Here is a 57,671-nt window from a genome sequence, read left to right as displayed (position 1 = left end):
CGGTACCGGCCGCCCGGACCATGCTGGCAGCGCTCGAGGACGCGGGCATCGACGTGCCGAGCTCGTGCGGCAGCGGGACCTGCGGGACCTGCCGACTGCACCTCGTGGACGGGGAGGCGGATCACCGCGATCTGGTGCTGACGCCGGCGGAACGCGAGTCGGCCGTGATGCCGTGCGTGTCGCGGGGCGTCGGGCGGGTGGTCGTCGCTCCGGAGTGACGCCTCGCGGCCTCCGCCGTCGGAGCGGAGTCCGCGGGGTCTGCGGGTGTCCGCGGGTGTCCGCTAGCGGACGTGTCCTCTAGCGGCTCTATCCGGCGGGCCCGCCTGCTCGGGACACTGGGCGGACCAGCGCCCCGCGCGCACGACGACCGGTGACGGTCGACCCGAGACAGTGAAGGTCCCCATGCACCGCCGCACACCCCCGCCGTCCTCCTCCGCACCACGAGTCGGCGCGGTGCTCACCGCCCTGACCGCGGCGGCCGCACTCCTGATCACCGGGATCACCCCCGTCGCCGCGGCGCCGGCCGCACCCGCGACCGTGGAGCCCGGAGGGATCGCGGTCTGGGGCTGGGGCTACTACGGCCAGACGCGCATCCCGGCCGACCCGGGCGAGATCGTCTCCGTCGCAGCCGGGAGCTTCCACAGCCTCGCTCTGCGGGACGACGGCACCCTCCTCGCCTGGGGCAGCGACCGGTCGGGTCAGACGGCCGTGCCCGCGAACCTGAAGCCGGTCGTAGCGGTGGCCGCCGGCTGGATCCACAGCCTCGCCCTCCAGAACGACGGCACCGTCGTCGGCTGGGGGTCGAACGAGCGCGGGGAGACCGATCCGCCCGCCGACCTGGACGACGCCGTCGCGGTCTCCGCCGGGGAGCAGTTCAGCCTCGCTCTGCGCGAGGGGGGCACCGTCACGGCCTGGGGCAAGAACACGACGGGCAGCAACGCCGTCCCGGCCGGCCTCACCGGCGTCACGGCGATCTCCGCCGGCGACGTGCACAGCCTCGCCCTCAAGGACGACGGCACCGTCGTCGCCTGGGGCACGGCCGGCTCTCCTCAGGTCGACGGCCTGCCGAGCGGCCTCGACGACGTCGTCGCGGTCTCGGCCGGCTGGGATCACAGTCTCGCGCTGACGAGCGACGGCACGGTCGTCGCCTGGGGCAGCAACGAGTACGGGCAGATCTCCGTCCCCGCCGATCTGACGGACGTCGTGGCCGTCTCGGGCGGCGCCCGGCACAGCCTGGCGATGAAGAAGGACGGCACCCTCGTCGCCTGGGGCGACAACGAGGACGACCAGCTGACGCATCCGAGCGGCCTCGGCATCCCCACCGCGATCGACGCGGGCGGCTACCACAACATCGCACTCGGAGCCCGGCCCGCCCTCAGCGCGGATGCGCCTCCCGCGACCGCGACGGTCGGTCAGGACTACTCGTACGCGTTCGGCGCGGACCCGAGCACGTACGCCTACACGGTCGTCTCCGGCGCTCTCCCGGCGGGCCTCGCCCTCTCGCAGCAGGGTGTGCTCGCGGGGACCCCGACCGAGGGCGGTCCGTCGACCTTCACCGTCGCCGCGGTCAACCGCTACGGCCGCACGATCGGCGCCGCGCACACGATCACCGTCGCACAGGCACCCGCCGAGCCGACGCTGTCGGGAGCAGCACCCGTCGGCCGCATCGGCTCCTCCTACGACTTCGCCTACACCGTCGGCGGATTCCCCGCTCCGACCGTCTCCCTCGCGTCCGGATCGCTCCCCCAGGGGCTGACCCTCAGCAGCGACGGGCGCCTCACCGGCACCCCGACCGCCGCCGGGACCTCCACGTTCACGGTCCTCGCCGAGAACGCCTCCGGATCGGCCCGGATGTCCACGACGCTGGAGGTCACTCCGGGCTTCGCCGGCCCGACCATCGAGGGAGCAGCGCCGGACGGCACCGTGGGCACCGCCTTCGACTACGGCTACACCGCGACCGGCTACCCGACGCCCGCGTTCGTCGCCCTGACCGAGCTGCCCCCGGGTCTCGCCCTCGACACCGCGACCGGGCGTCTCACCGGCACGCCGACCGCCGCCGGCACCTTCACGTTCACCGTCGCCGCGACGAACGACTTCGGCCGGAACCAGACGGTCGACACGGTGACCATCGCGGCCGCCGCCACCGCGCCGACCCTCTCCGGGATCGCCGCTGCCGGTGTCGTCGGGACGGCCTACGACTCCACGTACACGGTCACCGGATCCCCGGCGCCGACGGTCACCGTGGTCGCGGGCACGCTCCCTCCGGGACTCGCTCTCGCCGCCTCCGGGCGGCTCACCGGCACCCCGACCACCGCTGGGACGTTCACCTTCACCGTGCAGGCGAGGAACTCCGCCGGCGCCGCGCGGGCCGTCAGCACGGTGACCGTCTCGCCGCAGAAGACCGCCACGAAGGCGGATCTGCGGGTGGACCTGTCGGCTCCGACCTCCGCGGTGAAGGGGAGGACGTTCACGTACTCGCTGATCGCCAGGAACGCCGGACCCGCGACCGCGACGTCGGTCTACTCGAAGGTGATCCTGCCCTCGGGCGTGCAGTTCGTGTCCGCGACGGGGACGTACACCCGCGTCGGGAGCATCGTGATCTTCCACCGCCCGAGCCTCGCGGTCGGCAGGACCGTGACGGAGAGGATCACGGTCAGGGCCACGAGCACGGGCACGGGCACGGCGCTGGCGTCGACGTTCTCGGTGAAGACGCCCGACCCGTCGATCCGGAGCAACGCCGACACCGCGGCGACGACGGTGCGCTGAGCACGTCGCCGCTCAGGGCGCTGGGCGGCGCAGGATCAGGTTGGTCATGGTCTGGGTCATGACCGCGAAGCGATCCTGGTTCAGGAGCTCGATGCGGGTGCGGAGCACTCCCCGATCGGGCCGCGAGACGGAGCGGCGCGCGTCGAGCACAGTGAAGCGGGCCCGGAGGAGGTCGTCGGGGCGGACGGGGATGGACCAGCGGAGCTCGTCCACTCCGGGCGAGGCGATGCTCGCCGCTTGGTTGAGGTAGGACTCGACGAGCATCCGCATCATCATCGCGGTGGTGTGCCAGCCGCTGGCGACGAGTCCGCCGAGAGGGGTGCCGGCCGCGAGCCCGGGGTCGGTGTGCATGTCGTGCGGATCGAAGCGCCGGCCGAAGTCGATGATCTCGGCGACGGTGACCCGGTAGGAGCCGTGCTCCAGCACGGATCCGGGCACGTAGTCGTCGAAGTAGCGGTCGGTGACCGGCTGCGCGAACGGCGCATCGGATGCTGCGGAGGTGCCGGCGTCCGGTTCGTAGGGCATGGCACAACCCTAGGTCGGGTGCGGTGCGCGAGGAGGGCCGGGAGTCGGCAGAGTGGAGCCGTGAATCAGAACAGCACCAGCATCGCCGGCGAGCTCGCGCACGTGACTCGGCAGTGGACTCCGAGGGTCGTCGGGCGGGTGAACGACCAGTACGTGAAGGTCGCGAAGCTGCTCGGCGAGCTCGTGTGGCACGCGCACGAGGACGAGGACGAGATGTTCCTCGTCGTCTCCGGCACTCTGCGCATCCAGCTCGAGGACCGCCCGGACGTGCACCTCGCACCGGGCGAGTTCTTCGTCGTCCCGAAGGGGGTCCGCCACAACCCCGTCGCTGACGAGGAGGTGGAGATCGTCCTCATCGAGACCGTCACCACGGCGCACACCGGCGATGTCGTCGTGGCCCGCACGGTTCCGATCGACGCCCAGCTCGGCCGCACTCCGTCCTGACGGCGGTGATGCCGTGCGTGTCGCGCGGTGTCGGGCGGGTGGTCGTCGCTCCGGAGTGACGCCTGTGCACAACGAAAGAAGGATCCGTTCCCGCGGCCCCGGATCCGCGGGGATCGGGAGCTCGGGACGGATCCTTCCTCCGTTGTGAACGCGAGTGGCGTCAGCCCTCGGCCTTCGACGGCTTGCCGTCGGCCGGCAGCACCTCGACGGGGGTGTCGCGCGTGTCCTCGCCCTCGGCCTGCGACGGCTTGTCGGACTGGTCGTCCGGGTCCTGGACCGGGGACGTCGTGTCGCTCATCGGAGGCCGTCCGGGTCGTCGGAGGCGGGCGACGGCTGCACGTCGGCCTCAAACTCGGTCCAGGCCCGGTCGAAACCGGCCTGCGCCTCGGCGGGCTCGCTCGCGAAATAGCCCTCGTAGATCGAGTGGCCGCCGTGCTCGGGCAGGTCGTCGCGGGCGGCGAACTCCTGGGCGAGGGTGCCCACCTCGTCGTCGCGCGTGGTCTGGTCCCGCAGCCATGCGGGGAAGGTCTGAGTCATGGGACTCCTTTCTCCTGCGTCCATCCCACGCCCCGCGACCCGGAGCGGCAACCCCTTGCGGGACGGGCCGACGACGGCCGAGGACCCGCTCGACACCCGGAGGGCGTGAAGACGACCGCCGGAGTGGAGCCGGGCGCCTCCGGTGCGCTCGACGCGGCTCGCCGCCGGCGAGGCGACGGTCACCGGCACGGCCACCGCGCCGTGGACCGCGCGCAGCTGCGGCTGATGCACGGCGCTCCTCGGGGCCGCCCGAGCGGTGTCACCGGGTGACGGGTGCCGGTCCGGCCTCGAGCAGGTCGCGGACGCTGCGCGGCGCGCGTCCGAGGAGGCGCCCGAGCTCGGGGCCGGTGCCCGCGAAGAAGCCGCCCTCGGCCGCCTGGTGCATCCCGAGGGTGAAGCGCACGAGGAACTCGGGCTGACCCGCCGCGACGCGCGCGGCGACCCACTCGTCGTCGCCGAGGACGCGCAGCTCGACGGGCCGCCCGCCGATCTCGGCCGCGATCCGGGCGATCTCCTCGAACGTCGGGGCCTCCGTCGCGGTCAGCGTGATCGGCCCGTCGTGCGGGCTCTCCGAGAGGAGGAGCCGCGCGGCCGCCTCCGACTCGTCCTCGCGGGCGGTCCAGGAGACGCGGCCGTCGGAGGGGACCTCGATCACTCCGGTCTCCTGCCACGGTCCGAGGAAGAGGCCCAGGCTGTGCGCGTAGAAGCCGTTGCGCAGCGACGTCCAGGCGAGTCCGGACTCGGCGAGCAGGCGCTCGGTCGCAGCGTGGTCCCGGCCCGGGCCGAAGGGGGTATCGGCGGCGGCGCCCTGGTGGCTCGTGTAGAGGACCCGTCCGACTCCGGCCGCGACGGCCGCCTCGACGGCGATGCGGTGCAGGGCGACGGCGTCGGCCCGCGGATCGCTCGAGGAGACGAGGAGCAGCTGGTCCGCTCCGTCGAAGGCGGCCGGGAGGGAGGCGGGGTCGGCGTAGTCGCCGACGCGCACCTCCACTCCGCGCTCGGCGAAGCGGGCCGCCTTCGAGGGGTCGCGTGCGACGACGGCGATCGCGGAGGCGGGGACGGAGTCGAGCAGGTGGTCGACGGTGGCGCCGTTCAGAGCGCCAGTGGCACCGGTCACGATGATCATGGGGAGAGCCTTCCGATGGGGGTATCGGCGATACCACCAGGAAGATAACCATGGAATTCCATCGATAGCAACAGTGCGCTACCGTCGATTCATGACCAGCCCGACTCCTCCGACCGACACGCGCCTGCGCATCGTCGACGCGGCCGCGGGCCTCCTCCGCGACGAGGGCCCCGCCGCCGTCACCACACGCGCGGTCGCCCGGGCGGCCGGGCTCCAGGCGCCGGCGATCTACCGCCTCTTCGGCGACAAGGACGGCCTGCTCGAGGCGGTCGCGGAGCACGTGCTGGCCACCTGGGTCGACTCGAAGGCCCGGACGGTCGAGGCGGCCGTCGCCGGCGGCGTCGACCCGGTCGAGGACCTGCGCTCGGGCTGGGCCGCGCAGGTGGAGTTCGGGCTGGCCAACCCCGCGCTCTTCCGCCTCCTCAGCGATCCGGGCCGCGCCTCCGGATCGCCGGCCGCACTCTCCGGGCGTCAGGTCCTCGCCGCGCGCGTGCAGCGGGTGGCCGCCGAGGGGCGCCTGCGCGTGCCGGAGGAGCGCGCCGTCGGCCTCATCCAGGCGGCGGGCACCGGCGTGGTCACCACCCTGCTCTCGACACCGGCCGCGGACCGCGACCCCGGCCTCGCCGACGCCGCGCTCGACGCCGTGCTCACGGGGATCCTCACCGACCCGCCCTCCCCGGGCGACGGCGGGCGGCTCACCGCCCTCGTCGGCGTCCGGGCCCTCGCACCGGAGCTCGCCGGCCTCACCCCCTCGGAGCGCGTGCTGCTCGCGGACTGGCTCGACCGCGCCCTCGCGGCGGCCGCGCAGGAGTGACGTGCGCGGTCCCGCCGCAGGAGTGACGGCGACGTTCGCGACGCATCGGGACGCCCCTCTGCTGATCGAGTAGCGCGCGGAGCGCGCGCATCGAGATCCACGACGTCCAGGAGCCGCGGGCGGGGCTACTCGACCAGTACGCCCGCCTCCTCGAGCAGCACCGACGTGCGCACCACGCGCTCCGAGGCGGCCGTGACCACGGACACGGGGCCGGACAGCGTCAGCGACGCCGTCGTCTCCTTCGTCGCGCAGTCCGGGCCGACCCAGAGCTCCACCTCGCCCGGCTCGACGATCCGCTGGCCGGAGCGGCCGGTGAACGCCAGGCGCGCGGCCGGCACCTCGAAGCGCACCTGCGCCTCCTCCCCCGCCGCCAGCTCGAGGCGGGCGTAGCCCAGCAGCTGGGCGACGGGACGGGTGACGCTCGCGTAGACGTCGCGGGCGTAGAGCTGCACCAGGTCGGAGCCGCTGCGCGAGCCCGTGTTGCGCACGCGCACCGAGACGGTGATCGCTCCGTCGGTCGGCACCGCGTCGTCGAGCACCGACAGGTCGCCGCGCGAGAACGTCGTGTACGAGAGCCCGTGCCCGAAGGGCAGCACCGGAGTGCTGTCGGCGCTCGTCACGTCGGACGGGCCGCCCAGGATCGGGTGCAGGTACGAGAACGGCTGCGCTCCGGCCGAGCGCGGCAGCGACACCGGCAGGTGGCCGGACGGCACGACACGGCCCGAGACGACACCCGCGATCGCGCCGGCGCCCTCCTCCCCGGGGAAGAACGCCTGCAGCACGGCCGACGCGCCCGAGAGCGCCCAGTCGATCGCGTAGGGGCGGCCGGTGAGCAGCACGAGCACCACGGGGGTGCCGGTCGCGACGACCGCCTCCACCAGCTCGCGCTGGCGGCCGGGCAGCTCGAGGCTCTCGACGTCGTTGCCCTCGCCCACGGTGCCGCGGCCGAAGAGGCCGGCGCGGTCGCCGACCACGACGACCGCCACGTCGGCGGTGCGGGCGAGCTCGGCGGCGGGGGCGATCCCGGAGTCGTCGTCGCCCTCGACGTCGCAGCCCTCGGCCACGAGGATCTCGCCCGCGAACTCGTCGGCGAGCGCCTCGCGCACGGTCGGGATCTCGAAGCCCAGCGGCACGCCCTCGTGATGGGCGAGCACGTGGTTGGCGAAGGAGTAGCAGCCCATCAGGGCCTGGGCGCTGTCGGCGTTCGGGCCGATCAGGGCGAGGCGGCGCGGCGCCGCGAGCGGCAGGACGCCGTCGTTCGAGAGCAGCACGAGCGACTCCTCCGCGAGGCGGCGGGCGACGTCGCGGTGCGCCGGGGAGTCGAGGTCGATCGACTCCGGCACGTCGTCGAAGCGGGCGTCGAGCAGCCCCAGGCGCTCCTTCTGCGCGAGCAGGCGCAGCACGGCGCGGTCGACGAGCTCCTCGCTCATCGCTCCGGAGGCGATGCGGGCGGCGAGCGGAGCGAGGAACGCGTCGCCCGTGGGCAGCTCCACGTCGATCCCGGCCTCGAGCGCGAGCTCGGCGGCCTCGCCGAGGTCGGCGGCAACCGCGTGCATGAGGTGCAGGAACGCGACCGAGAAGTAGTCCGAGACCACCACTCCGTCGAAGCCCCACGCGCCGCGCAGGATGTCGGTGAGGTAGGCGGGCGTCGCGCCGACGGGGTCGCCGTCGATCTCGGCGTACGAGTTCATCACCGAGCGGGCGCCGCCGTCGCGGATCGCCATCTCGAACGGAGGCAGCAGCACGTCGGCGATCTCGCGCGGGCCGGCGTGGACCGGCGCGTGGTTGCGGCCCCCGCGGGAGGCGGAGTATCCGATGAAGTGCTTCAGCGTCGCGTCGACCCCCTCCGACTGCATGCCGCGGACGTAGGCGGTGCCGAGGGTGCCGACGACGTAGGGGTCCTCGGCGATGCACTCGTCGACGCGGCCCCAGCGGGGGTCGCGGATCACGTCGAGCACGGGCGCGAGGCCCTGGTGGATCCCGAGCTCGCGCATGGACGCGCCGATCAGGCGGCCCATCTCCTCGACCAGCTCGGCGTCGAACGACGCGCCCCAGGCCAGCGGAGTGGGGAACGTCGCGGCCTTCCACGCCGCCAGCCCGGTGAGGCACTCCTCGTGCACGATCGCCGGGATGCCCAGCCGCGTCTCCTCGACGAGGCGGCGCTGCTCGGCCCACAGCCACTGCGCGCGCTCGATCGGATCGACGGGGCGCGTGCCGTACACGCGGGTCAGGTGTCCGAGCCCGTGGGTGGTCGCATCCTCGTAGCGGGTGGAGGTGGCCATCTCGCCGGCGAGCGGCGCGACGACCTCTCCACCCTGGTCGACCCAGTAGCCGACGAGCTGGGCGAGCTTCTCCTCGAGCGTCATGCGCTCCAGGAGATCGGCGACGCGGGCCGAGGAGACGTGCGGTTCGGCCACGGCGTGACCCTCTCTGCTGGAAGCGGACGGCGGGGTGGAGGTCATCCCTTCACCGCCCCGGTGAGGCCGCCCACGATGCGGCGCTCGAAGACGCTGAAGAAGATGAGCGCGGGGATCATCGACAGCGAGACGAACGCGAGCACCTTGGCGGTGTCGACGGAGTACTGCGACGAGAAGGCCTGCACCCCGAGCGGGAGCGTGAAGGTCGACTCGTCGTTGAGGATGAACAGCGGCAGGAGGTAGCTGTTCCAGCTCGCGATGAACGCGAGGATGCCGGTCGTGATCACGCCGGGCATCGCCAGGCGCACCACCATGCGGAAGAAGAAGCCGATCCGGCTGCAGCCGTCGATGAACGCCGCCTCCTGGATCTCGTCCGGGATCGCCCGCAGGAACGGGACCAGGATGATGATCGTGGTCGGCAGGCCGAACGCGATCTGCGGCAGCACGACTCCGGCGAGCGAGTTCATCAGGCCGAGGCTCTTGATCACCAGGTAGAGCGGAGTGATCGCCACGGTCATCGGGAACATCAGTCCCGCCGCGAAGAGCGCGTAGAACACTCCGCGGCCCGCGAAGTCGTATCGGGCGAGGACGTAGCTGGCCATGAGGCCCAGCACCACGACACCGAGGGTGGTGGCCAGCGCCGCGATGGCGGAGTTGCCCACCTCGCGCCAGAAGATGCCGCCCGTGATGACGTCGATGTAGTTCTGCACGTTCCACGGCGACGGGAAGCCGGCCGGATCCGTCGTGATCTGCGCGTTCGTGCGGAAGCCGCCGATGATGATGTAAGCGACCGGGGCGAGCATCAGCGCGATCACCACGATCGCGACGACGTAGGCGATCATCGTGCCGCGGCCCACCGGCGGGCGGCGGCGCTTCACGGCGAGGGGCCGGCGCGTCTCGGGGGTGATCGGCGGGGCCGTCATCGTGGTGGTCATCGCTTGCCTCCGGTGAGTGCGCCCTCGGTGTCCCGCCGCAGCACGAAGCGCTGGTAGAGCAGGGCGACGACGAGCGAGATCAGGAACAGGATGACCGCGACGGCGTTCCCGTACCCGTAGTTGCCGGCGTTGCGGCCGTTGGTGACGAGGTAGGTCGCCATCGTCGAGGTGCCGGCGGTCGACGAGACGTACTGGCCCCAGATGATGTAGACGAGGTCGAACAGCTGCAGGGCGCCGATGATCGACAGGAACGCCCAGATGCGCAGCGTCGGGGCGAGCAGCGGCAGCGTGATGCGCCGCTGGACCTGCCAGTAGGACGCGCCGTCGATGGCCGCGGCCTCGGACAGCTCCTCGGGGATGCCCTGGAGACCGGCGAGGAAGAGGATCACGGCGAAGCCGATGTACTTCCACGTGATGATCAGCATCAGCGTCCACATGGCGATGGCCGGGTTCGCCAGCCAGTCCTGCTGCAGCGCTCCCAGGCCGATGTTCTCGAGCATGCCGTTGACGGCGCCGCGGGTCTGGAGCATCAGGCTCCAGCCGGTGCCGACGACGACCTCCGAGATGACGTAGGGCACGAAGATCAGCACGCGGATGATCGACTGGCCGCGCAGCTTGCGGTTGAGCAGGAGCGCGATCAGGATCGCGGCCGGGCCCTGGAGCACGAGCGAGAGGATCACGATCGTGCCGTTGTGGGACAGCGCCTCGTGGAAGGTCGGGTCCTGGAGGATCGTGAGGTAGTTGCGGAAGCCGACGAAGTCGGTCGGCACTCCGTAGCCCTGCCAGCTGAAGAAGCCGTAGTAGGCCGCCATCACGACCGGGAAGATCACGAAGGCGAGGAACACGATCAGCGCGGGGCCGACCAGGATCGCGACCTCGAGCCGGCCCGCCCAGCCGAGGCTGCGGCGACGCCGGCGCACCGGGGGTGCTGCGACGACCGCAGCACCCCCGGTGTTCTCGCGATCGCGGGGCGCATCCGCTCCGAGGAGCGGGCTCTCGCGAAGCGCCATGGTTACGCCTTCTTCGCAGCGGCGTTGACGGCCTCGACCAGCTGCTCCGGGTCGCTCTTGCCGGCGAGCAGGTCGACGACTCCGACGTTCAGCGCGTTGCCGACGTTGAGGCCGTAGACGGTGTCGAGCCACTGCGACACGTAGGGCGCCGAGTTGTAGGCGGCCAGGATGTCCTGCAGGTACGGCTCGGTGACGGCCTCCTGGGCGACCTGGTTGACCGGCGGAGCGTTGAAGGCGGCGTAGTACTCCTTCTGCACATCGGCGGTCGCGAGGTAGTTCAGGAAGTCCACGCACTCGGCGGGAGCATCGACCGAGCAGGAGTAGCCGTCGACGCCGCCCATGATCGAGCCGGGCTCGCCCTCTCCGCCGTCCACCTCGGGGAAGGGGAACCAGCCCAGGTCGGGCAGGGGCTTCTCGTCGGGGGTGAGGGAGGCGATGACGCCCGGGTTCCAGGCGCCCATGAGCTCCATGGCGGCCTGGCGGTTGGCGAGCAGGCCCGCCGAGCTGCCGGCGCCCTGCTGGGCGGCGGTGGTGAGGAAGCCCTCGTTGAACGGCTCGGTCTCGGAGAAGGTCTGCAGGTCCTCGGCGGCCTTGACCCAGCACTCGTCCGAGAAGTCCTTCGAGTCGGCCGCCTCGGCCATGGTGTCGGCGCTGCACTCGCGGAGCGCGAAGAAGTAGTACCAGTGCGCGGCGGGCCAGGCGTCCTTGCCGCCGAGCGCGATCGCCTGGGTGCCGCTGCCCTTGAGGGCGGTGACGGCGGAGTCGAGCTCCTCGAGCGTCGACGGCGGGGTGCTGATGCCCGCTGCGGTGAAGAGGTCCTGGCTGTAGAAGACGCCGCCGGGGAGCACCGCGACCGGCATCGCCCAGACCTTGTCGTCGAGGGTGTTGGCTCCGAAGGAGCCTTCGGTGATCTCGCTCTTGGCCTCGTCCGAGATCTTGTCGGTCAGGTCCATCAGCTGGCCGCCGGCGACCATGGCCGCCATCTTGCCGCCGCCGCGCTGGAGGAAGATGTCCGGCGCGTCGCCGGAGTTGAGCGCGGTCTGCAGCTTGCCGTCCAGGTCCTCGTTCTGGATGGCCTGCGGGGTGATGGTGACTCCGGGGTTCGCGGCCTCGAAGTCGGCGACCGTCTTGTCCCAGAACTCCTGGCCGGGGCCCGTGGTGGAGTTCTGCCAGAGGGTCATGGAGACGGTGCCGTCGGAGGAGCCGGACTCCTGGGCGGAGCAGCCGCTCAGGGCCGCTGCCGCGCCGAGCAGGGCGACGGTGGCCACTGCGATCTTTCTGAACTTCATCGTTCGACCTGTTCTCTTCATCGAGTGGGCGCCGCCAGGGAGAGCGGCGCCGAGGTGCACCCTCCGCGTCAACGGTGGGCGAGGTCAGTCTCCGTACTGCTCCGCGGGACCGTCAAACGTTTTCGAAATCATTTTCCAAACGGCCTCGCGGAGGGCTACGGTCGGTCCTGTGAGTCACCGTCCGACCATCCACGACGTCGCCGCTGCGGCCGGCGTCTCGGTCGCGACGGTCTCGAAGGCGGTCAACGGCCGGTACGGCATCGCCGCCGCGACGGCCACGCGCGTGCTCGACGTGGTGCGCGAGCTGGGCTACGAGTCGAGCCTCGTCGCGAGCAGCATGCGCTCGCGGCGCACCGGGGTGATCGGCGTGCTCGTCGCCGATTTCGAGCCGTTCAGCGCCGAGATCCTCAAGGGCGTGGGCGCCGAGCTGCGCGGGTCGCGCTTCGACCTGCTCGCTTACAGCGGCTCGCACCAGGGCGAGGGCGAGGGCTGGGAGCGGCGCTCGCTGAGCCGCCTGAGCGGCACCCTGATCGACGGCGCGATCATGGTCACTCCGACGGTCCTCACCGCGGCCTCGGACATCCCGCTCGTCGCCATCGACCCGCACACCGGGCGGGCCGACCTGCCCACGGTCGAGTCCGACAGCTACGGAGGCGCGCTGCAGGCGACGCGGCACCTCGTCGAGCTCGGGCACCGGCGGATCGGCTTCGTCGCCGGCCGTCCGGACCTGCGCTCGGCGCGCCTGCGCGAGGCCGGCTACCGCGCCGCGCTGTCGGAGGCGGGCATCGCGTTCGACGAGCGGCTCGTGCACGTGGGCCTGTACCAGCACGACACCGCGCGCCGGCCCGCCTCGGCGCTGCTGTCGCTCCCGGACCGGCCCACCGCCGTGTTCGCCGCGAACGACGTGTCGGCCATCGCGATCATCGAGATCGCGGCGCGGATCGGGCTCGACGTGCCGCGGGACCTGTCGGTGGTCGGCTTCGACGACGTCCCGGAGGCGTCGCGGCTCGACCCGCCGCTGACGACCGTCCGGCAGCCGATGCAGACGCTCGGCTCGACGGCCGCCGAGATGCTGACGGCGCTGATGGCGGGCGAGACACCGCGCTCGCTGCACGTGCGGCTGCCGACGCAGCTGGTGCAGCGCGCGACGACGGGGCCGCCGCCGGGGCGGTGAGCCTCTGAAGCGTGGGTCTCGCGACGCCGCTGCGGGGCTCCTCGACCAGCACGGATGCGCGGGTCTCTTCCCAGTACATCCGCCACCACTCGAAGAGGTGTGGGCAGCTCGACCTCGGTAACTTTATCAAAGTTCAGGGAGTTGGTAAGGTTATCAGCATGCGTGACGCCGTCGACAATCCCTTCAGCCCCGGCTCCGACACGGTTCCCGCGATCTGGGCGGGTCGCACGGCCCAGTTGAGCGACTGGCGCGACATCCTCCGTCCGCGCCTGCATCGCGGGCTGCCGGAGCGGGGCCGCACGATCCTCGGCGAGCCGGGACTGGGCAAGTCCTCGCTCGTGCGGCGCATCGCGCAGGACGCGGCGGCGGGAGGCGACTGGGTGACCCCCCAGCTGCGCATCCCCTCGGGTGCCGATCCGCTGAAGCTCCTGGCCGCCGCGCTACTGGTGCTCGCCGACGCCGCCGGGCTCGCGACGGCGCGCGAGAAGCGGCTCGCCGGCGTCCTCGAACGGGTGCAGGCCGTCGCCGCGTCCGGGATCTCGCTCACCCTCCGCGGGAGAGAAGGGCCCGAGCCCCACACCGCTCTCACCGAGCTGCTCGTCGAAGTGGGCCGCGCGGCGATCGCGCAGGACGTGGTCGCGCTCATCCACCTCGACGAGGTGCAGAACATCGTCGACGAGAGCGCCCTCTCGCAGCTCCTGATCGCCCTCGGCGACGCGATCACGCACGAGCTGGTCGTCGAGCTGCCCGGAGGCGTCCGGGTGACCCGCTTCCTGCCGCTGGCGGTCTACCTGACCGGCCTCCCCGACTTCGAGGACCGGGCCGGTGCGCAGAAGGGCGCGACGTTCGCGCGACGGTTCAAGACGACCGTGCTCACGGCGATCGACGACGACGACATCGTCGCGGCGCTCCAGGATTTCGTGCTGCCCGGCTGGGACGTTCCGGACGAGCGGGGCGGGACGACCCGCATCCGCATGGAGAGCGACGCGGTCGCGGCGGTCGTGGAGCTGTGCCGCGGCGAGCCGTTCCTGTTCCAGCTCGCGGGCGAGAGCGCCTGGTACGCCGGGACCGGCACGACGATCACCCGGCAGCAGGTGCTCGCGGGGTGGCGCGGAGCGCAGAGAGAGGCTGCGGCGCACGTCGAGCGCATCCTCGGGCGGCTGCCTCCGCGCGAACTCGCGTTCCTCGAGGCGATGGCGTCGATGCCCGCCCGCGACCGCACCCTCACCCGCATCGCCCGGGCGATCGGCCTCTCGAAGCCGACCGAGGCGGGGACCACCGCGCAGCGCCTCGACACCGTGCGCGGGATCATCGACCGCGGAACGCTGTACCGGTTCCGGCACCGGGCCATCGAGGCGTACCTGACGAGCGAGTGGCCGCGGGCGGAGTAGCGGGCGCGCGGCTCCTCGAGCCGTCCGCTTGCAGGAGTTCCCGACGTCTGCCATAGTCGAACCGGTTCGAACACGAGGAGGTGGACATGGCCACGATCGGCGATGTCGCGAAAGCGGCCGGCGTCTCGCGCAGCACCGTCTCGTACGCACTCTCGGGCAAGCGGAGCATCTCTCTCGAGACCCAGCAGCGCATCAAGGACGCGATCCGCGACCTCGACTTCACGGTCAACGCCGGCGCCCGCGCCCTGGCCACGCGCAGGACGATGGCCCTCGGCCTCCTCGTCCACTTCGATCCGGACGAGTTCGCCCCGGCGATGATGGAGTACATCCTCCCGATCACGACCCGCGCCCGCGAGCTCGGCTACGACATCCTGATGGCCACCGAGCCCGACGGTGCCGCCGCCCTCACCCGCGTCACGAGCTCCGAGATGGTCGACGGAGTGATCCTGCTCAGCGTCTCGACCCAGGACGACCGCCTCCCCGCGCTGACGGCGGCCCGTCAGCCCGGCGCCGCCATCGGAGTCCCCCAGGACGCGGCCGGCGTGGACGTCTTCGACCTCGACTTCCGGGACGCGGGTCGCCTGCTCGTCGAGCACCTGGCCGCGCTCGGCCACCGACGGGTCGGTCTGATCACGCCCCCGATCCACGTCTTCGAGCGCGGCGGCACCTACGGCGTCCGCTTCCGCGACGCCGCTGTCGAGACCGCCGCCGCTCGGAACGTGGAGCTGAGCATCCGGGCGTCCGAGACGACGGCCGCGGCGATGGAGCCGATGATCAACACGTTCCTCGACGAGAACCCCGATCTCACAGCGCTCATCGTGCACAGCGACCGCGCGGTCGCGATGCTCCCCTCGATCCTCGGTCGTCGCGGCATCTCCGTCCCCGGGCAGCTCTCGGTCGTGAGCCTGTACTCGGGCGAGTTCGCCCGGGACTTCTCGCTCCCCTACACGTTCGTCGAGACGGGTCCCACCGAGCTCGGCGCACAGGTCGTCGAGCGCCTCGTCGACCGCATCGAGCATCCGGAACGCGCGGATGCCCCGGCGATCCGCCTCCTCGACGCCCGACTCGTCGACCGCGGGAGCGCCGTCGCCCTCTGACCCGGCACCGCCCGGTCCCCTGTTCTCGTCGATCATTCGTCGAACCGGTTCGAACCCGAGCCACTCCCCCACACAGCACTCACGACATCAAGGAGGATCTTGTGATCACCAGGAAGTCCACCCGCGCCGGCACCGCACTCGCCGTCGCCGCCCTCTCGACGCTCGCTCTCGCGAGCTGCTCGGCCTCCACCGGAGGCGAGTCCACCGACGCCGCCGGCGGCGCCTACACCTGGTGGGACCCGTACCCCCAGTACGACGCGTCCTCGGACTGGGCGAAGGTCATCGACGCCTGTGCCGCCGACGCCGGTGTCACCATCGAGCGGACGGCGTACGACACGTCCGATCTCACCAACAAAGCACTCCTCGCGGGTCAGCAGGACAACTCCCCCGACCTGCTGCTGATCGACAACCCGGTCGTCTCCACGCTCGCCGAGGCCGGCGTCCTGACGTCGACCGACGAGAGCGGCCTCAGCACCGACGGCTTCGCCGAGAACATCCTCTCGGCCGGTCAGATCGACGGCGACACCTTCGGCGTCCCGATCGGCGCGAACACCCTCGCGCTCTACTACAACCCCGCCGTGCTCGAGAAGGCGGGCGTCGACATAGCCTCCGTGACCGACTGGGCCTCGCTGACCGCGGCGCTCGAGAAGGTCGCGGCGACCGGGGACACGGGCATCACGTTCTCGGCGGTCGGCACCGAGGAGGGCTCGTTCCAGTTCCTGCCGTGGTTCTGGGGATCGGGCGCCGAGCTGACCGACCTCTCGAGCGACGACGCGGTCTCGGCCCTCGCGCTCTGGACCGACTGGATCGAGAGGGGCTACGCGCCCAACTCCGTCATCAACAACACCCAGACGACGAGCTGGCAGGAGTTCCAGGCCGGCAACGTCGCGTTCGCCGAGAACGGCACCTGGCAGAAGGCGTCCGCGGCCGAGGCCGGCTACGAGGTCCTGCCGATCCCCGCGAAGGACGGCGGGAACGCCGCCGCTCCCACCGGCGGCGAGTTCCTCAGCCTGCCCGTCCAGTCGGACGACTCCCGCTACGAGGTCTCGGCGCAGATCGCGTCGTGCATGACCGACACCGAGAACATCGTCGGCACCGACAACGCCCTGAACTACGTCGCTCCCACCACCGACGCGCAGGAGGCGCAGCTCGCCGAGGACGCGACGCTGCAGCCGTGGATCGACGCGGTCGGTGCCGCGCAGGGCCGCACCGGCGACAACCTGGGCACCGACTACCCGCTCATCTCCGAGCAGCTCTGGACCGCGGTGCAGAGCTCCATCACGGGCAGCTCCAGCCCCGAGGACGCCCTGAAGGCCGCGCAGGACGCCGCGGCCTCCGCCACCGAGTAGAGCGACCGAGCAGCCGGGCCTCCCGCACCTCGCGGGAGGCCCGGCCGACGAGAGGCAGTCATGACGACCACCCCCATCGCGCCGAGTCCCGCACCGGCCACCCGCCCTCCGTCCTCCGTGAGGAGCGAGCGCCGCTCCCCGCGACGCGGACCGTCGCCGGAGCGCTGGGCCGCCCTCGCGTTCCTCGCGCCGCTGCTGGTCTACCTGGCCGTCTTCTACGCGTATCCGCTGTTCCGCAATCTCGAGTTGAGCGTCCGCGGCTACACCGTGCGCAGCTTCGTCCAGGGCGGCGCCCCGTTCGTCGGCGTCGACAACTACCTCGACGTCTTCACCTCGGCGACGTTCCTGCCCGCCGTCTCGCACACGGCGGTCTTCGTCCTGGCGTCGATCGTGTTCCAGTACGTCATCGGCTTCGCGCTCGCGGTCTTCTTCTACAGCGGCTTCCGCCTCTCGGGAATTCTCAGAGCGCTCTTCCTCGTGCCGTGGCTGCTGCCGCTGATCGTCTCGGCGTCGACCTGGTCCTGGATGCTGAACAGCGACTCCGGGATCGTGAACGCCTTCCTGCAGGCCATCGGCGGCCCGCAGATCAACTGGCTGACCGACCCCGACGTCGCCCTCACCGCGGTGATCATCGCGAACATCTGGATCGGCATCCCGTTCAACCTGGTGATCCTCTACTCGGGTCTGCAGGGGATCTCGACCGACATCTACGAGGCCGCCGCGCTCGACGGCGCGAACGCGTGGCAGAAGCTGATGCTGATCACCGTGCCGCTGCTGCGGCCCGTCTCGGCGATCACCGTGCTGCTGGGCCTGGTCTACACGCTGAAGGTCTTCGACATCATCTGGATCATGACCAAGGGCGGCCCGGCCGGCTCCTCGACCACGCTCGCCACCTGGACCTACCAGCTCGGCTTCGGATCCACCCTCCCCGACTTCGGACCGGCCGCCGCGGTGGGCAACCTGCTCATCCTGCTGGCCCTCGTGTTCGGCCTCGTCTACATCCGCGTCCAGAGCCGCCAGGAGAACTCGTGACCGCCGCCCGCAGCTGGTGGAGGACCGCCCTGGGCGTCCTCTTCACCGCGATCATGCTCTTCCCCGTCTACTGGATGATCGTCGTCTCGCTCACCAAGACCGGCGACATGCGCAAGAGCCCGCCGAGCCTGCTCCCGCTCGACCCGACCTTCGTCGGCTACGAGGCGGTGCTGCGCCAGCAGCTGCCGTTCCTCGGCACCAGCCTGATCATCGGGCTCGGCACGGTGGCCCTCACCCTGGCGATCTCGGCTCCGGCCGCCTACGCGCTCGCGAAGCTGCGCCCGCGCGGCACCGGGGTGCTGAACTTCGTGCTGCTGATCGCGCAGATGATCCCGGCGATCATCATGGCGATGGGCTTCTACGCCATCTACCTCAACCTGGGCATCCTCAACAGCCTGCTCGGGCTGATCATCGCCGACTCGACCATCGCCGTGCCGTTCGCGGTCCTGATCTTCTCGGCGTTCATGCAGGGCATCCCCGACGAGCTGCTCAACGCCGCGAAGATCGACGGCGCCTCGCAGTGGCGGACCTTCCGCTCGGTCGTGCTGCCCGTCAGCCGCAACTCCGCCGTCACGGTGTCGCTCTTCGCGTTCCTCTGGGCGTGGTCCGACTTCATCTTCGCGTCGACGCTGAACAGCGGAGGCGACCTGCGGCCGATCACGCTCGGCATCTACGCCTACATCGGCAACAACAACCAGGAGTGGAACGCGATCATGGCGACCGCCGTCGTCGCCTCCGTCCCCGCGGCGGTGCTGCTCATCGTCGCCCAGCGCTACGTGTCGGCCGGAGTCACCGCCGGCGCCGTCAAGGACTGACTCCTCTCCTCCGCTCTCGAAAGGCACGACATGACCACCCGCATCCCCTTCGACATCCGCGAGATCCCTTTCAGCACCCGCGGCGCCTGGATGGACGTCTCGCCCGTGATCGGCCTGCACCGGATCGTGGACGACCTCCACCTGGTCTCGCACCGGACCCGGATGACGGCCGTCCTCCGACTGGAGGCGCGGAGCGCTTCCGGCGAGCGGCTGAGCCCCTCGGCCGACAGCTCGGTGCTGACCTGGAGCGGAGACGGCGCACGGGTGCAGGCGCTCTTCGACGGCCCCGACGTCCTCCGGTTCGCCGGAACGGGCTCCGAGCTGACTCTCACCGACGCGGCGAGCGAGCTGACCCCCTTCACCGGGACGTTCCTCTACGAGGACCCGGTGTCCGGTGCGTCCACCTTCACCTCGTACGAGACCGGGCGCCGCTACCGCGTCACCGTTCTCGCCGGGGACGTGCGCGCCACGGGATCCGAGCAACTCGGCGCGGGAGAGCGGTCGCTGACGATCTCCGGCGACCGGTGGGAGATCGCCGTGGAGGAGTTCGCGACGGCCGCTCCTCCGCTCGAGCTCGGCACCGGCTTCGACGAGGCTCTCGAGGAGGCGGACGACCGCTTCGAGGCCTACCTCGACGCGATCGCCGGCTGGCGAGACGACCGCGCACCGGCGGCGGCCCTCGCCGCCTACGTCCTCTGGTCGGCGACCGTCGCTCCGGCCGGGTTCCTCGGGCGCGAGGCGATCCTGATGTCGAAGCACTGGATGGACAAGCTCTGGAGCTGGGACCACTGCTTCAACGCCCTCGCCCTCGCCGAGGGCGCTCCGGAGGAGGCGCTCGGGCAGTTCCTCCTCCCGTTCGACCACCAGACGCCCGAGGGCGCGCTGCCGGACTCGATCGCGCACTCGGAGGTGCTCTACAACTACGTCAAGCCGCCGATCCACGGCTGGGCCTTCGCGCGGATGCGCTCCTCCCTCGAGCCGCTGGCCCCGGAGCGGCTGCGCGAGGTGCACGACCGGCTCGCGAGCTGGTCGCTCTTCTGGCTCCGGCACCGCACGGCTCCCGGTCGCGTCGCTCCCTACTACCAGCACGGCAACGACTCCGGCTGGGACAACTCGACGAGCTTCGATCGCGACCGCGTCGTCGAGTCGCCCGATCTCGCCGCGTTCCTGCTCCTCCAGCTCGAGGTCGTCGCGGGTCTCGCCGACGAGCTGGGGCTGCCGAGCTCCGCATGGCGCGAGAGCCGGTGCGTGCTCGCGGAGGAGTTGCGTGGGATGTGGGACGGCACGGCACTGGCAGGACGCTCGCCGCTCCACGGCCGCACCGCCACGACGACGAGCCTGCTGAACCTCCTCCCCCTCCTCGCCGCCGAGGAGCTCACGGACGAGATGATCGCGACGATGCTCGAGTCGCTCGCCCCGCACCTCACCGAGTGGGGGCCGGCGACCGAGGCGCCGAGCTCACCCCACTACGAGCCGGACGGGTACTGGCGCGGACCGATCTGGGCGCCGTCCACGTTCCTCCTCGTCGACGGGCTGCGCCGGGCGGGCCGGGACGACCTGGCCGACGACGTCTCCGCCCGCTTCCGGCGCCTGTGCGAGCGCAGCGGCTTCGCCGAGAACTTCGACGCCCTCACCGGCGAGGGACTGCGCGACCGCGCCTACACCTGGACCGCGAGCGTCTACCTCCTGCTCGCCCGCGAATCTCTCGCCCCAGCCGGATCCGCGGAGTGAGCGCCTCCGAAGCCCCGGCGCTCAGCGGCTTCCGGCGGGAGGGCGACGGTGTGGCGTGGACCGGGAACGGCGAGACGCTGCTGCTGCAGCCCTGGGGGCCGGACAGCATCCGGGCGAGGAGCGTCCCGCTCGGTCCGGTCCTCGACACCGACTGGGCGCTGCTGCCCCCCGAGGACGCCGAGTCGACCCTCGTCATCGACGGGCGCACGGCGACTCTGCGCGTCGGCCGGCTCGTCGCGACTCTGACCGAGGAGCACGTGCTCGATCTCCAGCTCGGGCACGACGTCTTCGCGTGCCGGGTCTCCTACAGCGATGCCGACGGTCGCGAGCTCCTCTCGGAGCTCTCGTCGGGAGGGTCGCTGAAGCTCCGCGCCCGCGACCACCGGCCGACCGCGCACGGAGCCGGTCCGGCGACGATGAGCTTCGATCCGCCCGCCGGCGAGCACCTCGTCGGCATGGGCGTCTACCAGCAGGACCTCATCGACCTCAAGGGCGCGACGCTGGAACTCGCGCACCGCAACTCCCAGGCGTCGGTGCCCTTCGTCCTCTCCAGCCGCGGCTACGGATTCCTCTGGCACGACCCCTCCGTCGGCCGCGCCGTGTTCGCGACGAACCGCACGGAATGGCATGCGGCGGCCACTCGGCAGATCGACTACTGGATCACCGCCGGACGCACCCCGGCCGACATCACCCGCTCGTACGCCCGGGCGACCGGAGCCTCCCCCGAGATGCCCGAGTACGGCCTCGGCTTCTGGCAGTGCAAGCTGCGGTACTGGAACCAGGAGCAGCTGCTCTCGGTCGCCCGCGAGCACCGCCGACGCGGGCTGCCCATGGACGTCATCGTGGCCGACTTCTTCCACTGGCCCCGGATGGGCGACTTCCGCTTCGAGGAGGAGTTCTGGCCCGATCCCGCCGCCATGGTCACCGAGCTGAACGAGCTCGGCATCGAGCTCATGGTGTCGGTCTGGCCGCAGGTGTCGGTGGAGTCCGAGAACTTCGCCGAGTTCCGGCAGAGGAACCTCCTCGCCACCGCGCTCCGGGGGCCGGACGTGCAGATGTCGTTCGAGGGCCCGAGCATGTTCCTCGACGTCACGAACCCCGAGGCGGCGGATCGGCTCTGGGAGCTCTGCAAGCGCAACTACCACGACCTCGGCATCCGTCTCTTCTGGCTCGACGAGGCCGAGCCGGAGTACGCGGTCTACGACCACGACAACTACCGCTTCCACTCCGGGTCCGCGCTGGAGACCGGGAACATCTACCCGCAGCGCTTCTCTCGGGCCTTCTTCGAGGGCCAGCGGGCGGCCGGGCAGGAGGAGGTCGTGAACCTCGTCCGCTGCGCCTGGGCAGGGAGCCAGCGCTACGGAGCCCTCGTCTGGTCGGGCGACATCGGCACGACCTTCGCGGATCTCCGCCGGCAGATCACCGCGGCGATCCACGTGGGCGCCGCCGGGATCCCGTGGTTCACGACCGACATCGGCGGCTTCCACGGCGGGGACCCGGACGATCCGGCGTTCCGCGAGCTGCTCATCCGCTGGTTCCAGTTCGCGACCTTCTGCCCCGTGATGCGCCTGCACGGCGATCGGCGGCCCACCGAGCAGGTCGCGGCGGCGGACGGCAGCCGACGCAGTCCGTCCGGTGGGGCGAACGAGATCTGGAGCTTCGGGGACGAGGCCACCGGGATCCTCACCGAGCATCTGGCGATCCGCGAGCGGCTGCGCCCGTACACCCGGGCCGTGTTCGACGAGGCGCACACCGGCGGGCAGCCCGTGCTCCGCGGGCTCTTCCACGGGTTCCCCGAGGACCCTCGCGCCTGGACGACGGCGGACGAGTTCCTCTTCGGACCGGACCTGCTCGTGGCTCCGGTCCTGCAGGCGGGGGCGCGGAGCCGCACGGTCTACCTGCCCGGCGGAGCGCGCTGGACCGACCTGTGGACGCGCGTCTCCTACGAGGGCGGGCAGACCGTCGAGGTCGAGGCTCCGCTGGAGCGGATCCCGGTCTTCGGACGGGACTCCGGATATCCGATCGTCCACTGAACCCCCGACGGGGACTTGAGGAAATGCACGGGTGCCCTTGTGCGTCGACAGCGTTCGATCGTACGGTCGTCGAACCGGTTCGAGGCAGCGACGCCGTCGACCAGTGGTCGTGAGGCTCGCGCCTCCTGATCGGCCGGTTCCGCCCCACAGAAAGAGATCCCTGTGACAACGATGTCCCCCCGGAGGCGCGGAGCACGCACGCTCGCCCTCTCCCTGAGCGCGGCCACGATCGCCGCCCTCGCCGTCGCGCTCCCCAGCGCACCGGCCGCCGTGGCGGCCGAGACCGCCATCCCCGCCGACGCCCTGCTCCTGAAGTACGACTTCGAGCAGGGCCAGGTGAACGGAGCGACCGTCACCGACCTCGGCTCGAAGAAGCTGAACGGCACCGTCGTGAACAGCGCCGGCGCCGCCTACATCGAAGGCCGCACCGCGGGCACCAAGGCGATCGACCTCCCCGGAGGAGCGGCGAACTCGACCACCGCGCCCTACATCACCGTGCCGAACGGGCTGTTCCAGGGCGTCAGCGCCACGACGGTCTCGGCCTGGACCAAGTGGTCCGGCACCGAGGGCTTCCAGTGGCTCTGGTGCCTCGGCATCAGCCCCGACGCCGCCTCGGCCTTCTCTCCCTCGTTCACCGACGGAGACGGGAACGCTCGGGCGATCATCAAGCAGCTGCGCGGAGGAGGCGAGGCGGGAGTCTCGAGCACGACGCCGCTGCAGAAGGACCAGTGGGTCAACCTCACCGCGACGATGGACGGCACCTCGATCGTCCTCTTCGTCAACGGCCTGCAGGTCGCGACGGCCCCCGCCTCGGTCGATCTCGCCGCGCAGCTCTTCTCGAGCTCTGCATCGAAGAGCGGCAACATCGGCCGCGCGCTCTGGAACGTGCACCCCTACTACGACGGGGCGATCGACGACTTCCGCGTCTACAACCGGGTCCTCACCGCCGATCAGATCCGCGGACTCGCCGGAAGCGCGGCGCCGACCGTGACCGGCCTGATCTCGACGTCCGTCGACGTGACGACCGCGATCGGCGTCGCACCCGCACTGCCCGGAGTGCCGGCCCGCTACTCCGACGGCATCGAGCGGCCGGCGCCCGTGACCTGGGACGCGGTCCCGGCCTCGTCCTACGCGGCGCGCGGCACGTTCACCGTGAAGGGCGTCGTCACCGAGACCGGCGAGGCCGTCACCGCGACCGTCGCCGTCCGCACCGCGGGCGAGATGACGATCGACCTCGGAGCTCCGACCGGCGACTTCATGGGCGGCGCCTCGGGCACCCTCTACGGCGTCTACGGGAAAGGCCTCCCCTCCGACAACCTCCTCGAGGGCATCGACCTGCGCACCGTCTCGACCAAGGCGCAGGACGGGCCGCAGCACCCGGGTGCCGACGCACTCGACGTCGCGAAGGCCGTCGCCGACACGTCCGACGGCGACACCTACATCTACATGACCGACATCTACCGCGGCTTCCCCTACCAGTGGCCCGGCAGCACGCCCGAGGAGAAGCTCGACGGCTACATGGACAAGATCGCCTCGCAGGTCGATCAGGTGCTGGCCCTCGACGAGAAGTACCAGGACAACATCGTCTTCGTGCCGTTCAACGAGCCCGAGGGCAACATGTTCGGCGACGGGCAGTGGAGCTACAACGGGACGAGCTGGCTGAACGACCCCACGGACTTCTTCGCCGCCTGGGACCGCGCGCACGCGCTCATCAAGGAGAAGATGCCCGACGCCCGGATCTCGGGACCGAACACCAGCCTCCTGTTCAACCAGGTGAAGGGCTTCCTCGCCCACACGATCGAGGCCGGCACCGTCCCCGAGGTCATGACCTGGCACGAGCTCAGCGCACCGGGCGTCATCCGCACGGCCGTCGACCGCTACCGCGGCTGGGAGGACGAGCTCTTCGTCGGCACGGAGTACGAGGGGAAGCACCTCCCCATCAACCTCAACGAGTACGCCTTCAACTACCACACCTCCGTCCCCGGGCAGATGATCCAGTGGATCAGCGCACTCGAGGACAAGAAGGTCGACGGCGACATCGCCTACTGGAACATCGACGGCAACCTCAGCGACTCCGCCGTCCAGGCGAACCGCGCCAACGGCCAGTGGTGGCTCCTCAACGCCTACGCGCAGATGAGCGGCGACACCGTCGCGGTGACTCCGCCGAAGCCCGGCGAGAGCTACACGCTGCAGGGCGTCGCGACCCTCGACACCGACCTCAAGCAGGCCCGCGCGATCTTCGGCGGCTCCGGCGGACCGCAGACCGTCGGCTTCGACCGCATCCCCAGTGCCACCTTCGGCTCGAAGGTGCACGTGAAGGTGAACGAGATCCGCTGGAGTGGCCAGGTCGGCGACTCCGGCGCGCCGCAGACGGTGAAGGAGTTCGACGTCGCGCCCGTCAACGGCAGCGTCTCGCTCGACTTCGGGGGCTCCCTCCCCGCGCTCGACATCGACTCGGCGTACGAGGTCATCCTCACCCCGGGCGCCAACGCGACCGCGTCGTCCGCGTCTCCTGTCGACTTCCGGCAGAAGTACGAGGCCGAGACCGCTCCCTTCACCGGGCAGCGCTTCCTCAACGGGCCCGAGGGCTCGCCCAGCAATGTCGGCGGCTTCTACACGTCCGGCGGTCGCAACATCGGCGGCTTCCGCACGGGCGGCGACCTGAAGGTCGACTTCCAGGTCACGGTCCCGAAGGACGGCGAGTACGACCTGAGCGTGTTCGGCAACTCGCAGAACACCTTCGCCGCCAACGCGGAGCAGGGTCCGATCAACACGTTCCTCACCGTCGACGGCGCGGCCGAGCAGGAGATCTACCTCCCGCTCGCCTACAAGTTCGTCGTGTGGGACCACGTGGACACCAAGGTCAAGCTCACCGCCGGCACCCACACCATCAGCCTCTCGGCGAAGAACCTCGCCGGGACCAAGGGCACGAAGGGTGACGGCATCGTCGACAAGATCGAGCTGTCGCTGCCGAGCGCCGCGGCCGCCTCGACGATCTACGAGTCCGAGGTGAGCACGCTCGAGAGCGGAGCGACCACCGACTACTCCCGCACCGGCGTCTCGGGCTCCGGCACCGCGAAGCTCACCACCGGCGCGAGCAGCGTCGTCTGGGCCTACAGCGCGAAGGACGCCCCCTCCTCGGTCACCGTCGACACCCTCGGCGGGGGCACCGGCGACCTCTGGGTCAACGGCGTGAAGATCGGAGCGGTGAGCGCCAGCAGCACGCAGCAGATCTTCCTCTCGGGCGGCGTCAACAAGATCGAGGTCGTCGGCACCGGCGGCACGCTCCTCGTCGACCGCGTCGTGATCGGCAAGGCCGTCGCGCCCCAGGCGACCACGTCGTACGAGGCGGAAGCCGCCACCATCACCGGTCCGGCCGTCGTCCGCGATCTCTCGCTGGCCTCCGGCGGCAAGGCGGTCGGCCAGATCGGCGGCGGTCGTGACGGAGCGTCGAAGATCGTCTTCGGCGACGTGCAGGCCGCAGCCGACGGGTCGTACGCCCTGACGCTGCGCTACTCCAACGAGGAGCAGTCCCCCGCGACGCACTACAACCCCGACCCGATCGCCCGCCATGCGGACATCACGGTCAACGGAGTCACGCAGCGCGTCCTGTTCCCGCACACGTTCCACCAGAACCAGCTGTGGGACCTCAGCGTGCCCGTCACGCTGAAGAAGGGCACGAACGTCATCGAGATCACCTCGAAGGAGCTGCCCGGCTTCGACGGAGTGACCTACCTCTCGGACACCTTCCCCGGCGTCCAGCTCGTGTCCCAGTACGCGCCGAACATCGACAGGATCTCGGTCACGCCGCTCGTGGCCTCCGCCGCGAAGCTGTCCGTGGTCGCCTCCTCGAGCACCCGGTGCATCGCGGGGAAGGTCGTGCTGACGACCACGGCCAAGAACACGGGGTCCGCGCCGATCGACGTCGTGATGACGTCGGCCTTCGGCACCAAGACCGTCAAGGCCGTCGCCCCGGGCGCGAACGCCACGGGCTCCTTCACGACGCGTCAGGCGTCCGTGCAGGCCGGGTCCGTGACGGTCGACTCGTCGGGTGTCGTCGGTGGCGCGAAGGTCACGGACAAGCAGACGGCGGCCTACGCGGCGGCCACCTGCCGCTAGCCGCTCCCACGACCCTGCTCCCGCCGGCCACGACGTCGGCGCGATGAACGGAGAAACCACGAATGACCCACCGCTCCCTCCTGACCCGCGGAGTCGCCGGACTGGCCGGAGGACTCCTCGTCCTCGGCGTCGCCGGCACCGCGGCCGCCGCTGAGATCGAGATCGACACGAACGACGTCGACGTCAGCGTCGACATCGCCCCGCTCACCTCCAGTGCGCTCTCGATGACCGTCGCCGGCACATCGACCGCTCTGACCGAGAACGGATCGGACGCCGGAACCCGCCGATTCACCGGCACCCTGCCCACCGTGACAGTGACCGACACCCGCGATCCCGCCGACATCCCCGAGGAGGCCGGCTGGTACGTCCTCGGATCGGCGAGCGACTTCACCAGCACCACCGGCGGGACGATCGGAGCCGAGAACCTGGGCTGGGCTCCCGCGCTCCTCGACGGCGGCGAGTCCGGTCTCGTCGCCGAGGGCGACGTCGTCGACCCGGCACTCGACGGGGGCGTGAACGGAGTGGGACTCGTCGACCAGGAGCTCCTGGCCAAGACCGACGAGTCGGCCGCCATCGCCGAGGAGGGCAGCTGGACGGCGAACGCCGAGCTGACCCTGAAGACCCTGCCCACGGTCGGAGCCGGGCAGTACGACTCCGTGCTCACCCTCTCGCTCTTCGAGTGACGGGCGCGGCGGCGGCCGTCTCGGAATCGCCACCGCCCGGGACGCGCGGGTCTCGATACGCCCCTGCGGGGCTACTCGACCAGCAAAGGGGGGAGGGAGGCCCGCTCCGTGCTGATCGCCGAGCCCTGCAGGGGCCCGCTCCCTGCTGATCGAGTAGGGCGCGCAGCGGCCGTATCGAGATCCACCGCCGCCCGGGAGACATGGGTCTCGATACGCCGCGACCAGCAGAGGACGACGTCGCCCCCGACCCCCCGTCAGTGGGTGTTTCTGTGACGATTCCCATCTATCCGCGCACCGGCGCCGAACCTCCGTGCAGAGTCGTGGGTGCACCGCTGGGGCGGTGCCGATCGCCCGCGCTCGGGACCGTCGACCGGAGGAGTCACGCCATGCTGGGAGACCGAGTACCGGATCCGAGGCTCGCCGCCCTGGACGAGCTGGACATCATGGGCACGCCCCCCGAGGAGCGCTTCGACCGCATCACCCGGATGGCGAAGGACCTGTTCGGCGTGGCGGTGGCCGAGATCCACTTCCTCGACGAGACCACCCTCTTCACGAAGTCGCCGCAGCTGCCCGGCTGGCCGCTCGAGTACCCGCGGGCCGGCACCTTCTGCGACGCGACGCTCCGCGAGCAGCGGATGCTCGTCATCCCGGATCTCGGGACCGACGGCGAGTTCGCGCAGCACGAGAACGTCGCGGGAGCCCCGCACGTGCGCTTCTACGCGGGCCGCCCGCTGATGGTGGAGGCCGACCTCGCGGTCGGAACGCTCTGCCTCCTCGACTTCGTGCCGCGAGACCTCTCGGCCGATCAGCAGGCGCTGCTCGACGAGCTGGGCGACTGGGTCGAGCGGGAGCTCCGCGACCGGGTCGAGCGGGACCGCGCGGCCGACGTGCAGATGCGCCTGAGCCCCGCCGACGAGACGCACCCGGCGGGCTACGAGCTCGCCGGCCTGTCGATCCCGCTGCACGGGCTCGCGGGCGACTTCTACAGCTGGCGCGGTGACGACGAGAGCATCGACCTCACCCTCGCCGACGTGATGGGCAAGGGAGCGGCCGCGGCGATCGTGGGTGCGGGAGTCCGCTCGGCGTTCCACGCCCGCTCCGGATCCACGCCGAGCGTCGCCGTGGCTGCCGTCAACGAGCAGCTGCTCGACGATTTCGCGGTGACCGGCACGTTCGCCACCCTGTTCCACGCGCGGCTCGAGACCGCGACCGGGCGCCTCGACTTCGTCGACGCCGGCCACGGCCTGTCGGTGCTGCTGCGCCCGGACGGCTCGTTCCAGCGCCTCGCGTCGCTCGGGCTGCCGCTGGGCATCGCCCCGGAGGGCGGCTGGGCCGACCAGACCGTCGAGCTCGCGCCCGGTGACTCCCTCGTCTCGTTCACCGACGGCCTGCTCGACCTCTACGACGGCACCCTCGAGTCGCTCGCCGAGGCGACCGCGCTCGCCCGCTCGTGCGGCAGCACGCAGGAGTTCTTCGACGCGATCCGCGCCCTCGCTGCCACGGAGAAGGCCCTCGACGACATCACGGTGCTGGTGGTGACCCGCACGTGAAGCGCGGTCACCCGCACCGAGCACGCGTCCTCCTCCTGGCGGCGTCGGCCCTCGCCCTGACCCTCCTCGGCGCGCCCGCGGCGGCCGCCGCCGAGAGCGCGCCGTCCGCGGACGTGCTCGTGCCCGACTCCGGCGCCTACTTCGGCGCGAGCCTCGACTGGAGCATCGACAGCGCCGCGCAGCAGAGCGAGCGCCTCGGCGCCTCGGCCGCCGTGCTCGAGCACTCCGCCACACTGCCGGTCTCGGACGACGAGACGACGTACCTGGCCCAGTTCCTGCGGCAGGCGGAGGGCGAGGGCGCGCTGGCCGCGATCACGCTGCGCCCCTCCGGTGACCTCGTCGGGTTCGACGAGGCCGACGCCGCCGAGACGGTCGATGCTCTCGCCCGCGCCCGCCAGGACGACGCGCTGCCGCTCTACCTGCGCTTCGCGCCGGACATGAACGCGGACTGGGTGCAGTGGGGCCAGGATCCGGACGCCTACATCGACGCGTTCCGGCTCTTCTCGGAGGCCGTGCGCGCCGAGCTTCCCGGGGCCGTCGTGGTGTGGTCCCCGGTCGCGGGCGGCGCCTACCCCTTCACGGCGGAGCCGGACGGAGCCGACCCGGCGCTCGACACCGACGGCGACGGCCGGCTCGCGGCCGGTGACGACCCGTACGGCCCGTACTACCCGGGCGACGAGTACGTCGACTGGGTGGGACTCTCGGCCTACCACGACCCCAGCGGAGGCGGGCAGCCGCTGAACGAGGTGCCGCGCGCCGGCGCCCTCGACACGGCGCTCGACGGCGGCGGCGACCTCGACTTCTACGAGCGCTTCGCCGCCGCGACCGGCACCCCGATGATGCTCGAGACGGCCGCGTTCTTCAGCCCCGGCGCGGGCGGGCCCGGTGCGCTCGAGATCAAGCAGGAGTGGTGGCGCCAGGTCCTCGCGGCCGCCTCCGAGCAGGAGCACCCGCTGCTGGACGTCGTGCTGTGGCGCGACTCGTCGTCGGCCCGCGCCGTGGTCGGCGAGGTCGTCATCGACTGGAGCATCTCGACCAGCGAGGAGACGGCCTCGGCGTTCCGCGCCGATGCGGCCGGCAGCGAGCTCGTTTTCGGCCCGCTCTACGCCCCCTACGGCACGGCCGGGCCGGTGAGCACGGGCGGCGGCACGATCGACGGCGCCGCCGCGTGGATCGTCGTGGCGACCGTCCTGCTGGCGGCCGTCGCACTGACGGTCTGGGGACTGCTCCGGGGCCGCACGAGCCGGCTCGCCTACGTCGGGCCGCCCTCGCGCGACCTGCGGATCGACCTCCTCCGCGGCGGCGCGATCGTGTTCGTCGTGATCAACCACCTCGCCCTCGTCTCGGTGTTCCAGAACGCGACGCAGGAGGCGATCGGCATGGTCTCGGGAGCGGAGCTGTTCGTGCTGCTCTCGGGCGCGGTCCTCGGGCTCGTGCACCGTCCGAAGATCGTGGGCGGCGGCATCGGCGAGGTGACGCTGCGCACCGGCGCTCGCGCCTGGAAGCTCTACGTCACGGCGATCGCGGTCACCCTGATCGTCGGGTTCGTCAGCCTCGTGCCGTTCCTGAACGCCGTGCCGGCGACGACCTACGTCGACCAGGGAACCGGAGCCGCGGGCAGCGAGGCCACGGGACGCGTCTACGACCTCTACTCCGGCTTCGACGGGCTCGTCCGCTACCCCGTCGATCCGTCGGTGATCGTGGACCTCGCGCTCCTGCGCATCGGACCGTGGCAGGTCAACGTCCTCGGCCTCTACGTCGTGATGCTCGCGCTCGCGCCGCTGATCCTGTGGGCGCTCTCGCGGCGCCGCTGGATCCTCGTGCTCGCCGTGAGCTGGGGGCTCTACGTGCTGCAGATGCTGCTCGGCCTGCGCCTGCTGCCCTCGCAGTTCGAGGACTCGTTCCCGCTGCTCACCTGGCAGGCGCTGTTCGTCACGGGAATGGTCGCCGGCTTCCACCGTCGCGAGATCCTGGGCTGGTTCGCCACCCGCGCCGGGCGGATCGTGCTCGCCGTCTCGGTGATCGCCACGGTCGGGCTCGCGCTGTTCTCGTGGAACAACCCGTACCTCTCGAGCGCCTACGACCTGCGGCTGGACCTCGTGCCGGCGAACACGTTCTCGTCGATCTACTCCGTCGCCTTCGAGCGGACCACGCTCGACCCGGGCCGCGTGCTGAACGTGCTGCTCGTGACGATCACCGGGTACGCGCTCCTCAGCGTCCTCTGGAAGCCGATCCACCGGGTCCTGGGCTGGTTCCTCATCCCGCTCGGCCAGGCCACCCTCTACGTCTTCGTGATGCACGTGCTCTTCGTGCTGATCGTCGCCAACCTCCCGTTCCTCGATCGAGGGAGCATCGTGATCGACTCGCTCGCCTACGTCGTCGTCCTGGCCCTGCTCTGGGTCATGGTCAAGACGCGCTTCCTGTTCGGGATCGTGCCGCGATGAGCGCCCACCGGGACGACGAGAAGAAGACGAGCGGAGTGACGGGGCCGGGTACCGAGAGCACGCTCGTCTCCCCGGCGCGCATGCTGCTCCTGCGCATCATCGTGCTGCTCACGATCGTGCTCGGCGTCAACTACGTCACCTGGCGCTGGATCGCCTCGCTGAACTGGGACGCCTGGTGGATCGCCGTGCCGCTGGTGGCGGCCGAGACCTACAGCCTGATCGACGTGTGCCTGTACGGCATGACGATGTGGCGCGCCCGTGGCCGGCCGGCTCCCCCCGAGCCCGACCCCGAGGCCACCGTCGACATCTTCATCACCACCTACAACGAGCCGATCGAGCTCGTCATGGAGACGGCGCTGGCGGCGCAGGCCGCGCGGATCCCGCACTCGACCTGGGTGCTCGACGACGGCGACCGGCCCGAGATGCGCGCCGCCGCCGAGGGCGCAGGGCTCGGCTACATCACCCGCTCGCAGGCGTGGAAGGACATGCCGCGGCACGCGAAGGCGGGCAACCTCAACAACGCCCTCGAGCAGACGACCGGCGAGTTCCTGCTGATCCTCGACGCCGACCAGATCCCGCGGCCCGAGATCCTCGAGCACACGCTCGGCTACTTCCGCGACCCGGAGGTGGCGCTCGTGCAGACCCCGCAGGTCTTCTCGAACGTGGCCACCGGCGACCCGCTCGGCAGCCAGGCTCCGCTGTTCTACGGACCGATCCAGCAGGGCAAGGACGGCTGGAACGCCGCCTTCTTCTGCGGCTCGAACGCGATGCTGCGCCGCGAGGCGCTGATGCAGCTCGGCATCACCGGCTACATCCGCGAGCTCGACCGGAGCATCGCGCGGGCCCTGCGCACCGCCTCCCGCGCCGTCGCCAAGGCCCGCTCGCACCCCGCCGCCCGCGACGCCGCGGTCGCCCGCGCCCTCGACGACGTGTCGGCGGCCATCGCGCACGCGCGCACCGCGCTCGCCTCCGGAGCGCCGATCGGCTCGATCACCTACGACCTGCACCGCGCCGTCGACCAGGCGAGCTACTCCCTCGTCGCCTCCGACGTCGCCGGCCTCGAGGAGGACCTCGCCGAGATCCGCGCGCTCGCGCGGGCCGACGGAGGCGACGGCGACACGATCGTCGACATCGAGCAGATCGTCTCGTCGCTCGCCGACCGCGACCTCTCGCCGCTGAACGCGCTCGAGTCGGTGCAGGCGGTGCTGCAGGGCATCGCCGTCGACCGGCCCGACGAGGCGCAGCCGATCATGCCGCTGGCGACCATCTCGGTCACCGAGGACATGGCGACCTGCATGCGCCTGCACGGCCTGGGCTGGAAGACCGTCTACCACCACGAGCTGCTCGCCGACGGCCTCGCCCCCGAGGACGCGGGCACCATGCTCGTGCAGCGGCTGCGCTGGGCGCAGGGCACGATGCAGGTGTTCCTCCGCGAGAACCCGCTGCTGCAGCGGGCCCTCTCGATCCCGCAGCGGCTGATGTACTTCGCCACGATGTGGAGCTACCTCAGCGGCTACGCGGCGGTCGTCTACTTCGCGGCGCCGATCGTGTTCCTGGTGCTCGGGATCCTGCCGGTGTCCTCGCTCGCGGCGGACTTCTTCGTCCGGTTCATCCCGTTCATGATCGCGAACCAGCTGCTGTTCCTCGTCTCAGCGAAGGGCACGCCCACCTGGCGGGGCCAGCAGTACAGCCTCGCCCTGTTCCCGGTCTGGATCGAGGCGTGCCGGACCGCCGTGAACAACGTGATCCTGCGCATCCCGCTCGGCTTCGCCGTGACCCCGAAGACGCGGCAGGAGTCGACCGGCACACCGTGGAGACTGATCAAGGTGCAGCTCGTGGTCATGGTGCTGCTCGTGATCGCGATCGTCGTCGGCACCTTCCACCTCCTGGTGAACGGCGCCGAGCCGATCGGCACGGGCGTCAACATCGCCTGGGCGATCTACGATCTGGTCGTCCTCAGCGTCCTGTTCCAGGCCGTCCACTACCAGGGCTTCTCCCCCGAGGAGTCCCCCGTTCCCGAGAAGGAGTCCGCATGACGTTCACCACCGAGAAGATCGAGCCCGACATCGCCGTCGTCCGCGGCGAGGGCAAGCTCAACATGGTCTCGGCCCCCGAGCTGCGCACCCTCGTGCTGCGTGTGATCGAGGAGGGCGAGAACCGCGTCGTCGTCGACCTCAGCGGCATCGAGTTCATGGACTCCTCCGGACTCGGCGCCCTCGTCGGCTGCCTCAAGAGCGCCCGTCAGGCGGGCGGCGACCTGCGCATCGCCTCCCCGAGCCCGCAGGTCTCGATGGTCCTCCGGCTCTCGAACCTCGACCGCGTCCTGGCGAGCTTCGACAGCGCCGAGGACGCCTACCGTGTCTGAGCGCTCCGTCGTCTTCCGGACTCCTCCGGACGGTGTCGAGACCGTGCACTCGGCCCTCGAGACGCTGTGGCAGGACCGCACCGACGTCGACGAGATGGAGCGGATGATGTTCGAGACCGCGCTCGTCGAGCTCGTCTCGAACGTGGTCCAGCACGCCTCCTCGACGACCACGATCATCTGCGAGCTGAGCCTCGTGGCGGATGAGCACGTCTTGCGGGCCACGCTGGTCGACACCGCCGACCCGCCGCTCGTCGACACCGAGACGGTGGTCGAGATGCCGGACGAGTTCGCCGAGTCCGGTCGCGGGATCCCCTTCATCCAGGCCCTGGTCGACACGTTCGAGCACGAGCGGGAGCACGGGCGCAACGTCTGGACGATCGCGAAGCACCGCCCCGCGCCGTGAGACCGGTCCTCGCCCGCCGCCGCGTCCGGGAGCTGCCGCCCGTCGACTCCCTCGCCCTGACGGCGAACGGGTTCGACGAGCAGACCCCGCTGGTCAAGCAGCTCCCGGTCCTCGGGCTGTTCCTGGTCGCCGTCGCGCTGAGCGTGTCGGTGCCGACCCTCGTGGTCACGAGCGCGACCGCGCTGGTCGCGGCGGTGCTGATGATGGTCGCGGCGACCGCGCTGGCCGCGGTGATGCCGCGGACGGACGCGCTGGGCCGGGTGGCGCTGGTGATCCCCGCGATCGACTTCCTGGCCGTCGGCGTGCTGCGCTTCGCGACCGGCGAGAGCGCGTCGATCTTCGCCTCCCTCGCCGTGCTGCCCACCGTGTGGGTCGCGGCGGGGCCGGGCCGACGGCACATCGCCCTGGCGAGCCTCGGAGTCGTCGCAGGTCTCGTCCTCCCGTTCCTCCTCGGGTCGACGCTCGAGGAGAACCCCAACGAGCTGGCGCGCGGCGTCTTCTCGGCCGGCGCCTTCGGCCTCGCGGCCCTGGTCGTCAACGAGCTGTCCCGGATGGCGCGCGAGCGCGTCGCCGACATCAGCGCGCGCGAGAAGCTCACGCACCTCGAGCTGACCCAGGCGTCGGCCGTGCAACAGGCGCTGCTGCCCAAGGAGCGCGCCGAGCTGCACGGCTACGCCTTCGCCGGCGTGTGCCTGCCCTCGCGCGCGATCGGCGGCGACTTCTTCGACTGGTACGACATCCGGGGCGGGGCGGCCTTCACCGTCGGCGACGTGATGGGCAAGGGCGTCGGAGCCGGCATCATCGCCGCCACCGTTCGCGCGGTCGTACGCAGCGCCCGCAACCACGACGACCTCGCGGTGGCCGCGTCGCGCGCCTCCGAGAGCCTCGCCTCGGACCTGGGCGACACCGCCTCCTTCGCCACGATGTTCCACGCGCGCCTGGACGAGACCACCGGCGTCGTCCGCTACCTCGACGCCGGGCACGGGCTGACGCTGCACGTGCGCGCCGACCGGTCGTGGGACCGCCTGGCCTCGCACAACCTGCCGGTCGGGATCGGCGAGGACGCCTGGGCGACCGCCGAGCTCGTGCTGCTGCCGGGCGACTCGCTGGTCAGCTGCAGCGACGGGATCCTCGACCTGTACGACGGGCGGGTGGAGTCGCTCCGGCACGTCGCCGCGCTCGTGTCGCAGTCGACGGATGCGGCCGACGCGGTCGCGCGGATCAGCGCGCGCGCCGAGGGCGGCGCGAACGACGACGACGTGACGGTGCTGGTGCTGCGCCGCGCGGTGTGACGGCGGCTCCTGCCGATCGAGCAGCCCGCTCCGCGGGCGACTCCGGGAGTCGGTGGGTCTCGATACGCCCCTGCGGGGCTACTCGACCAGCACGGTCATCCGTCACGGACGGCCGGTCCGGACGCCCCGGGGCAGCCGACCGCGACGGACCAGAGAAGGGCGCGGCGTCAGGACGTCGGCATCCCGCCGTTCACGTTGAGCGTCTCGCCCGCGACGAAGCTCGACTCGGCCGACGCCAGGAACACGTACGCGGGCGCGAGCTCGGCCGGCTGGGCCGGCCGCCCCATCGGCGACTCGCTCGAGCCGAAGTCGGGCAGACTCTCGGGGTCGACCCCGTCCGTGACCTGCAGCACCGTCCAGGTCGGCCCCGGTGCCACGACGTTCACGCGGATGCCCTTCGGCGCGAGCTGCTGCGCGAGCCCCTTCGACAGGTTGTTGATCGCGCCCTTGGTCATCGCGTAGTCGAGCCGGTCGGGCGCGGGAGTGTGGGCCTCGGCCGACGCGGTCGTGATGATCGTGGATCCGGGCGCGAGGTGCGGCACCGCCGCCTTCACGATGCGGAACATCGCGAGCACGTTGACCTGGAACGTCTCGAGGAACTGCTCGTCGCTCAGCTCCTGCAGGTCCTCCTGCCACACCTGCTTGCCCGCGACGTTCACCACCGCATCGAGCCCGCCGAGCCCCTCGACCGCCTGCTCGACCAGCTCGGTGCAGTACCGCTGGTCGCGGAGGTCCCCGGGGAGCGCGAGGGCCGTGCGCCCGGCCGCGCGGACCAGCTCGATCACGTGCTGCGCGTCCTCCTCCTCCTCGGGAAGGTAGGCGAGCGCCACGTCCGCCCCCTCGCGGGCGAAGGCGATGGCGACCGCCGCGCCGATCCCGGAGTCCGCCCCCGTGATGAGCGCGCGCCGGCCGGTCAGCCGGCCCGTGCCGCGGTAGGTGTCCTCCCCCAGATCGGGCCGCGGGTCGAGGCGGGACTGCAGCCCGGGCTCCTCCTGGTGCTGCACGGGAGGCGTGGTGTTGGGGTACTGCGTCGCCGGGTTCGTGAAGGTGTACTGATCGGGCATGGTCTCCTGCTGCTCCCCGGCCGGGTCTCGGGCCGTCGCGTCCAGTCCACCTCACGCGTCCGGCTGCGGGAGGGGGCTGTCCCGCATCCGGAGCCGCTGGTAGGAGGACGGGCGAGCGGAGGCGGTCAGCGGCGCTGGATCGTGGAGCCGCGGATCACGAGACGGGTGGGCAGGTACTCCGTGCCGGCGGTCGGCGATCCGCCGATCGCCTCGAAGACGCGGTGGGCGGCGGCGCGGCCCAGCTCCTGGAGGTCGGCGTCGATGCTCGTCAACTGCGGGCGAGCATTGGTGGCGAGGACGAGCCAGTTGTCGAAGCCGACGACGGCGACGTCCTCGGGCACCTTCCGGCCGAGGTCGCGGGCGCTGTCGAGCGCGCCGCGGGCGATCTGGTCGGAGCCGCAGACGATGCCGTCGAGGTCCGCGTGGCGCTCGAGCAGCACGGCGGTGCCGTCGCGGCCCCACGATTCGGACCACTCCGAGAACATGACGTCGCCCACCAGCTCGAGATCGGCGTCGCGCATCGCATCGCGGACGCCCCGTGCGCGGTCCTGGGCGGCCTGGTAGCTCGGATCGCCGGTCAGGTGCGCGATCCTCCGACGGCCCAGCCCGAGGAGGTGCTCGGTCGCGAGCCGGCCGCCCTGGTAGTTGTCGGCGGCGAGGGAGACGTCGGTCGGGTCCTCGGACGGCGCGTAGACGTAGACCACCGGCACCGGCAGGTCGTGCCCGAGCGACGGTCGGGGGTTCGTGCTGCTGCCGACGACGAGGATCCCGTCGACCCGGCGGTTGAGCAGCGCCGCGAGGTGGTGCTGCTCGCGGATCGCGTCGCCTCGCGCGTCGCAGAGGAAGACGTTGACGGCGCCGGCGCCGAACGCGTCCTCGGCGCCCATCAGGATCGGGATGACGAAGCGGCCCTCGAGGTCGTTCGTCAGGATGCCGACGGTTCCGGTACGACCCTCGACGAGACTCCGGGCGAGGGCGTTCGGCGTGAACGAGAGCTCGCGCGCCGCCTCCATGACCTTCACCCGGGTGGCCGGGGCCACGCTGCGACCGTTGATGGCCTTGGACGCCGTAGCCATCGACACGCCTGCGAGCTTCGCCACATCGCTCAGGGTCGAGGTCCGGGATCCTGACGATCGTGATTGCGCCATGTTTTCGCCTCCGTTACGCAACGGTAACAGTCACCACTATTGACGGTGGCGCATCGAGTCGTCTTTACTGAGCGAAACGCATTTCGGTGTTTTCGTTCGACCTGGCGCCAGCCCCCACCAGGTCGGCTCACAGAAGCTCAATGAGGAGAAAGATGAACGTCACTCATCGTCGGTTCGGCCGTCTGGCCGCTGCCGCACTCGCCGGAGCGATGGCCCTGTCGCTCGCCGCCTGCTCGGCCTCGGCCGGAGGCGGCACCGCCGACCCGGCCGCCGGCGGAGCAGAGGGGACGGACGACGGCACCACGCTCACCCTGTGGACCCGCGCCCCGCTCGAGAAGCAGGCCAAGGCGCTCGTCGAGGCCTACAACGCCAGCCACGAGAACCAGGTCGACCTGACCGTCGTCCCCAACGACGACTACGTCGCGAAGGTCGGAGCCGCCGCCGGCTCCGACGGCCTCCCCGACCTGTTCGCGGCCGACATCGTCTACATGCCCAACTGGACCGAGCAGGGCCTGTTCCAGGACCTCACCTCGAGCATCGACGGCCTCGACTTCAAGGACTCGATCAACGAGGGCCACCTCGCCGCGGGCACCTACGACGACAAGGAGTACGCGCTCCCCTTCGTCCTGGACCTCTCGATGCTGTTCTGGAACAAGGAGCTCTACGCGGAGGCCGGTCTCGACCCCGAGCAGGGCCCGAAGGACATGGCCGAGTTCGCCGAGCACGCCAAGGCGATCCAGGCCCTGAACAAGCCCGACACCTACGGCACCGCCACCGGCCTCAACTGCGGCGGCTGCCTCGTCTTCACCTGGTTCCCGACCATCTGGGCGGGCGGCGACGAGGTCATGAACGAGGACGGCACCGAGTCGCTCCTCGCCAGCGACACCGCCAAGGAGGTCTACTCCACCTGGAAGGACCTCTGGGACTCCGGAGCGGTGCTCCCCTCCTCGCAGGACGAGGCGGGCCCGACCTGGACCGCCGGCTTCACCGAGGGCAAGGTCGGACTGCAGTTCTACCCGGCCACCCTGCTCTCCTCCACCCCGTTCGATGCGGGTGTCTCGGGCATCCCGGGGCCCGACGGCGGCAGCTCCACGTTCGTGGGCGGCGACGGCATCGGCATCTCGAAGGACTCCGAGAAGTCGCCCCAGGCGTGGAACTTCCTCAACTGGATGATGTCGGAGGACGCCCAGGTCGGCGTCCTCGCCAAGAACAACGACGTCGTCTCGCGCTCGGACCTCGCCAGCAACCAGTACTCGGAGCTCGACCCGCGCCTGGTCACGATCAACGAGGTCGCGTCCGAGGGCGACACCCCGTTCTCGACCAGCTTCCAGCAGGCCTTCAACGCGCCGAGCAGCCCCTGGCTGACCCTCGTGCGCGACGCGGTCCTCGGTGACGGCGAGTCCGTCGACGCCGACAACGACGCCATCACGTCGATCCTCGGTCAGTAGGCCGCTCCACCCACCCGCTCGGGCCGGACGCCGTCCACGGCTCCGGCCCGAGCGCCCCACAGAAAGCGTCAGCACACGATGACAGCCACCGCCAGCGACGTCGGCCGCACCCGGGTCCGCCGCCGCGCCCCCGGACTCCTCGGCTGGGCGTACGCCGCCCCGACAGCGCTGTTCGTCGCGCTGCTCTTCCTCGTCCCGCTCGGACTCGTGCTGCAGATGTCGGTCTCGGACTGGCCCCTGCTCGCGGGCAACCGGGGTGTGAACTTCCCCACCAACTTCGGCGACGCCGTGACGGACCGCTTCTTCTGGGCGTCCATCCGGTTCACGCTGCTCTACACGGTCCTGACGACCGTGATCCTGCTGGCCCTGAGCCTCGCCCTCGCGCTGATCGTGCAGGAGTCGACCCGGTGGAAGAACTTCCTCCGCACGGCGTTCCTCATCCCGACCGCGCTCGGCCTCGCCTCGGCCTCGCTCCTCTTCTACGTCCTCTACTCCCCCCTCGCCGGGCCGTTCGCGGGCCTGATGGAGAGCTGGGGCATCACGTTCCTCGGCACCCCGACCGGCGCGCTCTGGTCGACGATCTTCCTGATCGTCTGGCGCTTCGCCGGCTTCTACATGCTGCTGATGATGGTCGGTCTCCAGGGCATCCCCGAGGAGGTCTACGAGGCCGCGCGCATCGACGGCGCCTCGAGACTGCAGACGTTCACCGGAGTGACGCTGCCGCTGCTCAAGCCCACCCTCGCCCTCACCACCGTGCTCTGCGTCACGGGGTCGCTGCTCGCGTTCGAGCAGTTCTACATCCTCACCAAGGGCGGGCCGGACAACTCCACCATCACGGTCGTGCAGCTGATCTACAGCATGGCCTTCCAGGGCCAGAACGATCTGGGCGTCGCCGGAGCCCTCTCGGTGATCGTGCTCCTGGCGCTCGTCGTGCTGAACATCGCGCAGATCCGCTCCTTCGGAAAGAAAGACGACTGATGACCCTCTCCACCGACCTCGAGCGCTTCGCTGCGGCCGAACCGGCCCCGGAGCCGTCGCCCTCGCACTCCGCCCGCCGACCGCGCGGCTCCCGTCTCGCCGGCATCGCCGTGCAGACCCCGTTCTGGGTCCTCACGGGCGGACTCGCCGTGATCTTCCTCTACCCGCTGATCTGGACCGCGGTCTCCTCCGTCGCCCCTCGCGCCGGCACCGGGCAGACCGAGGGCTGGGGGCTGGGCAACTACGCCACCCTCGTCGACTACCAGGCCGGCATCTGGGTCTACCTCGGCAACTCGCTGCTCGTCTCGGGGCTCACCGTCGTACTGACGCTCGGCACCTCGCTGCTGGGCGGCTACGCGTTCTCGCGCTTCGAGTTCCCGGGCAAGAACCTGCTGTTCCTCTCGACCCTCGCGATCCTGATGGTGCCGTACGCGACGCTCCTGATCCCGCTCTACGTACTGCTGAACATCGTCGGCCTCTCGAACTCGCTCGTCGGAGTCGCCCTGGTCCTGACGATGTTCCAGCTGCCGCTGTCGACGTTCCTCATGCGGATCGGCTTCGACGCCGTGCCGCGCGAGCTCGACGAGGCCGCGAAGATGGACGGCTGCACGACCTGGTCGGTGCTCTGGAAGGTGCTGCTGCCCGCTGTGAAGCCGGGACTGATCACCGTCGGGCTCTTCGCATTCCTCGCCGCCTGGAACGACTTCATGGCCCCGCTGATCCTCATCACCGACTCCGACCGCATGACCATGCCGCTCGCGATCTCGAACCTCCGCGGACAGGTGCAGGGAGTCGTCGACTACGGCGCCACCGAGGCCGGCGTGGTCGTCCTCGCGCTGCCGTGCATCCTCCTGTTCCTGCTCCTGCAACGCCACTACGTCCGCGGCTTCATGTCCGGCGCCTTCAAGGGATGACCATGACCATCGACACACACCCCCGCACCCCTACGTCCCGCGACCGCGACGCCCTCGCCCGGACCGTCGCCCCGGCCGTCCCCGCCGCCGGCGCCCTCACTCCGCTGGGTCTGGACGAGGTCGTGCTGACCTCGGGATTCTGGGCCGATCGCCAGCGGGTGAACGGCTCCGCCACCCTCGACCACATCGAGTACTGGCTCGAGCGCGAGGGCTGGCTGCCCAACTTCGACCTCGCCGCCGCCGGCACCCTCGCCGGCCGGCGGAAGGGCCGCGAGTTCGCGGACTCGGAGGTCTACAAGTACCTCGAGGCGCTCGCGTGGGAGATCGGACGGACCGACTCCGCCGCTCTCGACACGCGGTTCCGCGCCCTCGTCGCTCGCGTCGGCGCGGCGCAGGAGCGCGACGGCTACCTCAACACCCGCTTCGGCCGGGAGGGGCAGCAGCCCCGCTGGTCCGATCTGGAGTGGGGCCACGAGCTCTACTGCCTGGGCCACCTCTTCCAGGCGGCGGTGGCGCGCGAGCGCACCCGCCCCGGCGCCGACGACGGACTGCTCGTCATCGCGCGCCGCGCCGCCGACTTGATCTGCCTCGTCTTCGGCGAGGGCGGGATCGAGTCGGTCTGCGGCCACGCCGAGGTCGAGACCGGGCTCGTCGAGCTCTCGCGGGTGACCGACGACGACCGCTACCTCGAGCTCGCGCGCCTGTTCGTCGAGCGCCGCGGCCACGGCGTCCTCGCCGACATCGAGTGGGGCCGCTCCTACTACCAGGACGACGAGCCGATCCGCTCCTCGACCGTGATGCGCGGCCACGCGGTGCGGGCCAACTACCTCGCCTCGGGCGCCGCCGACCTCGCCGTCGAGACCGGCGACGAGGAGCTGCTGGACGCCCTGGACCGCCAGTGGCACGCCACCGCCTCCCGCCGCACCTACATCACCGGCGGGCAGGGCTCGCACCATCAGGACGAGGCCTTCGGCGACGACCACGAGCTGCCGCCGGACCGCGCCTACTCCGAGACCTGCGCCGGCATCGCGTCGGTGCAGTTCAGCTGGCGCCTGCTGCTGGCGCGCGGCGGCGTCGAGTACGCCGACCTGATCGAGCGGACGCTGTTCAACGTGGTCGCGACCTCGCCGTCGCGGGACGGCCGGGCCTTCTACTACGCGAACACCCTGCACCAGCGCCGCCCCGGCGCCCCGGCCGACCCCTACGAGGCGTCCGTGCGCGCCTCCTCGTCACTGCGCGCCCCGTGGTTCGAGGTGTCGTGCTGCCCGACCAACGTCGCGCGCACCTTCGCGAGTCTCGCCGCCTACCTGGCGACGAAGGACGCGCACGGGATCCAGCTGCACCAGTTCGCGTCGTCGCGGATCACGACGACGCTCGCGAGCGGCCAGGCGATCGACCTCTCGGTCGAGACCGCCTACCCGGACACCGGCCGGATCGCGGTGCGCGTGCTCGAGAGCGGACCCGCGCCGTGGACACTGAGTCTGCGCGTGCCCGGCTGGGCCGCCGAGCCCCCGGTGACCCTCCGCCGCGCCGACGGCTCGGTCAAGACCTTCGAGAAACGACTCCGTGACGGCTACCTCGAGCTCGGCGCGACCTTCGCCCGCGGCGACGAGATCGTCGTCGAGCTGGCCCTGCCCGCGCGCTTCGTCCGCGCCGACCCGCGGGTCGACGCCGTGCGCGGCTGCGTCGCGGTCGAGCGGGGCCCCCTGGTCTACGCGCTGGAGTCGACCGACGTGCCCGAGCAGCTGCACGCCGCCGACGTCTCGACGCTGCGTCTGGACACGGGCGTCGAGCCGCGCACCGTCGGCAGCGACGTGCAGGTGCGGCTGATCTCGATCGCGCCGGTGGAGGGCACGTGGCCCTACTCCTCCTCGCCCTCGGCGAGCAGCCGGGTGGAGGGGCACTGGCCCGTCTCGCTGACCCCGTACTACGACTGGGCCGAGCGGGGTCCCTCGACGATGCGGGTGTGGATCCCGGTCGCCGACTGACGTCGAGGGGCGGTCGCCGACCGCTCGGACGAGGGCCGTCGTGGAGCAGTGCTCCGCGGCGGCCCTCCGTCGTCGTCGGGATCGTGCACGACCGGATGTTTCGAGCCTTTCGCTCTTGACTCGGGCCGAGAAGGCTTTAACCGCGGCAATCATCTCCTTCACGAGGCGCGCCGAACGAAACACTTAAAAACGCTTTCGTTCTTCTGAGGAAATTGTTACCGTGCTCGTGGCCCCTCCTGCCCACCGGCTCGAGCGACCCGTCCCTTCCTCATTGCCGAACAGAACGGGAGCGTCCGCGACGATGCGAACACCCAGAAGAACCCGAGCGGTCACGACCGCACTCGCCACCGCCCTCACGGCGGTCCTCGCCGGTTCGGTCCTCGTCGCGGCTCCCGCCTCGGCGGCCACCGCCTGGGACCCGTACGACGAGGGCCTGCAGAACAGCAACGAGAGCCTCGGCTACCCCACCTTCACCAACGGCGCCACGGCGATCCCGCCGACGACGGCGACCTACGACCCCACCGTCTCCCACCTCGGGAAGATCTACGCCGCCGATCTCGCCGCCGGCGCCGGCTCCGCCCCGGGGAAGGACTTCTGGCTCGACCGGATGCTCTCCCGCGACGGCGTGCAGCCCGACGAGGCGGGCGGTCTCGACTTCGTCTCGGACCAGCCCGCGAACATCGACTACGACAACAACGGCGTCTTCTTCTCGCGCGGCCGCGCGGTCTACATGCAGAACTCCGACGCGGGCCTCGGCTTCCGCGGCCGGATCGCCTACATCGAGGACCTCGGGCAGAGCGGATCGACGCTGACCGCGAGCGTGAACGGCGCCGCCGTCTCCCTCCAGGAGAACCAGGCGAAGCGCCACAACACCCCCAGCTACTGGTACTCCGAGTACACCGGCGGCGGCCTGCTGGTGAAGCAGACCAAGTTCATCTCGCGGCAGAACGTCGCGGTCGAGCGGCTGCAGATCAGCACCACCGACGGATCCACGAAGACGGTCGCCCTGCGCGCCGAGTCGGGCCTGGCCCGCACCGCCGCCGGCAGCGAGCTGACCGGCTCGGTCACGACCGCCCACAACGTCACCCAGGTGGCGACCCGCTTCTCGGGCGACGGCTTCGGCGTCGACGGCACCGCACTCACCCGCACCGTCTCGGCCTCGGCCGCACCTGCCGACGTGAAGCTGCAGCTCGGCTTCACCACCTCCGAGATCCCCGAGAGCACCACCGAGTTCCAGTCGATCGCCGCGGCGACGCCGGCGGCGGCGTTCACGATGCAGACCACGAGCTACAACACGTGGTGGGTCGAGAACATCCCCTACCTCGAGACCCCCTCGGGCGAGATCGACAAGACGCTCTTCTACCGCTGGTGGCTGCTGCGCACGAACTTCCTCGACGCACAGGTCCCGGGCAACGACTACCAGTTCCCCACCTCGATGGAGGGGGTCTTCGGTCAGGCCTACAACAACGCGATCGTCCTCACCGCGGGCATGTTCATCGAGGACATGAAGTACTTCCGCGACCCCTCCAGCGCCTACGGCACCTGGCTGTCGGCCGGTGAGACGGCCCGCGAGAGCCGCTACATCGACAACCCCGGCAACCCGGTCAACTGGAACAGCAGCTACACCAACTACATCTCCGAGGCCGCGTGGAACTCCTACGCGCTGCACGGTGGCGACGCCGCGATCGCCGACAAGCTCGCGACCTACGCCGAGGACGACATCGCCGGTCAGCTGGCGGAGTTCGACAAGAACAAGAACAACCTCCTCGAGTACGCCAACCCGGCCCTCACCGGCAACGACGTCGACGCCGTGTCGTTCTCGTGGCGCAACACCGAGGCGTGGAACTCGTACCCGATGGACCGCCCCGAGAGTGCGTACCTCTACTCCGGTGCCGTGGCCGCCGCCGAGGCGTACCGCCTCGCCGGGGACACCGCCGGAGCCGACCGCATGACGGCCAAGGCCGAGGCGATCAAGAAGTCGGTCCTCGACGTCCTCTGGGAGGACAAGCGCAGCACCGCCGACGAGGCGGGCTTCTTCGGCAACATGATCAAGGCCTCCTACTCGGACGGCTCCTCGGGCCTGGCCGCCGGATCGAAGATCCCGTGGAAGGAGGTCAACATGTACTACCCGTACACCGTCGGCCTCATGCCCAAGCCCGGCGACGCCGACTTCGACCAGAAGTACCTCGACGCCTTCCGCCTCTTCGTCGACAGCGAGCAGTACGCGCCGTTCCCCTTCTACACCGCCAACCAGAAGGACGCGAAGGCCCGCGCGCTGCGCGACGCCGGATCGGGCAAGCACTACTCGAACAACTTCTCGACCATCAACTCCACCGTCATGTTCCGCCTGCTGTCCTCGACGTTGCGCGACTACCCGAACTCGTACCTGACCAGCGACTACTACAAGAAGATGCTCTACTGGAACGCCTGGGCCAGCTACGAGAAGGGCGACGTCACCCGCCAGAACGAGAACGAGTTCTGGTCGCACGGCTCGGCCGCCGACGGCGGATCGATCAAGTACCGCTCGTGGATCCACCAGACGCAGCTCGGCACGACGAACTTCACCGTCGTCGAGGACGCGATGGGCCTGCAGGCCCGCACCGACTCGGTCCTCGAGCTCTCGCCCATCGACATCGACTGGGACCACTTCACGGCGAACAACCTGAAGTACCACGACAAGGACCTCACGATCGTGTGGGATGAGCCCGGCGGGACCCGCCACTACGGCGACACCCCCGAGGGCTACTCCGTCTACCTCGACGGCGAGCGCGCCTTCACGATCGACAGCCTCGTGCCGGTCGAGTTCGACACCGTGACCGGTGAGGTCACGACCGACGCGACCGTGCTCTTCTCGGCCGCGAACGCCGTGAAGCCCGCGCAGGACGTGCGCTTCGCCTCGACCGATCGGGTCGTCGACCTGCTCGGCAAGGCCGGCGTCGACATCGACCCGACGACCAGTGCGGCTCCCGACCTCGCCCAGGGCAGGACCGCCACGGCCTCCTACTCGGCGAGCGGAACCACTCCCTCCGGCAAGAGCCTCGTGCCGGCCAACGCGGTCGACGGCTCCACCGTCAACGAGCCCTTCTGGGGCACCGCCGGATCGCCGAACGCCAGTGACTGGCTCGAGATCGACCTCGGCAGCGCGCAGAAGGTGAACCAGGCCGGGATCTACTTCTACCGCACCTCCTCGGGCACGACCGTGCAGGGCTACTCGGCCCCGAAGTCGTACTCGGTGCAGTACTGGGACGGCACGGCCTGGAAGTCGGTGACGGCCCAGGCCCGCACGCCGAAGGTCCCGACCGGCAACGAGAACACCGTCCGGTTCGCCGACGTCACGACCCAGAAGATCCGGGTCCTCGTCTCGCACCAGCAGGGTCAGAAGACCGGCATCAAGGAGGTGCAGCTGAAGAACGTGGCTGCGGCCTACACGCCGGCCGAGAACGCGGCTCCCGTCGTGTCGATCCAGCGCCTCGCCGTCGCCGACCCGAGCATCGCCCGGTTCGTCGGCACCGCGTCCGACGACGGACTGCCGATCGGCGAGCTCACCCAGGCCTGGACCGTGGTGGCGAAGCCCGCGGACTCGACGGCGACCTTCACCGACGCGGCCTCCGCGGCGACGACGGTCCGCTTCTCGAAGCCCGGCTCGTACACGCTCCACTTCACCGCCTCGGACACCGTGAAGCAGACCACTTTCGAGCAGGTCGTCGAGGTCTCGGACGTCCGCCCGCTGGGCCCGGAGGTCGGGTCGTACGCGACTCCGTCCGCCTCCTACGTCGCCCCGTGGAACCGTCTCGCCGCCATCAACGACGGCGAGACCGTCCCGGGCGTGCAGACCGAGCAGAACAAGCTCTGGGGCACCTACAGCGACAACCGGCCGGCGAGCCAGACACTGACCTACACGTGGGCCACCCCGATGCGGGTAGCCGGCGCCGGGGCCTCCTTCTGGAACGACGCCGCCCAGGGCAGCGGGGGCGGCGTCGCCCTCCCCGCCTCCTGGTTACTCGAGTACCTCGACGGCACCACCTGGAAGCCGGTCGCCCTGCGCGCCGGCACCCAGTACCCGGTGAACGCGATGGGTACGCCCAGCGAGGTGGCCTTCACCCCGGTGACGACCACGCAGCTGCGCGCGACCTTCCAGGCCAGCCGCTCGACCAGCGGCGCCTACTCCGCGATCGCCGCGTCCGAGTTCGACGTGTACGCCGACTACCCGGGCTCCTTCGAGGCCGTGGCCAAGCGCACCACCGTCAACACCCCGGTGACGCTCCCCGCGACCGTCATCGGCGTCTACTCCGACGGATCGCGCGGCGAGCTGCGCGCGACCTGGGACGCGATCCCCGCCTCCCGCTTCGCCACTCCCGGCACGATCACCGCGACCGGTGTGCTGACGGGCTCGACGCAGGCGGTCACCGCGACCATCAGCGTCGGCGACAGCGGCAGCGAGATCGCCTCGATCGAGCAGCAGACCGCCACCACCGCCCTCGGCACGGCACCCGTCCTCCCGCGCACCGCCGTCGCCGTCTTCAGCGGCGGCACCGGGGCGAAGGAGTCGCGCGCCGTCACCTGGGACGCCGTCGCTCCGACCTCGTACGCGACCGCGGGGACCTTCACCGTGCTCGGCGCGATGGCGGGGACCACGGTCCGGCCCAGCGTGACCGTCACGGTCGAGCCGGGCGCCGCCACCGCTCCGAAGGCACCGGCGGCACCCGCCGTCGCCGTCGCCGGTGACGCGGCCACCGTGTCGTGGACGGCTCCGGCCGACGGAGGAGCGGCGATCACGGGATACACCGCGACCGTCACTCCGACCGCAGGCGCGGCGATCACGAGGACCGGCACGACCACGAGCGCGATGTTCGCCGCCCTGCCTGCAGGGACGTACACCGCGAGCGTCGTCGCGACCAACTCGGTCGGCGCCTCCGCCGCGTCGCCCACCGCGTCCTTCACCATCGCCGCGGCCCCCGCGCTGAAGGTGACGGCGTCGACGAGCTCGCGCTGCATCAGCGGCAAGGTGGTGCTCACGGTGACGGCGAAGAACGAGGAGTCGACTCCGATGGGCATCACGCTGCGCACCGCCTACGGCACCAAGGTGTTCAGCGGAGTGAAGCCCGGCTCCTCGGCCACGCAGGCGTTCACGACCCGCCTCGGCTCGATCCCGGCGGGCACCGCCACGGTCGACGCCACGGCCACCGTGAACGGCACGGCGCTCGCCCGCACCGTCGAAGCGCCGTACACCGCTCGCACCTGCTGAGCACCGGAGGGGTGGGAGCGGCCATCCGCTCCCACCCCTCCTCCCGCGCGACACCCTCCCGCGCCCGAAACCCTCCGCACCACCTCTCACTCGTCACCGCGAGTCCGACCCGAAAGAAGACCCGATGACGCTCAGAACCCTGTGGACCCGCACCGCGATCGCGGCAGCCGGATGCCTCCTCCTCACCACCGTCGCCGGGCAGGCCGTAGCCGCCGAACTCGACGACGACGCCGTCGACGTCAACGTGACGATCACGCCCCTGACGGGTACCGGTGCACTCTCGATGAGTGTCGCCGGCACCAGCGCCGAACTCACCGAGACCGGATCGACGGCCGAGCTGCGCCGATTCACCGGCACACTGCCGACCGTCACCGTCACCGACACCCGCCCCACCGACGAGATCCCGGAGGATGCGGGCTGGTACGTGCTGGGCACCGCCTCCGACTTCGTCGGGTCCGCCGGTCAGTCGCCGATCTCCGCGGGGCAGCTCGGCTGGTCGCCGCGTCTGATCGACGGCGGCGACAGCGGAGTGGTCTCGGCGGGATCGGACGTCGGCACGGTCTTCGACGACGGGCCCAACGACGTCGGTCTCGTCGACCAGGAGTTCCTCGCCGTCACGGAGGATTCCGCCGGCGTCTCGGCCGAGGGCTCCTGGACCTCGACAGCGGACCTGACGCTGGAGACCCTGCCCACGAGCGAAGCGGGCGACTACAGCTCGACGCTCACCCTGACGCTCATGGAGTAGCGCGCGAGCTCCACCCCCTCCTCGACGTCCCCCTCCTCCTCACGAAAGAGAAGCAATGAAGCTCCCTCACACCCCTTCCTCGCCCCTCGCCGGTCGGAACCCGCTCTCGAAAGACCTCAGCCGACGCACGGTGCTCGTCGGCTCCGCCGGAGGTGCTGTTCTCGCGGCGACGGCCGGCCCGCTCGCCGCGGCCGCCGTCGGCCCGTACCGCAGCCTCTCCTCCCCCGTCTTCGACTTCCGAATCGATCAGGCGACCGGAGGCGTCTTCACTCTGGTCAACCCGACGGACCAGTACGCGACCAACCACGTCTCCAACCCGGATCTGCGCCCGGAGTTCGACCTCGACGACTCCCGATGGACGGGCGACGCGGTCTTCGGGGTCAAGCGGGGCGCCTCGACCGCGATCGCGCCGGCGATCACCGGCCTCTCGGACGACATCCGCACGGTGACCTCCACCGCGTCGTCGATCACCGTCGCGTACTCCGGTCAGGCGGGCAACCAGTACGGCATCCGCGGATTCGACCTCACGCAGAAGTACGAACTGACCGGCGCTGCCCGCGACCGGATCAGTTGGACGATGACCCTGCGGAACACCTCGACCGAGTCGCTGGAGTTCGTCGACGTCGGACTGCCCTTCCTGATGAACTCGTGGTGGGACGGCTCCAACCAGACGGGCATCTACGAGAAGAACGTCGCGCGCCACTCCTTCGTCGCCAAGGACGGTTCCTACCTCTACTGGCAGCGGCCCAACGGAGAGGGCCCGTTCCTCGTGCTGGCACCCCAGGACGGCACGTCTCTGGAGTTCAAGAACAAGGCACGCCCCGGCGAGGGGCCGTTCGGCGAGCGGGACCCGCAATGGGAGGGACTCGTCGAGTTCTACATCCACTCGGCCGGATCGGTACCGCAGCGCCGCAATCAGGCCGGCACCTATCTGCCCACCACCTCTCTCGTCCTCGCGCCGGGGCAGGAGAAGACCTACGGCTTCACCTTCCGCTGGGCGGCCGACTACGCCGACCTGCGCGATGTGCTCTTCGACGCGGGCGTCGTCGACGTCGTCTCGCTGCCGGGAATGGTGATCCCGCAGGACCAGAAGGCGACGCTGGCCGTCCGCGCCAAGTCCGGTATCACCTCCGTCGTCGGGCAGGCAGGCCGCAACATCACGGTGACACCGCAGGGCGAGCGCAACGGCTACTCGCTCTTCGAGCTCTCCCTCCCGCAGCTGGGAGCGAGCACCGTCACCGTCACGTACGGCGGCACCCGTGAATCCGTCCTGCAGTACTACGCGATCGAACCGGTCGAGAAGCTCATCGGGCTGCACTCCGCGTTCCTCACCTCGAAGCAGCAGGCCAGGACGACCCGCGGCTACGACGGCGCGTTCCTGCAGTGGGACCTCAGCAATCAGAAGCTGATCACCTGGGACGACTACCCCGGTGGCGGATGGAAGGAGTGGATGGCCGGAGGCTCCGACGACCTGGGTCTGGCCCCCGCTGCCTTCCTCGCCGAGAAGAACCTCGTCGCACCGGTGAAGGCCGAGATCGACGCGATCGACTACTACATCGACAACTTCCTGCTCGGCTACCTCCAGGGCAAGAAGAACGCCGACGGCACTCCGACCTACCAGGTCTTCCGCTGGTACGACGGTCGCGACGACACCCCGAACGACCAGGGCGTCTGGCGCGTGTACAACTACATCCACGTCGCGAACACGTACTTCGCGATGCACCGGATCGCGGCGCAGTACCCGTCGCTCGGGACCGCGCGCAGCTCGGCGGAGTACCTCGAACTGACGTACCGGACCCTCGAAGCCATGTACACGAAGGTCCCGCTGCCGACTCCGATCGGCGATGCCGCCCGTGAGCACGGACTCATGGGCGAGCAGACCTACCCCTTCATCCTCGAGGCGCTGCGCAGTGCCGGGCGGACCACCGAGGCCGACCGCCTGCGGACGCTGATCGAGGGCAAGCGCGACGTGCTGTTCGCCGAGAAGTACCCGTTCCGCTCTGAGATCAGCATCGACACGACCGGGTTCGAGTCGACGTACACCCTCGGCAAGATGTACGGGAACCGCGAACTCGTCGACCGCGTGCAGCGCTCCTCGCTCGCCTGCCGCGGGCTCCAGCCGCTCTGGTACTTCTACGGCTCCGACAACCGGCACATGGGCGAGTCCTGGTGGAACCTGAGCTACGAGTGCCAGCTCGGAGCATGGCAGCAGCACGACTACCTGGTGAACTACGCGAGCACCGCCGACCGCGACTTCGCCGACGCGACACGATCGACCTACGGCGCCTACCTGGCGGGTTGGGCCAACATCAACTCGGGTCAGATCAGCCCGCTCGCCGCGAACATCGGCGCCGCGTCGTGGATCTACCAGAGCGAGAAGGGCGCCAACGAGTACGGCTGGATGCCGATCCTCGACGGCTGGTGGGCGTGGTCCGGCGAGTCGGCGCTCGGCTTCTGGGGAGGGGTCCGCGCCGCGACCGTCACCGTGGTGGAGGATCCGATCGTGGGCACCTACGCGTACGGAGCGGACCTGACGACGGTCGGCACCTCGTCCCGGGTCGTCCCGAAGGACGGGGTCCGCCAGCGCCTGACGATGTTCACACGCGGCGGCTTCCGCTTCGAGATCACAGGAGCCCGCTACTCCCGTGCCGATGTCGCGAACGACCTCGGCACGATCGAGCTGGTCCTCGACCGGCCCGCCGGCGTCGCCGGCACCCCGGCGATCGTCCTGTCGAAGCTCCCCGCCGGTCGCTACACGGTGACCGTCGACGGCGTCTCGACGGGCCAGCCGATCACCAGCGACGGTGCGACCGCGCGACTCGCTCTCCCCGGTCTCGCAGCGGCCACCGCGACGGTGCGTCTCGTCAGGGAGACCACCGCCCCCGTAGGCCCGGTGGTCGCCTTCGAGACGAGCGCCACCAGCCGCTGCCTGACCGCGAAGTCGATCCTCACGGTCAAGGTGACGAACCGCAGCACCGGCCCGATCGACGCCGTGGTCACCAGCGCGTACGGCACGAAGTCGTTCACGGCGATCGCGGCGGGGAAGAGTGCGAGTGTCGCCTTCACCACGCGCCAGAGCAGCATGCCCGCCGGCGAAGTCTCCGTCGTCGGGACCGGGACCGTCTCCGGCCAGCGGGCGTCGACGACGCAGACGACGGCGTACGCCAGCCGCAGCTGCTGACGGAGGTGTCGCAGGAGCTGCGACACCTCCCGCAAGGCACTGGACCGGCGAGCCCCTCGGGGCCCGCCGGTCCGGTGCCTTCGCCGGGTTCGGCGCTGTCCGTGGGAGTCGGCGAGTCGCTCCGGCACATCGTCGACGGGGGACTGCGGGCGCCGGCCGGTGGATCATCGACGGCCATCGCGCAGCTGCCGCGTCTAGCGTGACCGGGTGACGTGCCCGGCTGCTCGAGCACGAATCGTCACGGAGGAGACCCCCACGACCCGCCGCACCACGACCTCCCTCGGCCTCACCGTCGCCGTCGCGGCGCTCCTCAGCGGATGCACCGCCTCGGGCGTCCCGGGTGCCGCGACCACTCCCGCGACCGCGACGGCGGCACCCGCGCCGACCGAGATCACGACCGGCCTCACCACCCCCTGGTCGATCGTCTTCGCCGGCACGACGCCGCTCGTCAGCGAGCGCGACACCGGCCGGATCCTCGAGCTCGACGGCAGCGGCGAGACCCGCGAGGTCGCCGAGCTCGACGACGTCGTGCACCAGGGCGAGGGCGGGCTGCTGGGTCTCGCCGTCGACGAGCAGAGCCGCCTCTACGCCTACTCGACCGGACCCGACGGCAATCGCATCCAGCGCTTCGACCTCGCCGGCTCCCCCGGGTCCCTCCGGCTCGAGAACGAGCGCACGATCCTCGACGGTCTCCCGTCGGCGACGTTCCACAACGGCGGGCGGATCGCCTTCGGCCCCGACGGACTGCTCTACGCGGGAGTCGGCGACGCAGGCGACCGCGCGAGCGCGCAGGACCTCGGCGCACTCTCGGGCAAGATCCTCCGGATGACCGCCGACGGAGGCGTCCCCGAGGACAACCCGTACCCCGACTCCCTCGTCTACAGCTCCGGTCACCGCAACGTGCAGGGTCTGGGCTGGGCCGAGGACGGCACGATGTTCGCCAGCGAGTTCGGCCAGGACACCTGGGACGAGCTGAACATCATCACCGCCGGTGCGGACTACGGCTGGCCGGAGGCCGAGGGAGTCGCGGGCGACGACGACTTCGTCGACCCGGTGCAGCAGTGGGCGCCGGCCGACGCCAGCCCGAGCGGAGTCGCGGTGCTGGACGGCACCGTCTACCTCGCCAACCTGCGCGGCGAGCGCCTGCGCACCGTGCCGGTCGGGGATCCCTCCTCCGCCACCGACCTCTACACGGGTGACTACGGACGGATCCGCGCCGTCACCCCGGCACCCGACGGCTCGCTCTGGTTCGTCACGGGCAACACGAACAGCCGTCTGGAGCCGCGCGAGGGCGACGACCGCATCCTCCGCATCGAGCCGCTCTGACCCGGGCGCAGAACCTCAGCTGGGAAGAGGGTCTCTCGGCCGTCAGCCGTTGGACCTCCCCGTCAGCCGATGTTCGGAGAACGCCCGAGCAGCAGTGGCGGGACGGCGGCGACTCCGACGACGACGAGCGCCGGCCGAGCCCGGTCGCAGACCGAGGATCCGGCGCCCGCTGCGATCATCGTCCGGCGAGCGAGCCTCCGATCCCGCCGACCGAGAAGTACCTGTTCAGGAACGCGAACATGATCACCGGCGGGAGCATCATCACGACCGCGACGGCCATGACCGAGCCCCAGTCGGTCGCGTTCTGCTGGAAGAACGACTGCACACCCATCGGCAGGGTGAAGGTGTCCGTCGAACGCAGGAACACGATCGCGACGAGGTAGTCGTTCCACGCGAGCAGGAACGTGAAGATCGCGGTCGAGAGGATCCCCGGCAGCGAGTTGCGCAGCACCACGCGGAGGAAGCCGCCGAAGACGGAGGCGCCGTCGATCCACGCCGCCTCTTCGAGCGACATCGGGATCGTGTCGAAGTAGGCCGCCATCATCCAGGTGGCGACCGACATCGCCGACCCGACGTAGATGATCGTGATGCCGACGAGGTTGTCGACCAGGCCGAAGTTCGCGAACAGGATGAACAGCGGCACGACGGAGGTGATGACCGGGAGTGACTGCACGACGAACAGCAGCAGCGAGTAGCCGGAGACGAGCCTGCTGCGTCCTCGGGAGAGCACGTAGCCTGCGGGAGCCGCGACCGCGACCGAGATCAGCACCGAGGCCAGCGTCACGGCGACCGAGTTCCCCAGCCAGGTGAGGGTGGCGGTGGTGGTGAAGACGTAGGTGAAGTTCTCGAGGGTGAAGCCGGTTCCGCTGGAGTAGGTGCCGGGCCGGACGGAGAGGACGAGAGTCACGACGATCGGGATGAGGATGATCGCGGTCACGACGAGCAGCAGCGTGAAGCGCCCCCACTTGCCGCGGTCACCGGGGGCGACAGCGGACGTCCGGCGACGTGCGGGCGACGGTGCCGCCTTCACGTTCTCGTGCAGGATCGACGTGCTCATTCGATGGCCGACTTTCTGATCTGGCGGTAGAGGACGACGGAGACGATGACGAGGGTGATCGTCATGAGGAAGGCGATCGCGACCCCGGGTCCTGTCTGGAAGTCCTGGAAGACCCTCCGGTAGGCGAGGACGACGAGCGAGGTCGTCGCGTCGACCGGGCCACCGCCAGTCAGCAGGTAGATGGTCGGGAAGTCGTTGACGCAGAAGATCGTCATGAGGATCCACGAGATGTACGTCGATCGGGCGATCAGCGGAAGCGTCATCAGCCGGAACTGCTGCCATTTCGAGGCGCCGTCCATCCCGGATGCCTCGTAGACGTTCCCGTCCACGGCCGCCAGTGACGCGGAGGTCATCAGCATCATGAACGGGAACGACACCCACACCTTGAAGACGCACACCATCACCGCCGCGAGAGTGGGATCGGCGAGGAAGAGGGGCGTCCCCCAGCCCAGGGCCTGGAAGAGAGCGGGGACCGGGGAGTCCGGCGTCGCGACCAGGTAGTTCCAGGCGGTCGCCGAGACGACCACCGGGATGATCCACGGGAGCAGGAGCAGGACCTTGAAAGTGCCGGCGCCGGGGACCCGGGTGCGCAGCAGGAGCGCGAGGGCGAGGCCGATGATCCACGACCCGAAGACCCCGACCACGGTGAAGACGAGCGTGAAGCCAGCGGCTTTCCAGAAGGTGGGCGCCTGGAGCACATCGGTGAAGTTCGCGAGGCCGACGAAGTCCCCCGTGGCGATCAGGGAGCCGTTGCGCACGGACTGGATCCCTGCGTAGATCACCGGATAGGCGTTGATCAGCAGGAGAAGGAACACCGACGGAGCGACGAGGAGCACCAGAGTGAGCGCTCCACGGGAGCGGCGGCGCCGCGGGCGGAGGGGCTGCGACGCCCCCCGCCCGCTCGCGCCGACGCCGGTCGCCGCGCGCTTCAGCGACGATGTGATGCTGGTGGAGGTCATCCGGTTCGCCTACAGCTCACCGAGCGAGGCACCCAGCGCTTCGAGGGCGACCTGCGGGTCGGTCTGTCCGGCGAGCATGGTCTGCGCGAAGGCACGCAGACCCTGACCGCCGTCGATGGACGCGAGTCGCGCGTCGACGAACGAGGACCGGGCGGCGTAGGTCTTGGCGACCGGCTGCCAGTCGTTGATGATCTTCGTCTTCTCGGTGTCCGCCTGGAACTCCGGGAGAGCGGTGAGCGACTTCAGGATGGGCAGGTTCGACTGGAGGTTCTGCTGGAACAGCGGCGTCATGTTCTTGATCCAGTAGGTGAGGAACTCCTCCGATCCCTCCTGGGAGGGGGTGTTCGTGTACATCATCAGGTTGTTCACGAACTGCAGCGTGCCCTGCTCTCCGCTGGGCGAGGCCATCGGCTCGGCGACGACCACGTCGGCGTTCGTGTCGCCGAGTGTCGCGTTCAGCCCCGGGGTGTTGATGCCCATCGCGATCGTGCCGTTGGCCCACTGCGCGGTCAGGTTGTCGGTCGAGTAGCTCGGCGAGGCGGGGTCGATGATGCCCTCCAGCGCGAGCTGGCGGACGAACTCCATCGCCTCGATGTTGCGCTCGTTCACGACGTCGAGCTCGCCGTCGGGGTTGTAGAGCCCGCCGCCGTTGTTGATCATCATCACGAGCATGCTGTGCAGGCCGATGTTGTTGTTCGCGCCGGCTCCGCTGCCGAAGGCGAAGAGGCCCTTCGCCTTGAGTGCCCGGGCGACGGTGAAGTACTCGTCCCACGTCGTCGGCACGGTGAGGCCGTTCTCGTCGAAGATGCGCTTGTTGTACCACCACACGCGCATGTCGAGTGCGGAGGGGATCGCCGCGTAGCCGTCCGGGGTATTCAGGCTCTCGATGGTGCCGGGGAGGAAGTCGTCATAGGTGCCGTCGGCCTTGAACTTCTCGAGGAGGTCGTCGGCGTACGCGATCGCGCCCTGCTCGGCGAACTGGAACGCCTGGAAGCCACCGCCCGTGGACACCGCCGGGCCGGTCCTGGACGCGATGGCCGAGGAGAACGTCTGCGAGAAGTTCGACCACTGGATCACCTGGTACTCGGCCGCGGGAAGAGAGCCGCTCGGAGCGTAGGACTCGGTGACCCGCTGGGCGGCCGTGCTGTACTCCGCCGGCCCCCAGGGCATGTCCCAGAACTTCAGGGCGTCGGAGGACGAGCTCCCGCCCCCGGAGGAGCACGCGGCGAGGGTCGCCAGCGCCGCCGCGCCTCCGGCGACGCCGAGGAAGCCGCGGCGCGAGAAGGCCGAGCTCTGGAAGATGTGTGTTTGCGTCATTGCAATGTCTCCTTAGTGAGGTGAGGGGTCGGTGGGCGGTGCAGCGTGCGCGGATCAGTGCAGGAGTGGTGAGAGCGAGGCGATGACGGCTCGATCGGCCGCGAAGTCCTCGAGATCGGTGGAGGACTCCTCCGCTCGCACGAGAGCGATCAGACGGCGCCAGCTGAACCGGTGGGCGGTCTCGTAGCGGGTCGGGAGCATGGTCTGCCCGTTCGACGTCGTGATCGTCGCCCGGAGCGGCCGAGCCGTCTCGGGAGAGGGGATGCGGGCATCGACGATCACGTCCGCGCCGACGGCTCGGAGGGTGGCGGATGTCGGGACGGCGTCGCTCACCGTGCAGGTGAGGAGGACGGCGCGACCCGTGCGCAGCCGGCCCCGGACGGTGTACCCGCGCGGAGTGCTGATGACGAGGGCGGCCGACTCGAGCGGTGCGTGCGCGGCGCGCACGAGGGCGAGCTGCTCGAGCAGGGCGTGCCGGAGGGCCGTGCCGGTCGGCACGACCACACGGGCTTCCAGAAGAGCTCGCGGTTCGACGTCGGCGAGGGCGGACCTGACGTCCTCGACGCCCGGATTCCCGGAGAAGGGACGGTCGAGGACGACCGGGAAGCCGAGCGGGTGACCAGCGCTCACGTCCTCCTCGCGGGGATCGACGACGAGCACTCCTCGCGCGCCGGCCTCGCGTGCTCGGAGGACCTCGGTCGTCCATCCCGTGGAGCCGTCCACGGCGACCAGGTCCACCGCGCTCCGGCCGAACGCCAGCGAGACGGGGAGGGATGCGACGACGGCATCGATCGCTCCCGTCTCGCGCACGGTGCCGAGGGCGGCGAGGGTCAGAGCGGTCATACGAGGACCCCCTCCCCCGCCAGCACGCGATCGGCGGCGCGGCGTGCGATCTCCAGCGCGAAGCGGAGATCGTCGATCAGCGCGTCCGCCGCGATGCGGGGCGGGGCGCCGTCCACG

The 57,671-nt window shown here is 70.7% G+C and carries 44 protein-coding genes (2 of these 44 running past the window's edge); 29 read left to right on the top strand and 15 right to left on the bottom strand.

The genetic code is table 11. From position 1 onward, the window contains the following. Together ASF48_RS01550 and ASF48_RS01545 are read left to right on the top strand one after the other, a co-directional pair. Window positions 1–218, top strand: partial view of a PDR/VanB family oxidoreductase gene (locus tag ASF48_RS01550; RefSeq protein ID WP_055785339.1) — the 3' end only. 706 nt of this gene lie to the left of the window's left edge; 218 of the gene's 924 nt are visible here — the last part of the coding sequence; its start codon lies off the left edge, out of view; it ends in the stop codon at window positions 216–218. Window positions 219–402: 184 nt separating this feature from the next. Further along, window positions 403–2,766 carry an RCC1 domain-containing protein gene (locus ASF48_RS01545; RefSeq protein ID WP_157603010.1) on the top strand — a complete coding sequence of 788 codons (2,364 nt, stop codon included), beginning with the start codon at window positions 403–405 and terminating at the stop codon, window positions 2,764–2,766. Window positions 2,767–2,778: 12 nt separating this feature from the next. Here ASF48_RS01545 and ASF48_RS01540 read toward each other — a convergent pair whose 3' ends face one another. Beyond that, complete coding sequence (locus ASF48_RS01540) at window positions 2,779–3,291, bottom strand: MaoC family dehydratase (RefSeq protein WP_055785333.1); 513 nt, start codon at window positions 3,289–3,291, stop codon at window positions 2,779–2,781. Between the two features lie 60 nt (window positions 3,292–3,351). Here ASF48_RS01540 and ASF48_RS01535 point away from each other — a divergent pair, with 60 nt between their 5' ends. After that, window positions 3,352–3,735, top strand: a complete 384-nt coding sequence (locus tag ASF48_RS01535; RefSeq protein ID WP_055785330.1) for a cupin domain-containing protein — start codon at window positions 3,352–3,354, stop codon at window positions 3,733–3,735. 160 nt (window positions 3,736–3,895) lie between these two features. On the opposite strand, the gene ASF48_RS19195 is transcribed toward ASF48_RS01535, so the two are convergent. After that, window positions 3,896–4,033, bottom strand: a complete 138-nt coding sequence (locus ASF48_RS19195; protein WP_157602116.1) for a hypothetical protein — start codon at window positions 4,031–4,033, stop codon at window positions 3,896–3,898. Further along, entirely contained in the window at window positions 4,030–4,272 is a 243-nt protein-coding gene (locus ASF48_RS01530; protein ID WP_055785327.1) for a hypothetical protein, read from the bottom strand. The genes ASF48_RS19195 and ASF48_RS01530 overlap by 4 nt, the downstream gene beginning before the upstream one ends. A 105-nt stretch (window positions 4,273–4,377) precedes the next feature. Here ASF48_RS01530 and ASF48_RS19190 point away from each other — a divergent pair, with 105 nt between their 5' ends. Then, window positions 4,378–4,542 (top strand): hypothetical protein, encoded by a 165-nt coding sequence (locus ASF48_RS19190; protein WP_157603009.1) that lies wholly within the window; start codon window positions 4,378–4,380, stop codon window positions 4,540–4,542. Here the strand turns inward: ASF48_RS19190 and ASF48_RS01525 are convergent. Beyond that, a complete protein-coding gene (locus tag ASF48_RS01525; protein ID WP_055785324.1) occupies window positions 4,532–5,398 on the bottom strand; it encodes an NAD(P)H-binding protein in 867 nt (288 codons plus the stop codon). The two genes, ASF48_RS19190 and ASF48_RS01525, sit on opposite strands and share 11 nt — an antisense overlap. Window positions 5,399–5,489: 91 nt before the next feature. Between ASF48_RS01525 and ASF48_RS01520 the strand changes: the two genes are divergently transcribed. Then, the gene (locus ASF48_RS01520; protein WP_055785321.1) at window positions 5,490–6,212 is read left to right on the top strand and encodes a TetR/AcrR family transcriptional regulator; all 723 of its coding nucleotides are present in this window, start codon (window positions 5,490–5,492) and stop codon (window positions 6,210–6,212) included. A gap of 125 nt (window positions 6,213–6,337) precedes the next feature. Here ASF48_RS01520 and ASF48_RS01515 read toward each other — a convergent pair whose 3' ends face one another. The 4 genes from ASF48_RS01515 to ASF48_RS01500 form a co-directional block, all read right to left on the bottom strand. Then, on the bottom strand, window positions 6,338–8,578 hold the full coding sequence (locus ASF48_RS01515; RefSeq protein WP_235577192.1) for a glycoside hydrolase family 3 N-terminal domain-containing protein: 2,241 nt from the start codon (window positions 8,576–8,578) through the stop codon (window positions 6,338–6,340). A 92-nt stretch (window positions 8,579–8,670) separates the two neighbouring features. Then, on the bottom strand, window positions 8,671–9,564 hold the full coding sequence (locus ASF48_RS01510; protein ID WP_442965557.1) for a carbohydrate ABC transporter permease: 894 nt from the start codon (window positions 9,562–9,564) through the stop codon (window positions 8,671–8,673). Continuing rightward, window positions 9,561–10,574 carry a carbohydrate ABC transporter permease gene (locus tag ASF48_RS01505; protein ID WP_055785313.1) on the bottom strand — a complete coding sequence of 338 codons (1,014 nt, stop codon included), beginning with the start codon at window positions 10,572–10,574 and terminating at the stop codon, window positions 9,561–9,563. The genes ASF48_RS01510 and ASF48_RS01505 overlap by 4 nt, the downstream gene beginning before the upstream one ends. A gap of 2 nt (window positions 10,575–10,576) precedes the next feature. After that, complete coding sequence (locus ASF48_RS01500) at window positions 10,577–11,863, bottom strand: extracellular solute-binding protein (RefSeq protein ID WP_055785309.1); 1,287 nt, start codon at window positions 11,861–11,863, stop codon at window positions 10,577–10,579. Window positions 11,864–12,032: 169 nt separating this feature from the next. On the opposite strand from ASF48_RS01500, the gene ASF48_RS01495 reads away from it, so the two are divergent. The 16 genes from ASF48_RS01495 (at window position 12,033) to ASF48_RS01420 (ending at window position 35,341) form a co-directional block, all read left to right on the top strand. Further along, window positions 12,033–13,037 carry a LacI family DNA-binding transcriptional regulator gene (locus tag ASF48_RS01495; protein ID WP_055785306.1) on the top strand — a complete coding sequence of 335 codons (1,005 nt, stop codon included), beginning with the start codon at window positions 12,033–12,035 and terminating at the stop codon, window positions 13,035–13,037. A 158-nt stretch (window positions 13,038–13,195) separates the two neighbouring features. Then, window positions 13,196–14,428, top strand: coding sequence for an AAA family ATPase (locus ASF48_RS01490; protein ID WP_055785303.1), 1,233 nt, complete (start codon window positions 13,196–13,198; stop codon window positions 14,426–14,428). A gap of 86 nt (window positions 14,429–14,514) precedes the next feature. Continuing rightward, on the top strand, window positions 14,515–15,525 hold the full coding sequence (locus ASF48_RS01485; protein WP_055785300.1) for a LacI family DNA-binding transcriptional regulator: 1,011 nt from the start codon (window positions 14,515–14,517) through the stop codon (window positions 15,523–15,525). A 101-nt stretch (window positions 15,526–15,626) separates the two neighbouring features. Next, window positions 15,627–16,874, top strand: coding sequence for a sugar ABC transporter substrate-binding protein (locus ASF48_RS01480; protein WP_055785297.1), 1,248 nt, complete (start codon window positions 15,627–15,629; stop codon window positions 16,872–16,874). A gap of 60 nt (window positions 16,875–16,934) precedes the next feature. Next, complete coding sequence (locus ASF48_RS01475) at window positions 16,935–17,906, top strand: carbohydrate ABC transporter permease (RefSeq protein WP_082480908.1); 972 nt, start codon at window positions 16,935–16,937, stop codon at window positions 17,904–17,906. Between the two features lie 53 nt (window positions 17,907–17,959). Continuing rightward, window positions 17,960–18,721, top strand: coding sequence for a carbohydrate ABC transporter permease (locus ASF48_RS01470; RefSeq protein ID WP_055788727.1), 762 nt, complete (start codon window positions 17,960–17,962; stop codon window positions 18,719–18,721). A gap of 30 nt (window positions 18,722–18,751) precedes the next feature. Beyond that, entirely contained in the window at window positions 18,752–20,452 is a 1,701-nt protein-coding gene (locus tag ASF48_RS01465) for an amylo-alpha-1,6-glucosidase (RefSeq protein ID WP_055785294.1), read from the top strand. Beyond that, the gene (locus ASF48_RS01460; RefSeq protein ID WP_200930949.1) at window positions 20,449–22,485 is read left to right on the top strand and encodes a glycoside hydrolase family 31 protein; all 2,037 of its coding nucleotides are present in this window, start codon (window positions 20,449–20,451) and stop codon (window positions 22,483–22,485) included. The genes ASF48_RS01465 and ASF48_RS01460 overlap by 4 nt, the downstream gene beginning before the upstream one ends. A 171-nt stretch (window positions 22,486–22,656) precedes the next feature. Continuing rightward, entirely contained in the window at window positions 22,657–26,604 is a 3,948-nt protein-coding gene (locus ASF48_RS01455; protein WP_082480907.1) for a LamG-like jellyroll fold domain-containing protein, read from the top strand. Window positions 26,605–26,666: 62 nt separating this feature from the next. Next, window positions 26,667–27,287, top strand: coding sequence for a hypothetical protein (locus tag ASF48_RS01450; protein WP_055785291.1), 621 nt, complete (start codon window positions 26,667–26,669; stop codon window positions 27,285–27,287). A gap of 386 nt (window positions 27,288–27,673) precedes the next feature. Next, window positions 27,674–28,837 (top strand): PP2C family protein-serine/threonine phosphatase, encoded by a 1,164-nt coding sequence (locus ASF48_RS01445; RefSeq protein WP_055785288.1) that lies wholly within the window; start codon window positions 27,674–27,676, stop codon window positions 28,835–28,837. Continuing rightward, complete coding sequence (gene opgC / locus ASF48_RS01440) at window positions 28,834–31,281, top strand: OpgC domain-containing protein (protein ID WP_055785284.1); 2,448 nt, start codon at window positions 28,834–28,836, stop codon at window positions 31,279–31,281. Before ASF48_RS01445 ends, opgC begins: the two co-directional genes overlap by 4 nt. Before the next feature lie 80 nt (window positions 31,282–31,361). Further along, window positions 31,362–33,317, top strand: coding sequence for a glycosyltransferase family 2 protein (locus ASF48_RS01435; RefSeq protein ID WP_055788721.1), 1,956 nt, complete (start codon window positions 31,362–31,364; stop codon window positions 33,315–33,317). After that, entirely contained in the window at window positions 33,314–33,646 is a 333-nt protein-coding gene (locus ASF48_RS01430) for an STAS domain-containing protein (RefSeq protein WP_055785281.1), read from the top strand. Before ASF48_RS01435 ends, ASF48_RS01430 begins: the two co-directional genes overlap by 4 nt. Beyond that, entirely contained in the window at window positions 33,639–34,049 is a 411-nt protein-coding gene (locus tag ASF48_RS01425; RefSeq protein WP_055785278.1) for an ATP-binding protein, read from the top strand. The genes ASF48_RS01430 and ASF48_RS01425 overlap by 8 nt, the downstream gene beginning before the upstream one ends. Beyond that, complete coding sequence (locus tag ASF48_RS01420; RefSeq protein WP_055785275.1) at window positions 34,046–35,341, top strand: PP2C family protein-serine/threonine phosphatase; 1,296 nt, start codon at window positions 34,046–34,048, stop codon at window positions 35,339–35,341. The genes ASF48_RS01425 and ASF48_RS01420 overlap by 4 nt, the downstream gene beginning before the upstream one ends. 167 nt (window positions 35,342–35,508) lie before the next feature. Here the strand turns inward: ASF48_RS01420 and ASF48_RS01415 are convergent, their stop codons facing one another. Together ASF48_RS01415 and ASF48_RS01410 are read right to left on the bottom strand one after the other, a co-directional pair. Further along, window positions 35,509–36,405, bottom strand: coding sequence for an SDR family oxidoreductase (locus ASF48_RS01415; RefSeq protein WP_055785272.1), 897 nt, complete (start codon window positions 36,403–36,405; stop codon window positions 35,509–35,511). A 125-nt stretch (window positions 36,406–36,530) separates the two neighbouring features. Then, complete coding sequence (locus ASF48_RS01410; protein WP_327205433.1) at window positions 36,531–37,505, bottom strand: LacI family DNA-binding transcriptional regulator; 975 nt, start codon at window positions 37,503–37,505, stop codon at window positions 36,531–36,533. Between the two features lie 200 nt (window positions 37,506–37,705). On the opposite strand from ASF48_RS01410, the gene ASF48_RS01405 reads away from it, so the two are divergent. The 8 genes from ASF48_RS01405 to ASF48_RS01370 all read left to right on the top strand — a co-directional run bounded on the left by ASF48_RS01405 (window position 37,706) and on the right by ASF48_RS01370 (window position 53,378). Next, window positions 37,706–39,001, top strand: coding sequence for an ABC transporter substrate-binding protein (locus ASF48_RS01405; RefSeq protein WP_055785266.1), 1,296 nt, complete (start codon window positions 37,706–37,708; stop codon window positions 38,999–39,001). A gap of 78 nt (window positions 39,002–39,079) precedes the next feature. After that, window positions 39,080–39,979 carry a carbohydrate ABC transporter permease gene (locus tag ASF48_RS01400; RefSeq protein WP_055785263.1) on the top strand — a complete coding sequence of 300 codons (900 nt, stop codon included), beginning with the start codon at window positions 39,080–39,082 and terminating at the stop codon, window positions 39,977–39,979. Further along, entirely contained in the window at window positions 39,979–40,893 is a 915-nt protein-coding gene (locus ASF48_RS01395; protein ID WP_082480905.1) for a carbohydrate ABC transporter permease, read from the top strand. The genes ASF48_RS01400 and ASF48_RS01395 overlap by 1 nt, the downstream gene beginning before the upstream one ends. Before the next feature lie 2 nt (window positions 40,894–40,895). After that, window positions 40,896–42,881 (top strand): glycoside hydrolase family 127 protein, encoded by a 1,986-nt coding sequence (locus ASF48_RS01390; RefSeq protein WP_055785258.1) that lies wholly within the window; start codon window positions 40,896–40,898, stop codon window positions 42,879–42,881. 301 nt (window positions 42,882–43,182) lie between these two features. Continuing rightward, window positions 43,183–48,126 carry an Ig-like domain-containing protein gene (locus ASF48_RS01385; RefSeq protein ID WP_055785255.1) on the top strand — a complete coding sequence of 1,648 codons (4,944 nt, stop codon included), beginning with the start codon at window positions 43,183–43,185 and terminating at the stop codon, window positions 48,124–48,126. Between the two features lie 124 nt (window positions 48,127–48,250). Beyond that, complete coding sequence (locus tag ASF48_RS01380; RefSeq protein WP_055785252.1) at window positions 48,251–48,871, top strand: hypothetical protein; 621 nt, start codon at window positions 48,251–48,253, stop codon at window positions 48,869–48,871. A 55-nt stretch (window positions 48,872–48,926) separates the two neighbouring features. Next, on the top strand, window positions 48,927–52,052 hold the full coding sequence (locus ASF48_RS01375) for a DUF5695 domain-containing protein (protein WP_055785249.1): 3,126 nt from the start codon (window positions 48,927–48,929) through the stop codon (window positions 52,050–52,052). 207 nt (window positions 52,053–52,259) lie between these two features. Further along, on the top strand, window positions 52,260–53,378 hold the full coding sequence (locus tag ASF48_RS01370) for a PQQ-dependent sugar dehydrogenase (RefSeq protein ID WP_235577165.1): 1,119 nt from the start codon (window positions 52,260–52,262) through the stop codon (window positions 53,376–53,378). 175 nt (window positions 53,379–53,553) lie between these two features. On the opposite strand, the gene ASF48_RS01365 is transcribed toward ASF48_RS01370, so the two are convergent. The 5 genes in view from ASF48_RS01365 to ASF48_RS01345 are tightly spaced (at most 54 nt apart) and all read right to left on the bottom strand, a layout consistent with a single transcriptional unit that may run on beyond the window. Then, complete coding sequence (locus tag ASF48_RS01365) at window positions 53,554–54,435, bottom strand: carbohydrate ABC transporter permease (protein ID WP_055785246.1); 882 nt, start codon at window positions 54,433–54,435, stop codon at window positions 53,554–53,556. After that, the gene (locus ASF48_RS01360; protein ID WP_055785241.1) at window positions 54,432–55,394 is read right to left on the bottom strand and encodes a carbohydrate ABC transporter permease; all 963 of its coding nucleotides are present in this window, start codon (window positions 55,392–55,394) and stop codon (window positions 54,432–54,434) included. Before ASF48_RS01360 ends, ASF48_RS01365 begins: the two co-directional genes overlap by 4 nt. A 9-nt stretch (window positions 55,395–55,403) precedes the next feature. Continuing rightward, entirely contained in the window at window positions 55,404–56,711 is a 1,308-nt protein-coding gene (locus ASF48_RS01355) for an ABC transporter substrate-binding protein (RefSeq protein ID WP_055785239.1), read from the bottom strand. 54 nt (window positions 56,712–56,765) lie between these two features. After that, window positions 56,766–57,554: a hypothetical protein gene (locus ASF48_RS01350; protein WP_055785236.1), complete on the bottom strand. Its 789-nt coding sequence runs from the start codon at window positions 57,552–57,554 to the stop codon at window positions 56,766–56,768. After that, on the bottom strand, window positions 57,551–57,671 hold the 3' end of the coding sequence (locus ASF48_RS01345) for a Gfo/Idh/MocA family protein (protein ID WP_055785232.1). The gene runs 920 nt beyond the window's last position; only the last 121 of its 1,041 coding nucleotides appear in the window; its start codon lies off the right edge, out of view — the gene reads right to left on this strand; its stop codon occupies window positions 57,551–57,553. Before ASF48_RS01345 ends, ASF48_RS01350 begins: the two co-directional genes overlap by 4 nt.

It is taken from the genome of Rathayibacter sp. Leaf299, assembly GCF_001423055.1.
Classification (GTDB): domain Bacteria; phylum Actinomycetota; class Actinomycetes; order Actinomycetales; family Microbacteriaceae; genus Rathayibacter; species Rathayibacter caricis.
Note: the sequence above shows the minus strand (reverse complement) of the source record. Positions and strands in the feature narration are given on the sequence as shown.

What these genes read in the sequence shown, in the direction of transcription:
- ASF48_RS01545 (WP_157603010.1), top strand. Translation starts at nt 403, where the DNA reads ATGCACCGCCGCACACCCCCGCCGTCCTCCTCCGCACCACGAGTCGGC.
- ASF48_RS01540 (WP_055785333.1), bottom strand. Translation starts at nt 3,291, where the DNA reads ATGCCCTACGAACCGGACGCCGGCACCTCCGCAGCATCCGATGCGCCG.
- ASF48_RS19195 (WP_157602116.1), bottom strand. Translation starts at nt 4,033, where the DNA reads ATGAGCGACACGACGTCCCCGGTCCAGGACCCGGACGACCAGTCCGAC.
- ASF48_RS01530 (WP_055785327.1), bottom strand. Translation starts at nt 4,272, where the DNA reads ATGACTCAGACCTTCCCCGCATGGCTGCGGGACCAGACCACGCGCGAC.
- ASF48_RS01525 (WP_055785324.1), bottom strand. Translation starts at nt 5,398, where the DNA reads ATGATCATCGTGACCGGTGCCACTGGCGCTCTGAACGGCGCCACCGTC.
- ASF48_RS01520 (WP_055785321.1), top strand. Translation starts at nt 5,490, where the DNA reads ATGACCAGCCCGACTCCTCCGACCGACACGCGCCTGCGCATCGTCGAC.
- ASF48_RS01515 (WP_235577192.1), bottom strand. Translation starts at nt 8,578, where the DNA reads ATGACGCTCGAGGAGAAGCTCGCCCAGCTCGTCGGCTACTGGGTCGAC.
- ASF48_RS01510 (WP_442965557.1), bottom strand. Translation starts at nt 9,564, where the DNA reads ATGACCACCACGATGACGGCCCCGCCGATCACCCCCGAGACGCGCCGG.
- ASF48_RS01505 (WP_055785313.1), bottom strand. Translation starts at nt 10,574, where the DNA reads ATGGCGCTTCGCGAGAGCCCGCTCCTCGGAGCGGATGCGCCCCGCGAT.
- ASF48_RS01500 (WP_055785309.1), bottom strand. Translation starts at nt 11,863, where the DNA reads ATGAAGTTCAGAAAGATCGCAGTGGCCACCGTCGCCCTGCTCGGCGCG.
- ASF48_RS01490 (WP_055785303.1), top strand. Translation starts at nt 13,196, where the DNA reads ATGCGTGACGCCGTCGACAATCCCTTCAGCCCCGGCTCCGACACGGTT.
- ASF48_RS01485 (WP_055785300.1), top strand. Translation starts at nt 14,515, where the DNA reads ATGGCCACGATCGGCGATGTCGCGAAAGCGGCCGGCGTCTCGCGCAGC.
- ASF48_RS01475 (WP_082480908.1), top strand. Translation starts at nt 16,935, where the DNA reads ATGACGACCACCCCCATCGCGCCGAGTCCCGCACCGGCCACCCGCCCT.
- ASF48_RS01470 (WP_055788727.1), top strand. Translation starts at nt 17,960, where the DNA reads ATGCTCTTCCCCGTCTACTGGATGATCGTCGTCTCGCTCACCAAGACC.
- ASF48_RS01465 (WP_055785294.1), top strand. Translation starts at nt 18,752, where the DNA reads ATGACCACCCGCATCCCCTTCGACATCCGCGAGATCCCTTTCAGCACC.
- ASF48_RS01455 (WP_082480907.1), top strand. Translation starts at nt 22,657, where the DNA reads ATGTCCCCCCGGAGGCGCGGAGCACGCACGCTCGCCCTCTCCCTGAGC.
- ASF48_RS01450 (WP_055785291.1), top strand. Translation starts at nt 26,667, where the DNA reads ATGACCCACCGCTCCCTCCTGACCCGCGGAGTCGCCGGACTGGCCGGA.
- ASF48_RS01445 (WP_055785288.1), top strand. Translation starts at nt 27,674, where the DNA reads ATGCTGGGAGACCGAGTACCGGATCCGAGGCTCGCCGCCCTGGACGAG.
- ASF48_RS01435 (WP_055788721.1), top strand. Translation starts at nt 31,362, where the DNA reads ATGCTGCTCCTGCGCATCATCGTGCTGCTCACGATCGTGCTCGGCGTC.
- ASF48_RS01430 (WP_055785281.1), top strand. Translation starts at nt 33,314, where the DNA reads ATGACGTTCACCACCGAGAAGATCGAGCCCGACATCGCCGTCGTCCGC.
- ASF48_RS01415 (WP_055785272.1), bottom strand. Translation starts at nt 36,405, where the DNA reads ATGCCCGATCAGTACACCTTCACGAACCCGGCGACGCAGTACCCCAAC.
- ASF48_RS01405 (WP_055785266.1), top strand. Translation starts at nt 37,706, where the DNA reads ATGAACGTCACTCATCGTCGGTTCGGCCGTCTGGCCGCTGCCGCACTC.
- ASF48_RS01400 (WP_055785263.1), top strand. Translation starts at nt 39,080, where the DNA reads ATGACAGCCACCGCCAGCGACGTCGGCCGCACCCGGGTCCGCCGCCGC.
- ASF48_RS01395 (WP_082480905.1), top strand. Translation starts at nt 39,979, where the DNA reads ATGACCCTCTCCACCGACCTCGAGCGCTTCGCTGCGGCCGAACCGGCC.
- ASF48_RS01390 (WP_055785258.1), top strand. Translation starts at nt 40,896, where the DNA reads ATGACCATCGACACACACCCCCGCACCCCTACGTCCCGCGACCGCGAC.
- ASF48_RS01385 (WP_055785255.1), top strand. Translation starts at nt 43,183, where the DNA reads ATGCGAACACCCAGAAGAACCCGAGCGGTCACGACCGCACTCGCCACC.
- ASF48_RS01380 (WP_055785252.1), top strand. Translation starts at nt 48,251, where the DNA reads ATGACGCTCAGAACCCTGTGGACCCGCACCGCGATCGCGGCAGCCGGA.
- ASF48_RS01375 (WP_055785249.1), top strand. Translation starts at nt 48,927, where the DNA reads ATGAAGCTCCCTCACACCCCTTCCTCGCCCCTCGCCGGTCGGAACCCG.
- ASF48_RS01365 (WP_055785246.1), bottom strand. Translation starts at nt 54,435, where the DNA reads ATGAGCACGTCGATCCTGCACGAGAACGTGAAGGCGGCACCGTCGCCC.
- ASF48_RS01360 (WP_055785241.1), bottom strand. Translation starts at nt 55,394, where the DNA reads ATGACCTCCACCAGCATCACATCGTCGCTGAAGCGCGCGGCGACCGGC.
- ASF48_RS01355 (WP_055785239.1), bottom strand. Translation starts at nt 56,711, where the DNA reads ATGACGCAAACACACATCTTCCAGAGCTCGGCCTTCTCGCGCCGCGGC.
- ASF48_RS01350 (WP_055785236.1), bottom strand. Translation starts at nt 57,554, where the DNA reads ATGACCGCTCTGACCCTCGCCGCCCTCGGCACCGTGCGCGAGACGGGA.